Annotated in this window: 50 protein-coding genes and 1 tRNA gene (1 of these 51 running past the window's edge); 27 read left to right on the top strand and 24 right to left on the bottom strand. The window is 35.0% G+C overall.

The window, feature by feature from the left end:
* Both DFQ03_RS16465 and DFQ03_RS16460 read left to right on the top strand, forming a co-directional pair.
* On the top strand, positions 1-499 hold the 3' portion of the coding sequence (locus DFQ03_RS16465) for a sugar phosphate isomerase/epimerase family protein (RefSeq protein WP_133674342.1). 485 nt of this gene lie to the left of the window's left edge; the window shows 499 of its 984 coding nt (coding positions 486-984); the start codon falls outside the window, past its left edge; its stop codon occupies positions 497-499.
* A 7-nt stretch (positions 500-506) separates the two neighbouring features.
* Positions 507-1,223, top strand: coding sequence for a ribonuclease activity regulator RraA (locus DFQ03_RS16460; RefSeq protein WP_133674341.1), 717 nt, complete (start codon positions 507-509; stop codon positions 1,221-1,223).
* A gap of 89 nt (positions 1,224-1,312) precedes the next feature.
* On the opposite strand, the gene DFQ03_RS16455 is transcribed toward DFQ03_RS16460, so the two are convergent.
* Positions 1,313-1,822, bottom strand: coding sequence for a peroxiredoxin-like family protein (locus DFQ03_RS16455; RefSeq protein ID WP_133674340.1), 510 nt, complete (start codon positions 1,820-1,822; stop codon positions 1,313-1,315).
* A gap of 110 nt (positions 1,823-1,932) precedes the next feature.
* Entirely contained in the window at positions 1,933-2,406 is a 474-nt protein-coding gene (locus DFQ03_RS16450; protein WP_133674339.1) for a hypothetical protein, read from the bottom strand.
* A gap of 230 nt (positions 2,407-2,636) precedes the next feature.
* Between DFQ03_RS16450 and DFQ03_RS16445 the strand changes: the two genes are divergently transcribed.
* The 4 genes from DFQ03_RS16445 (at position 2,637) to DFQ03_RS16430 (ending at position 7,338) form a co-directional block, all read left to right on the top strand.
* A complete protein-coding gene (locus DFQ03_RS16445; RefSeq protein WP_133674338.1) occupies positions 2,637-3,077 on the top strand; it encodes a BLUF domain-containing protein in 441 nt (146 codons plus the stop codon).
* A 709-nt stretch (positions 3,078-3,786) separates the two neighbouring features.
* A complete protein-coding gene (locus DFQ03_RS16440; RefSeq protein WP_133674337.1) occupies positions 3,787-4,215 on the top strand; it encodes a response regulator in 429 nt (142 codons plus the stop codon).
* A 107-nt stretch (positions 4,216-4,322) separates the two neighbouring features.
* The gene (locus DFQ03_RS16435; RefSeq protein ID WP_133674336.1) at positions 4,323-4,763 is read left to right on the top strand and encodes a DsrE family protein; all 441 of its coding nucleotides are present in this window, start codon (positions 4,323-4,325) and stop codon (positions 4,761-4,763) included.
* A gap of 277 nt (positions 4,764-5,040) precedes the next feature.
* Complete coding sequence (locus DFQ03_RS16430; RefSeq protein WP_133674335.1) at positions 5,041-7,338, top strand: DNA topoisomerase 3; 2,298 nt, start codon at positions 5,041-5,043, stop codon at positions 7,336-7,338.
* Between the two features lie 41 nt (positions 7,339-7,379).
* Here DFQ03_RS16430 and DFQ03_RS16425 read toward each other — a convergent pair.
* Positions 7,380-7,452: transfer RNA gene (locus DFQ03_RS16425), tRNA-Met, on the bottom strand.
* A 194-nt stretch (positions 7,453-7,646) separates the two neighbouring features.
* Between DFQ03_RS16425 and DFQ03_RS16420 the strand changes: the two genes are divergently transcribed.
* From DFQ03_RS16420 to der, 4 genes are all read left to right on the top strand, one after another.
* Positions 7,647-9,011, top strand: a complete 1,365-nt coding sequence (locus DFQ03_RS16420) for an alanine/glycine:cation symporter family protein (RefSeq protein ID WP_133674334.1) — start codon at positions 7,647-7,649, stop codon at positions 9,009-9,011.
* Positions 8,998-9,882: a GTPase Era gene (gene era, locus DFQ03_RS16415; protein WP_133674333.1), complete on the top strand. Its 885-nt coding sequence runs from the start codon at positions 8,998-9,000 to the stop codon at positions 9,880-9,882. The genes DFQ03_RS16420 and era overlap by 14 nt, the downstream gene beginning before the upstream one ends.
* Positions 9,883-10,100: 218 nt before the next feature.
* The gene (locus tag DFQ03_RS16410) at positions 10,101-10,832 is read left to right on the top strand and encodes a NeuD/PglB/VioB family sugar acetyltransferase (RefSeq protein WP_133674332.1); all 732 of its coding nucleotides are present in this window, start codon (positions 10,101-10,103) and stop codon (positions 10,830-10,832) included.
* Positions 10,833-10,883: 51 nt separating this feature from the next.
* Positions 10,884-12,188, top strand: a complete 1,305-nt coding sequence (gene der, locus DFQ03_RS16405; protein WP_133674331.1) for a ribosome biogenesis GTPase Der — start codon at positions 10,884-10,886, stop codon at positions 12,186-12,188.
* Between the two features lie 434 nt (positions 12,189-12,622).
* Here the strand turns inward: der and DFQ03_RS16400 are convergent, their stop codons facing one another.
* Genes DFQ03_RS16400 through DFQ03_RS16380 form a run of 5 tightly spaced genes read right to left on the bottom strand, consistent with a single transcriptional unit; the run spans position 12,623 to position 15,755 of the window.
* Entirely contained in the window at positions 12,623-13,414 is a 792-nt protein-coding gene (locus DFQ03_RS16400) for a TPM domain-containing protein (RefSeq protein ID WP_133674330.1), read from the bottom strand.
* A complete protein-coding gene (locus tag DFQ03_RS16395; protein WP_133674329.1) occupies positions 13,395-13,832 on the bottom strand; it encodes a TPM domain-containing protein in 438 nt (145 codons plus the stop codon). The genes DFQ03_RS16400 and DFQ03_RS16395 overlap by 20 nt, the downstream gene beginning before the upstream one ends.
* Before the next feature lie 6 nt (positions 13,833-13,838).
* Positions 13,839-14,438, bottom strand: a complete 600-nt coding sequence (locus DFQ03_RS16390; RefSeq protein WP_133674328.1) for a LemA family protein — start codon at positions 14,436-14,438, stop codon at positions 13,839-13,841.
* A gap of 10 nt (positions 14,439-14,448) precedes the next feature.
* Positions 14,449-14,778 carry a MerR family transcriptional regulator gene (locus DFQ03_RS16385; RefSeq protein WP_027066328.1) on the bottom strand — a complete coding sequence of 110 codons (330 nt, stop codon included), beginning with the start codon at positions 14,776-14,778 and terminating at the stop codon, positions 14,449-14,451.
* Positions 14,778-15,755, bottom strand: coding sequence for a M23 family metallopeptidase (locus DFQ03_RS16380; protein WP_073240362.1), 978 nt, complete (start codon positions 15,753-15,755; stop codon positions 14,778-14,780). The genes DFQ03_RS16385 and DFQ03_RS16380 overlap by 1 nt, the downstream gene beginning before the upstream one ends.
* A 105-nt stretch (positions 15,756-15,860) precedes the next feature.
* Between DFQ03_RS16380 and alaS the strand changes: the two genes are divergently transcribed.
* The 3 genes from alaS to DFQ03_RS16365 are packed head-to-tail and all read left to right on the top strand — an operon-like array spanning position 15,861 to position 20,101.
* On the top strand, positions 15,861-18,476 hold the full coding sequence (alaS, locus tag DFQ03_RS16375) for an alanine--tRNA ligase (protein ID WP_133674327.1): 2,616 nt from the start codon (positions 15,861-15,863) through the stop codon (positions 18,474-18,476).
* A 45-nt stretch (positions 18,477-18,521) separates the two neighbouring features.
* Positions 18,522-19,478 carry a GSCFA domain-containing protein gene (locus DFQ03_RS16370; RefSeq protein WP_133674326.1) on the top strand — a complete coding sequence of 319 codons (957 nt, stop codon included), beginning with the start codon at positions 18,522-18,524 and terminating at the stop codon, positions 19,476-19,478.
* Positions 19,475-20,101, top strand: coding sequence for a DUF4230 domain-containing protein (locus tag DFQ03_RS16365; protein ID WP_133674325.1), 627 nt, complete (start codon positions 19,475-19,477; stop codon positions 20,099-20,101). Before DFQ03_RS16370 ends, DFQ03_RS16365 begins: the two co-directional genes overlap by 4 nt.
* On the opposite strand, the gene DFQ03_RS16360 is transcribed toward DFQ03_RS16365, so the two are convergent.
* A complete protein-coding gene (locus DFQ03_RS16360) occupies positions 20,079-21,836 on the bottom strand; it encodes an aromatic amino acid hydroxylase (protein ID WP_133674324.1) in 1,758 nt (585 codons plus the stop codon). The genes DFQ03_RS16365 and DFQ03_RS16360 overlap by 23 nt on opposite strands.
* A 169-nt stretch (positions 21,837-22,005) precedes the next feature.
* Between DFQ03_RS16360 and DFQ03_RS16355 the strand changes: the two genes are divergently transcribed.
* Positions 22,006-22,473: an Lrp/AsnC family transcriptional regulator gene (locus DFQ03_RS16355; RefSeq protein ID WP_208295929.1), complete on the top strand. Its 468-nt coding sequence runs from the start codon at positions 22,006-22,008 to the stop codon at positions 22,471-22,473.
* A gap of 58 nt (positions 22,474-22,531) precedes the next feature.
* Here the strand turns inward: DFQ03_RS16355 and DFQ03_RS16350 are convergent, their stop codons facing one another.
* On the bottom strand, positions 22,532-23,104 hold the full coding sequence (locus tag DFQ03_RS16350) for a DUF4136 domain-containing protein (RefSeq protein WP_133674323.1): 573 nt from the start codon (positions 23,102-23,104) through the stop codon (positions 22,532-22,534).
* A gap of 74 nt (positions 23,105-23,178) precedes the next feature.
* The gene (locus tag DFQ03_RS18890) at positions 23,179-23,337 is read right to left on the bottom strand and encodes a DUF5522 domain-containing protein (protein WP_166637489.1); all 159 of its coding nucleotides are present in this window, start codon (positions 23,335-23,337) and stop codon (positions 23,179-23,181) included.
* 196 nt (positions 23,338-23,533) lie between these two features.
* Between DFQ03_RS18890 and DFQ03_RS16345 the strand changes: the two genes are divergently transcribed.
* The 4 genes from DFQ03_RS16345 to hemL are packed head-to-tail and all read left to right on the top strand — an operon-like array spanning position 23,534 to position 26,899.
* A complete protein-coding gene (locus tag DFQ03_RS16345) occupies positions 23,534-23,863 on the top strand; it encodes a hypothetical protein (RefSeq protein WP_133674322.1) in 330 nt (109 codons plus the stop codon).
* Between the two features lie 11 nt (positions 23,864-23,874).
* Positions 23,875-24,780, top strand: coding sequence for a 1-aminocyclopropane-1-carboxylate deaminase/D-cysteine desulfhydrase (locus DFQ03_RS16340; protein WP_133674321.1), 906 nt, complete (start codon positions 23,875-23,877; stop codon positions 24,778-24,780).
* Complete coding sequence (locus DFQ03_RS16335; RefSeq protein ID WP_133674320.1) at positions 24,777-25,598, top strand: glucosaminidase domain-containing protein; 822 nt, start codon at positions 24,777-24,779, stop codon at positions 25,596-25,598. Before DFQ03_RS16340 ends, DFQ03_RS16335 begins: the two co-directional genes overlap by 4 nt.
* A 20-nt stretch (positions 25,599-25,618) precedes the next feature.
* Positions 25,619-26,899, top strand: coding sequence for a glutamate-1-semialdehyde 2,1-aminomutase (hemL, locus tag DFQ03_RS16330; protein ID WP_133674319.1), 1,281 nt, complete (start codon positions 25,619-25,621; stop codon positions 26,897-26,899).
* Between the two features lie 116 nt (positions 26,900-27,015).
* On the opposite strand, the gene DFQ03_RS16325 is transcribed toward hemL, so the two are convergent.
* The 8 genes from DFQ03_RS16325 to DFQ03_RS16290 form a co-directional block, all read right to left on the bottom strand.
* Complete coding sequence (locus tag DFQ03_RS16325) at positions 27,016-27,471, bottom strand: hypothetical protein (protein WP_133674318.1); 456 nt, start codon at positions 27,469-27,471, stop codon at positions 27,016-27,018.
* A gap of 162 nt (positions 27,472-27,633) precedes the next feature.
* Positions 27,634-27,813 carry a hypothetical protein gene (locus tag DFQ03_RS16320; RefSeq protein WP_133674317.1) on the bottom strand — a complete coding sequence of 60 codons (180 nt, stop codon included), beginning with the start codon at positions 27,811-27,813 and terminating at the stop codon, positions 27,634-27,636.
* 180 nt (positions 27,814-27,993) lie between these two features.
* Positions 27,994-30,483, bottom strand: a complete 2,490-nt coding sequence (locus DFQ03_RS16315) for a zinc-dependent metalloprotease (RefSeq protein ID WP_133674316.1) — start codon at positions 30,481-30,483, stop codon at positions 27,994-27,996.
* A gap of 193 nt (positions 30,484-30,676) precedes the next feature.
* Positions 30,677-32,107, bottom strand: a complete 1,431-nt coding sequence (locus tag DFQ03_RS16310) for an SLC13 family permease (RefSeq protein ID WP_133674315.1) — start codon at positions 32,105-32,107, stop codon at positions 30,677-30,679.
* 54 nt (positions 32,108-32,161) lie between these two features.
* A complete protein-coding gene (gene lysS, locus DFQ03_RS16305; protein WP_133674314.1) occupies positions 32,162-33,853 on the bottom strand; it encodes a lysine--tRNA ligase in 1,692 nt (563 codons plus the stop codon).
* Between the two features lie 39 nt (positions 33,854-33,892).
* Positions 33,893-34,402 carry a GDSL-type esterase/lipase family protein gene (locus DFQ03_RS16300; RefSeq protein WP_133674313.1) on the bottom strand — a complete coding sequence of 170 codons (510 nt, stop codon included), beginning with the start codon at positions 34,400-34,402 and terminating at the stop codon, positions 33,893-33,895.
* A gap of 261 nt (positions 34,403-34,663) precedes the next feature.
* Positions 34,664-35,227 (bottom strand): TlpA family protein disulfide reductase, encoded by a 564-nt coding sequence (locus tag DFQ03_RS16295; protein WP_133674312.1) that lies wholly within the window; start codon positions 35,225-35,227, stop codon positions 34,664-34,666.
* A gap of 105 nt (positions 35,228-35,332) precedes the next feature.
* Positions 35,333-36,385 carry a helix-turn-helix domain-containing protein gene (locus DFQ03_RS16290; RefSeq protein ID WP_133674311.1) on the bottom strand — a complete coding sequence of 351 codons (1,053 nt, stop codon included), beginning with the start codon at positions 36,383-36,385 and terminating at the stop codon, positions 35,333-35,335.
* Positions 36,386-36,480: 95 nt separating this feature from the next.
* Between DFQ03_RS16290 and DFQ03_RS16285 the strand changes: the two genes are divergently transcribed.
* Genes DFQ03_RS16285 through lipB form a run of 3 tightly spaced genes read left to right on the top strand, consistent with a single transcriptional unit; the run spans position 36,481 to position 38,125 of the window.
* Entirely contained in the window at positions 36,481-36,636 is a 156-nt protein-coding gene (locus tag DFQ03_RS16285; protein ID WP_073240341.1) for a YqaE/Pmp3 family membrane protein, read from the top strand.
* Positions 36,637-36,647: 11 nt separating this feature from the next.
* Complete coding sequence (locus DFQ03_RS16280; RefSeq protein ID WP_133674310.1) at positions 36,648-37,385, top strand: hypothetical protein; 738 nt, start codon at positions 36,648-36,650, stop codon at positions 37,383-37,385.
* Positions 37,386-37,411: 26 nt separating this feature from the next.
* Positions 37,412-38,125: a lipoyl(octanoyl) transferase LipB gene (lipB, locus tag DFQ03_RS16275; RefSeq protein WP_133674309.1), complete on the top strand. Its 714-nt coding sequence runs from the start codon at positions 37,412-37,414 to the stop codon at positions 38,123-38,125.
* 34 nt (positions 38,126-38,159) lie between these two features.
* Here lipB and DFQ03_RS16270 read toward each other — a convergent pair whose 3' ends face one another.
* From DFQ03_RS16270 to DFQ03_RS16260, 3 genes are all read right to left on the bottom strand, one after another.
* Positions 38,160-38,852: a TapB family protein gene (locus DFQ03_RS16270; protein ID WP_133674308.1), complete on the bottom strand. Its 693-nt coding sequence runs from the start codon at positions 38,850-38,852 to the stop codon at positions 38,160-38,162.
* Positions 38,853-38,969: 117 nt separating this feature from the next.
* The gene (locus DFQ03_RS16265; protein ID WP_133674307.1) at positions 38,970-41,423 is read right to left on the bottom strand and encodes a ribonuclease HII; all 2,454 of its coding nucleotides are present in this window, start codon (positions 41,421-41,423) and stop codon (positions 38,970-38,972) included.
* A 42-nt stretch (positions 41,424-41,465) separates the two neighbouring features.
* Positions 41,466-42,047 carry a ribonuclease HII gene (locus DFQ03_RS16260; RefSeq protein WP_133674306.1) on the bottom strand — a complete coding sequence of 194 codons (582 nt, stop codon included), beginning with the start codon at positions 42,045-42,047 and terminating at the stop codon, positions 41,466-41,468.
* A gap of 207 nt (positions 42,048-42,254) precedes the next feature.
* Here DFQ03_RS16260 and DFQ03_RS16255 point away from each other — a divergent pair, with 207 nt between their 5' ends.
* The 5 genes from DFQ03_RS16255 (at position 42,255) to DFQ03_RS16235 (ending at position 49,982) form a co-directional block, all read left to right on the top strand.
* Positions 42,255-45,320 carry a SusC/RagA family TonB-linked outer membrane protein gene (locus DFQ03_RS16255; protein ID WP_133674305.1) on the top strand — a complete coding sequence of 1,022 codons (3,066 nt, stop codon included), beginning with the start codon at positions 42,255-42,257 and terminating at the stop codon, positions 45,318-45,320.
* A gap of 20 nt (positions 45,321-45,340) precedes the next feature.
* A complete protein-coding gene (locus DFQ03_RS16250; RefSeq protein WP_243834528.1) occupies positions 45,341-46,783 on the top strand; it encodes a RagB/SusD family nutrient uptake outer membrane protein in 1,443 nt (480 codons plus the stop codon).
* 13 nt (positions 46,784-46,796) lie between these two features.
* The gene (locus tag DFQ03_RS16245; RefSeq protein WP_133674304.1) at positions 46,797-47,597 is read left to right on the top strand and encodes a hypothetical protein; all 801 of its coding nucleotides are present in this window, start codon (positions 46,797-46,799) and stop codon (positions 47,595-47,597) included.
* A 175-nt stretch (positions 47,598-47,772) separates the two neighbouring features.
* A complete protein-coding gene (locus DFQ03_RS16240) occupies positions 47,773-49,155 on the top strand; it encodes an aryl-sulfate sulfotransferase (protein WP_133674303.1) in 1,383 nt (460 codons plus the stop codon).
* 125 nt (positions 49,156-49,280) lie between these two features.
* The gene (locus DFQ03_RS16235; protein WP_133674302.1) at positions 49,281-49,982 is read left to right on the top strand and encodes a hypothetical protein; all 702 of its coding nucleotides are present in this window, start codon (positions 49,281-49,283) and stop codon (positions 49,980-49,982) included.
* A gap of 67 nt (positions 49,983-50,049) precedes the next feature.
* On the opposite strand, the gene DFQ03_RS16230 is transcribed toward DFQ03_RS16235, so the two are convergent.
* Positions 50,050-50,775: a hypothetical protein gene (locus DFQ03_RS16230; protein WP_133674301.1), complete on the bottom strand. Its 726-nt coding sequence runs from the start codon at positions 50,773-50,775 to the stop codon at positions 50,050-50,052.
* Positions 50,772-55,046: a thrombospondin type 3 repeat-containing protein gene (locus tag DFQ03_RS16225; RefSeq protein ID WP_133674300.1), complete on the bottom strand. Its 4,275-nt coding sequence runs from the start codon at positions 55,044-55,046 to the stop codon at positions 50,772-50,774. The genes DFQ03_RS16230 and DFQ03_RS16225 overlap by 4 nt, the downstream gene beginning before the upstream one ends.
* Positions 55,047-55,214: 168 nt before the next feature.
* On the opposite strand from DFQ03_RS16225, the gene DFQ03_RS16220 reads away from it, so the two are divergent.
* Positions 55,215-57,206, top strand: a complete 1,992-nt coding sequence (locus DFQ03_RS16220) for a putative porin (RefSeq protein WP_133674299.1) — start codon at positions 55,215-55,217, stop codon at positions 57,204-57,206.
* Positions 57,207-57,671 lie beyond the last annotated feature (465 nt).

Genomic DNA, 57,671 nt, shown 5'->3' with positions numbered 1-57,671 from the left:
CTTAGAAATCTTAAATAAGGAATTAGGGATAATCGGATGCTATCAAAATCATGCAGGCAATCACGTAGGGGCACCGATTTGGGATTTAACTACGATTTTTTCAAAAACTAATAATGAATTTTTAGGATGTCAGTACGATATAAGACATGCAGTAGTTGAGGGCGGCAAAAGTTGGGAATTAGATTTAAGACGTATTCAGCCGTATATTAAATCTATAGTTATTAAAGATTTTAAATGGGGAATTAAAGATGGTATTTGGGAGCCAATCAACACCCCTTTAGGTGAAGGTATGGTAGATTTTGATCGATACTTTTCATTACTTAAAAAATATAAGATAAATGTACCCATTTCACTTCATTTAGAATATGACCTCGGTGGAGCGGAAAAAGGTGCTACAGTAATTTCGTTGGATAAAAAAGAAGTGTTCGCCAAGATGAAAAAGGATTTAACCTTTATCAAAGAAGCATGGAAAAGAGCGGATAATATAAATTTTAGATAATAAAATAATGACCAAGATAGCAAGCGCAACAAAAGAGAAATTGAGAAAGGTAAGTACGGCAACCGTTGCAACCTGTTTATTTAAAAAGGGACTAAAAAACCAGTTTATACAACACGTAAAGCCATTAAAATTAGGTAGGCCAACAATGGTGGGTGAGGCTTACACCTTACGTTACATACCTGCTAGAGAAGATTTAAATCCTATTTCTGTTTTTAGGGATTCCAAGCATTTGCAAAGGGTAGCTGTAGAAGAATGCCCAGAAGGATCCGTTATGGTTATTGATAGTAGACAGAATGCAAGGGCAGCGTCTGCAGGATCTATTTTGGTAACCAGACTTATGGTTAGAAAAGCAGAAGGTATAGTTACTGATGGCGGGTTTAGGGATTCAGCTGAAATTGCCGACCTAGATTTCTCATCATACCATAATAGGCCTACGGCACCTACCAATTTAACCTTGCACCAAGCTATTGCTATTAATGATCCTATCGGTTGTGGTGATGTAGCCGTTTTTCCTGGTGATATTATTCTTGGTGATGATGACGGAGTAATGGTAATACCTGCACATCTTGCCGATGAGGTTGCAGATGAATGTATACAGATGACGATGTATGAAGATTTTGTAATGGAAATGGTACAAGGAGGTGAACCTGTGATAGGTCTTTATCCAATGGTTAGTGAAGATGCAAAAGCTAAGTTCAAAAAATGGAAGTCAAATAACATGTAGTTGACTTAAGTATGTAGATAATAAAAAAAGGTGATTAGCGCTATAACCGTACTAATCCCCTTTTTAATATAAAGTATTCTCGAATTATACTACTCACCACCTCTTGCAGGGTAGTTGTTTTTGTTGACGTAATCTATTGCGTTCAAAATATCGTCCCAATGAGGTCTTGCAAATGGCATTGTCTGAATAGCACTTGCATATAATGTATTATCAGGGCGAATTAGAAATAATCCAGGCTCTGAAAATTCATCAGGCTCTTTATCCGATGTTTTCTTAGAAACATATAATCCCCAATCTCTAGCAGTCTCAATAGATAAATTGTAACCGATAGGTAATTCAGGTATATTCCATTCTTTTCCTGCTTTCTTTGCTCGTTCTTCACTATCACTACTAACAGCGATTAAGTGAACACCTCTATCGCTAAAATCTTTCAATTTTGTCGCTAGATCTTCCAAATAATTTTTACAAACTGGGCAATGCAATCCTCTATAAAAAACAATCATAGTAAAAGATTTACTGGCTTGATCATACAAGCTCCATTGCGTATCATTGATTAAAGGTATTTTTAAATCAGGTACTTCTGTTGTGGGTTTTATCATGATAATATTACTTTATAATTAGTATGCCGTAAAGTTACATGAGGCACTTGCAAAAGCTTTGTTGCATAACTTTTAGTGTTGATGCAATGCATGAATATGATAATAGCTATTTATTGATTGTCTGCCAACCATTGCTCGTATTTAGCATACTGTGCGCTAGACAAAATACTTTCCATTTGCCGTGTACGCTCACTTTCTATACTACCTAACATTTCGCCACTTGCGGTATTCGCCTGTTTAGTTTTAAAACGTTCCATAGAAGATTTAAAAATGCTGATTTGATTTTCGCTCATGCCTAAGGCGGTAAACATTTTCGAATACTCGGCACCTAAGCTATTTGAGCTATTTTTAGCCCCAATATTGTTCATAGCACTAGTTGATTCGTTTATTTGTGTCGCCATATTCTTATGAACCATTGGTGATGTGGTAACAGTACTTTCTGTCGTTTTCGTAGTTGATTCATCTTGTTCGGTCTTCATTTGAACAGTTGTGGCTTCCGTATCGTTTGAAGTGGTTTTTTTAGTGCTCGAACATGAGGTCAAAATAGCAGTTAATGCTAACGTAACTATGATTCTATTTTTCATGATTTTCATATTTAAAATTCTTTTCGAAAATTATAGCTTAAAATAAATTTCAATAGTCCCTATCACATTTAATATTGACTCTTAGTGTGTAATGGTTGTTTTTATGGTAGTTATTATCAAAACCTAATGGTAGATTATTTTTGTAAGAAAAATAATACTTTGATGTAGCGATAATTCGTTGAAAGTTGGTATCTTATTAGAGTTTTAAGCAGTTCTATATTTCTTATTCTATGTACAATCTTGTGTATAAGTCAGTTGCCAATAGCCTAACACCTAATCAAGTGGATGAGATTCTAATGGAATCAAGAGACTTTAATGGCAAACACGATATTACAGGATGTCTTATCTATCATGATGGTTTTTTTGTACAATATTTAGAAGGCAATGCCGAGATAGTTTTAACTTTATTCGAAAAAATTAGGGAGGATATACGCCATTATGAAGTAATACTTCTATCTCAAGGTAATATTTATTCAAGGGAGTTCGATACATGGAGTATGGCGTATCTCTCAGATAAACTTCCAAACGAAGCATATCAATATATTAAATTAATGATAAGTCCCGATTTTGAGATTCCTGAAATGTCGGTTGTACCTAATCCAACTTCTAAACGATTTTGGCTAGCTGCAAAAGAGTTATTGAATAAAATAGGGCATGATAATTTTAATTAGAATTACTATTTCATGTATATCATAAGTGTAAAAGATATTTTATGACACAGTACTTTGGCTCTCCACTATTTTTTAAAAAGAAAGTAATCTAAGTATTAAACTTACTGTATTACAATATATAATTGTTGTTGTAATTACACTTTTTATGTGATGTTGATTTAGTATATGGTGCATTTTAAAATAAATGCCACGCTATTGATTATGATTAGCCAGCTGTTTCAGTCAATATTAGATAAGAACTTCGAATTAGTTAATAATAAAATAAGTTTGAGTAAATTTTCTGCAAATTTTTTAGAATAATCATTAATATCTTTTACATCTTCAATAGATTTTAAATCTTCATATCTCCTTTGAAATTCTAATAGACACCTCTCATCATTAAATTCAATTTTGGGTAACACATTTGTAAGTATTGAGTGAACTTTAAGCGCATTTCCTTTAGTGTAATAATCGAGCTGATATTGTTGTAATATCAATGAAAGTTCATTAGAGTTTTTAAGTGACATAATTTATTCGATCAATTAAACAGATATCATTAAGTATTTAACGCAAAATATTTGTAAGTATTTTACTACAAAAAGTTTATTTTTTCTATTATAATCATGATAATTATTTTTTTGAGTTATAATTCATTTTTATTGGTAGAATTTTATGCGTTATTTCTATATAATTTTGAGGGACAGACTGTTATTATATAAATTTGAAACAATTGAACATATATATTGCGGATGACGATTTTGACGACCGAGATTTTTTTATGGAAGCTTTGAAGAATATAGATATAAATACAGAAGTATCTCAATTTGATAATGGCGTCGATTTAATGGATAAACTATTCTCTGATGTAAACTTGCCACAGGTAATATTTTTAGATCTATATATGCCTATCATGGACGGTTTTGAATGCCTTATTGATATCAGAAATTTCAAGAAATTCAAGGATATATACATCATTGCCTATTCTTCAATTTATAGAGATAGAGAAGTAAACCAGCTTAAAGAAGATGGGGCCAATCAGTTTTTGAAAAAATCTTCTTCATTAAAAGAATTGAAAAAGTTATTGTCAAAATCTTTGAGAAAGGTACCGTTCAAGAACGACGAAGTAGTACTGAAAGATGAATTTGTTGTTTTGATATAATTCAAGAATACTTTACCACTACGTTCGTAATCACCTGCCTTAATTAATATTTGGGAATAATTTTCTGTATTTTTAAATATTTGATATATACATCAAAAATAGAAATTATGAATAATGTTTTACGAACACTTTTAGCAGTTATCGTGATGATTGCTAGTGGTACAGAAATATATGGTCAAAAAAAATTAGACCAACAAGCTGTTGCCGATTTACAGAAAACACCTAAATATGGCTTTATACTAACTACAGAAAGGCATTTTAAGGGAGTACTAAGTATGTATGACCTTCTTATTGAAAACGGTGTAGAAATAGAAGAATTTGAAATTGTGGTCAAAGGAAAAGTAGTTACTTTATTGACTAAAGATTCAGAGCTTGAAACGTTCTTTCAAAAATATAAGGGTAAGGTAAAAGTAAGCATATGTAGTGTTGCTATGGAAAAACTAGGTGTAGCAGAAGAATCACTTTTTGACGGTCTCGATATTACCCCGACTGCCTCGATACGTGTTTTGCAATTACAAGCAAACGGTTACAATACGTTAACCTACTAAGCATAAATAAAAACAGAAATTACCCTATTTGTTCTTGTAAGGGCATTTGTACTTACATGTTTTAAATTATTGGCATATTTTTTTTAGCTAAATAACTAAATTGAAAAAGCTTCTAAAATCGAGTTTTAGAAGCTTTTTATATAGGATTACCTATAACAAACAATTTCTATATTTGTCCAAATAATAATTTTCGACAGTTGTGAGTATTCGTTTCATGAATAACCATGACTGCTTCGACCAATACCCCTGCCTAAATCTATAATTTTCAATTCATAAAATGAAAGTCTGTATTGCCGAAAAACCATCTGTAGCGCGAGAAATCGCTTCCGTTCTTGGGGCAAATTCCAAGCATGATGGCTACTATGAAGGTAATGGCTACGCGGTAACCTATACCTTCGGGCACCTTTGCACACTAAAGGAGCCAAACGATTACAAACCACATTGGAAAAGTTGGAATTTGAATAACCTACCAATGTTACCCGAGCATTTTGAAACCAAAGTGACTAAAGATGCTGGAATACAAAAACAGTTTAAAATTATTAAGAAATTATTCGATAAAGCTGATGTTGTTATCAACTGTGGTGATGCCGGGCAAGAAGGTGAATTAATTCAACGTTGGGTATTAAATCAAGCAAACTACAAAGGTAAAGTTGAAAGACTTTGGATTTCTTCACTTACCACTGAAGCTATAAAAGAAGGATTCAATAATTTAAAATCATCTACAGATTACGATAATTTATATTACGCAGGTTTTTCTCGTGCAATTGGTGATTGGCTTTTGGGTATGAACGCTACCCGTTTGTACACTTTAAAACATGGTGGCTACAAACAAGTACTGTCCGTTGGGCGTGTGCAAACACCAACCTTGGCAATGCTAGTAGACCGGTTTAAAGAGATAGAAAATTTTAAGCCACAACCTTATTGGGAGTTACAGACATTATATCGTGAGACTTTGTTCAGTTATGAAGAAGGACGATTTCTTAAAGTAGAAGATGGCGAAAAACTTGCCAATATTGTAAAAGAACACGATTTCGAAATTGTTTCCACTTCCAAAAAAGCAGGTAATGAATATGCACCCAAGCTTTTCGATTTAACAGGGTTACAAGTTTATTGTAATACTAAATTCGGATTTAGTGCAGACGAGACGTTAAAAATTGTTCAGAAATTATATGAGCAAAAAGTAGTGACCTACCCAAGAGTAGATACGACATTTTTACCAAATGATGTGTACCCTAAAGTACCGGGAATACTAAAGAACTTGTCGAATTACGATACGTTAACGAAGCCTCTTGAAGGTAAGAAATTAAAGAAAACAAAAAAGGTTTTTGACGATAGTAAGGTTACAGATCACCACGCAATTATACCTACTGGTCAACAAATAAACTTGCAATTCAACCAGCAGCAGGTTTATGATATAATTGTCCGTCGTTTTATTGCGGTGTTCTATCCAGATTGTAAAGTCTCGAATACTACAGTCATAGGTAAAGCTGAATCAGTAAAGTTTAAAACTACCGGAAAAGAGATTTTAGAAAAAGGATGGCGAGTTGTTTTCGAAACACCCGATGCACCATCAAAAGAATCTGGAATATTACCCACTTTTAAGAAAGGTGAAAAAGGACCACATAAACCTTCATTTTTAGAAAAGCAAACGAAGCCACCAAAGCAGTATACAGAAGCTTCGCTCTTACGTGCAATGGAAACTGCAGGTAAAAAGGTAGATGACGATGAACTTCGGGAGCTTATGAAAGAAAACGGTATTGGTAGACCTTCAACACGTGCGAATATCATCGAAACATTATTTCGTAGAAAATATATAAAGCGAAATAAAAAGCAAGTCATTCCCACGGTTACAGGAATTCAGTTAATAGATACTATTCAAAATGAAATGCTGAAATCTGCCGAGCTTACAGGTAAATGGGAAAAGCAGCTGAAAGATATTGAAAAAGGCACTTTTAGTGCAGGCAGTTTTATCAAGCAGATGAAACAAATGGTAGATCAATTGGTCTACGATGTTCGAAGTGAAACAAGAAAGGCTAATATTTCGGCAGTAAATAATAAGCCAGTAGCAGCGGCTAAGAAGAGGTCAATTGAAAAGACTACAGGGTTAACATCTGAAGTTTGTCCTAAATGTAAAAAAGGCACCATCCGAAAGGGTAAATCGGCTTATGGTTGTTCTGAGTTTAAGAAGACGTGCGATTTCGTAATACCCTTTAAGTTTGAAGGTAAAACTATATCGGAAAAGCAATATATTAGGCTGTTTCAAAAAGGTTCTACAGTAAACTTAAAAGGCTTTAAAGTCAACAATGCAACAGTTGAAGGCCTAGTTAGATTTGATGAAAGCTTTAAGCTAAAATTAGAACCCAAGAAAACAAAAGTTCAGGCAAAGAATATATCCGAAGAAAATAGTTGTCCGAAATGCGGTAAGGGCATTATTCTAAAAGGAAAATCGGCTTATGGTTGTAGTGAATACAAAGCAGGTTGCGACTTTCGATTTAGTTTTGATACTATACGTGAAAAAGCAAAAGGTCGACCATTGACCAAAGAGTTGGTTTTTGAAATATTTAGAGGGAAGTAGAAATAAAAAAGCCACTGAATTTTCAGTGGCTTTTTTCTTAGTAGCGGGGACTGGACTCGAACCAGCGACCTTCGGGTTATGAGCCCGACGAGCTACCTACTGCTCTACCCCGCGATATGGGTTTTTATCTCACTTGTCTTGCAACTTCAGGTCATTAAGCTGACGAGATAAAAGTACGCTACTATTTGTAACGGGCTGCAAATATACAACACATTTTCTCTAAATTCCAAACTTATTTAAAGAATATTTTTTGAGAGCAGTATCTATTAAAATACATTAAATCCATAACTTCGGTTTTTTACATATATATGGATACAATTAATGACTTTATAGCCAGTGCACTGCCTTATACCGAGTGGCCAATGTTCCTTTTATTGATAGGGGGCGGACTCTTTCTCGTATTTTACTCTAAGTTAATGCCTTATCGTTTTTTTGGGCATGCAATTGCCATTACTGCAGGTAAATATGATAATAAAGATTCAAAAGGAGATGTGAGTTCCTTTCAAGCGTTATCGGCAGCGGTAGCTGCAACGGTTGGTTTAGGCAATATTTCAGGAGTAGCCATTGCTATTCATGACGGTGGTCCGGGGGTGGTTTTTTGGATCTGGATGACCGCATTAATAGGTATGTGTATAAAATTCTATTCTTGTAGTCTGGCAATAATGTATCGCGGTACAGATTCTGATGGCAAGTTGCAGGGTGGTCCAATGTACTATATCACCAAGGGACTGGGAGAAAAAGCTAGACCGTTAGCTATATTTTTTGCCGTTTGTGGTTTATTCGGTTTTTTAGGCGTGTTTACTGCTAATCAGTTTACGGAAACATTTATGAGTGTAGTTGATCCTGGGGCGACTATTATGGAAATGAGCGATGAGAATTGGAAATGGACCATTGGTCTTGTGTTGGCCGTGGTTACATCCTTTGTGATTTTCGGCGGTTTAACAAAAATTGCGAAAGTGGCTTCTGCAATTGTGCCGTTTATGGTGGCAGTATATTTAATTGCAGTAATAGTGGTAATGGCGCTGAATTCTGAACAAATAGTACCAGCTCTAAAAATGATAATTACCGAAGCTTGGAACTTTAAATCATTGGCAACTGGCGGATTTTGGGGTCTGGTTATTATTGGTGTTCGTAGGGCGATGTTTTCTAACGAAGCGGGTTTGGGTAGTGCACCAATGTACCATGGGCAGTCTAAAAATGACGAACCTATTCGTGAAGGATTGGTGGCGATGTTAGGTCCGTTTATAGATACTATTCTAGTATGTACGTTTACGGCAATTGTGATTATACTTAGTGGTGCATATTTGGAGGATTCTAGTGGAATTGTAATGACGTTATCTGCATTCGAAAGAACATTGTTTGGTTGGGGAGATGTGCTGTTAATGGTTATTGTAACTGCCTTTGCATTATCTACCTTATTTACCTATTCTTATTATGGAGTAAAATCATTGTCATTTTTGACCAACGCCAAAATAGGTCGGTTTTATAATTGGTATTTTGTGATTATGATTGTCTTTGCCGCAGTGGCATCATTAGAGTTGGTAAAGAATTTAATTGATTTGTCCTATGCCTTAATGGTGATACCGAATATGATTGCCGTACTTTTGTTGGCTCCAAAGGTAAATGTAGAATTGAAGAAATATATTTTAAAGTATAGAGATGGCAGATCATAAGGCAGGCTTCGTAAATATTATTGGTAATCCTAATGTTGGTAAATCAACATTGATGAATGCTTTTGTGGGTGAGAAATTATCCATAATAACATCAAAGGCGCAAACAACAAGGCACCGTATTTTAGGAATTGTCAATGGGGATGATTTTCAAATGATTCTTTCTGATACTCCTGGTATTATAAAACCAGCATACCAACTTCAAAGTAGTATGATGGATTTTGTGAAATCTGCATTCGAAGATGCCGATGTACTTCTTTATATGGTTGAGATAGGGGAGAAAGCATTAAAAGATGAAGCTTTTTTTGAGAAAATAAAGAATAGCAAGATTCCAGTTTTGTTGCTTTTAAATAAAGTAGATACTGCTTCACAAGAGTTGTTAGAAGAGCAAGTTCAGTATTGGCAAGAAATGTTACCAAGTGTAGAGCTGCATCCTATTTCTGCATTATCTAATTTTAATGTTAAAGGTGTATTTGAGCGTATTATAGAATTGTTGCCTAAATCTCCTGCATATTATCCAAAAGACCAATTAACAGATAAGCCAGAGCGTTTTTTTGTAAATGAAACCATACGTGAGAAAATTTTATTGAACTATAAAAAGGAAATTCCGTACGCCGTAGAAATTGAAACTGAAGAGTTTTTTGAAGATGATGATATCATTCGTATGCGCTCGGTAATAATGGTTGAGCGCGATTCTCAGAAGGGGATTATCATAGGTCATAAAGGTGCGGCATTGAAAAAAGTAGGTGTAGAATCAAGAAAAGATTTAGAGAAGTTTTTTGGAAAGCAAGTCCATATAGAGTTATACGTAAAGGTGAATAAAAATTGGCGAAGTAATGCTCGTCAATTGAAGCGCTTTGGATATAATAAGTAGTCAATTGATGGGCTAAGCTAATATTACCTTTATTTTTTAATTCAGTCATTAAATTTGATATTCTAGGAGTGTCTAGTTGTCAGACGATTGGATTTTGTCGCCTTTGTTTATTGACTTTTTTCAAATTATTAGTACCTCAAACTAAGATTTAATTCGTGGTTTTAAAAAGAATAGTCTATTTTTGATTTATCGATTAAGTGTGTAAAATCCCCGATGAAATGCAAAATGTGATTATTTTTGGTGCCTCCGGTCATGGTAGTGTTGTTTTAGATTGCCTAGAGAAAGAGGGTAAATATAATGTCGTCGGTTTTGTAGATTCCTTTAAGCAAAAAGGGACTAGTATTAATGGATATCAGGTTTTAGGTTCAGAAATAGATTTGCCGTATTTAATTGATAGATTTAATGTTGTAGGTGGTATTGTAGCCATTGGCGATAATTGGACAAGAAAACTTATAGTCGATAAAATTTTTAAAATTATACCCGATTTTAGTTTTATAAATACAATACATCCTAAGGCTATTCTTGGAAAAGATATTCTTTTAGGTTGCGGTAATGTATTTATGCCGGGAGCAATAGTAAATGCGAATTCTATTGTTCATGACTTTTGTATTATTAATACAAATTCCTCTTTGGGTCATGATGGTATTATGGATTCTTACTCAAGTTTAGCCCCATCTGTTTGTACGGGCGGAAGTTTGAAGTTAGGTAGGTTTTCTGCAGTTAGCCTTGGGGTGAATATTATAAATGGTATTGAAATAGGTCAACATTCGGTTATTGGAGCTGGTTCTCTTGTTGTCGATCATTTCGGAGATAATGTTATCGCCTACGGATCCCCAGCTAGAATTATTCGTATAAGAACTGTAGGTGAACCATATTTATCTACACCTAAAAAACAACAATTTTATAAATTGGATAGTTTTGATGATGTTCAATCTAATCTCTCTATTTAACTTATAGTGTAATTGCCACTATAAATACTACCTTTGCATCAAATTTAAGCTATGGGTGCTATTGTTGCCATTGTAGGGAGACCTAATGTAGGGAAATCAACATTTTTTAATAGATTAATTCAAAGACGCGAGGCTATTGTTGATGCCGTTAGCGGTGTTACTCGGGATCGCCATTATGGTAAAAGTGATTGGAACGGAAAGGAGTTTTCAGTTATTGATACCGGCGGATATGTTGTTGGTAGTGACGATGTTTTTGAAAAAGAAATTGATAGGCAGGTAGAACTAGCGATAGATGAGGCAGATGCTATAATTTTTATGGTAGATGTGGAGACTGGTGTAACCGGTATGGATGAAGATGTAGCTAAATTATTAAGGCGTGTTAAAAAGCCAGTTTTTTTAGCGGTCAATAAAGTAGATAACGCTAAAAGAGCGGAAGATGCCGTTGAGTTTTACTCATTGGGTCTTGGGGAGTATTATACCTTATCAAGTATTAATGGTGGTGGAACCGGAGAATTATTAGATGCTCTAGTACAAGAATTGCCAGATATAGTTGAAGAAAAAAGTGAATTGCCAAGATTTGCCGTGGTTGGTAGACCTAATGCCGGTAAATCATCTTTTATCAATGCCCTAATTGGCGAAGATCGATATATTGTTACCGATATAGCTGGTACAACTAGAGATAGTATCGATACAAAATATAACAGATTCGGATTTGAATTTAATCTTGTAGATACGGCAGGTATTCGTCGTAAGGCAAAGGTGAAGGAGGATTTAGAATTTTATTCTGTAATGCGTTCGGTTAGAGCTATTGAACATTGCGATGTGTGTATCTTAATGTTAGATGCAACAAGAGGATTTGATGGTCAGGTAGAAAATATATTTTGGCTAGCTCAACGTAACCATAAGGGAATAGTAATTCTTGTTAATAAATGGGATTTGGTCGAGGATAAAGAGACCAATACCATAAAACACTATACGCAAAAAATTAAAAAAGCTATTGAGCCATTTACCGATGTGCCAATTCTTTTTGTTTCTGTATTGACCAAACAACGTATTTTTAAAGCTATTGAAACTGCTGTTGAGGTGTATAATAATCGTAATAAAAAGATTATTACACGTAAGTTCAATGAAACTATGTTGCCTATCATTGAAAATTATCCGCCACCAGCGTATAAAGGTAAATTCGTTAAGATTAAATTCTGTACCCAATTACCGACTCCGTATCCGCAATTTGCATTTTTCTGTAACCTTCCTCAGTATGTACGTGAGCCGTATAAGCGCTATTTAGAGAATAAAATTCGAGAAGAATACGATTTCTCTGGTGTGCCAATCACTGTGTTTATGAGAAAGAAGTAGGTGGCTATAGAATTCAGGTGTTAGGGTTGAAGAATAAACTCTAATCATCGGATAGAGAAATAAGAAATGGTCAAATATTTTGCACAGCAGAATTATTTGATCATTTTTTTTAGTATTAAGTCGACAAACAAGAACCCACCCCTGACCCCTCTCTAGAGGGGGAATAGTTTATGACTTGAATTAAACATTTTTGATAAGACAGCCTAAGTGACTCCTACAGTAAAAAACCTCTCGGTTGGTATTAAACCCACAGATATAAACGTGATCCTCCCCTCTTGGGAGGGGATAAAGGGGTGGGTGCTACTATGATGAAGATTGTAATAAACTCACAAACTAGAACCCGCCTGTAACTCCTTCCAAAAGAGTAACAGTTTTTCTAGCTTGAATTAAAAAAAAAATGATAAAACAGACTTAGTAATTTTTTGGAAACAAAACTACCACCCACCAGAAGCGCCGCCACCGCCAAAGCCGCCGCCGCCGAAACCTCCTCCAAATCCACCACCTCCGAAGCTTCCGCCACCGCCACCAAATCCGCCACTAGAGCCACTTGAGCGACCCATGTTACTAAGGATAATCATATCCCATGGGCTTAGGCCTCTGCGTCTTCTACCGCCGTTACTGTCGTTGTTATCGTTTTTGCGACTCCAAAGAATGAAAAGAATTACTATAAAAATAATAAATGGTAGAAGAGATGAGAATGGAGTGCCATTATTATCTCCAAAGGTTCTGTCTTCTTGAAATTCGCCATTTAAAACTTGAAAGATTACATCAGAACCTTTATCTAGTCCCGCATAGTAATTACCTGTTCTAAATTCTGGCAAAATTACGTTCTCGATAATACGTTTTGAAAGTGCATCTGTCAATAAACCTTCTACACCATAGCCAGTATTTATAGCTACTTTTCTATCATTTTCCGCTAAGATTATGAGAATGCCATTGTCTTTGCCCTGCTGGCCAATTCCCCATTTTTGCCCCCAGTTGGCACCTAGGTAATTAATGTTTTCGCCATTGGTGCTGGCAATTATGGTGACAACGATTTGAGTAGATGTACTATCTGAATAGCGAACCAATTTATTGCTTAAAGCTACTTTCTGCTGGTCGCTCAGTAAATTGACGTAATCATAAACACTAGTTTGTAGTGCCGGTTTTTCAGGAATTTCGAATTGACTCCAAATCGGTGTGCACCAAAGAAAAAGAATTACAAGGCTAGCCTTTAGATATTTCATTGCTTAATTCATTGGTGTCATCCGCTTGCCAGGGAAAATGACTATTTAGTTCTTCGCCAGCTTTTAAAATACCAGCTACGAGTCCGTCTTTAAACGCTCCATTTTTAAAATGGGTTTGAATGCTATTTTTAGTTGTTTGCCAAAAGTCTTCCGGTACTACGCTGTTTATTCCTTTATCACCACAAATAACAAATTTCTTGTCATTAACGGCAACATAGATTAAAACACCGTTTTCTTGTTTGGTGTTGTCCATTTTTAATAAATGGAATACCTCTTTAGCACGCTCATAATGATCTTTACTAGTGTGTGCTTCTATATGTACCCTAATTTCACCAGAAGTATTCTTTTCTGCCTTAAGAATAGCGTTTACTATATCTTGCTCTTCTGATGCGGTTAAAAAATCTTCTACCTTAGACATATAATATCAATCAAATTCAAAATTTACATCGGGTGCATTTTCAGAACCTACATCTGCTTTGTAATATGCTAGTTCATCAAAATTTAGAAAGCCTGCCAATATAGAATTCGGGAATTTTTTAATGTGTAGGTTGTAAGGTTCTACCGTGGCATTGAATCTGTCTCTTGCTACGTTTATTCTGTTTTCGGTACCTTCTAATTGAGATTGAAGTTCTAAAAAGTTTTGGTTTGCTTTCAGGTCAGGGTATCGTTCAACCGTCACCAATAATCTACTCAATGCACTGCTTAGACCACTTTGGGCTTGATTGAATTGTGTTAATTGCTCAGGCGTAATGTTACTAGGGTCGATACTAATTGAAGTAGCTTTTGCTCTTGCTTCAATAACGTCTGTCAAAGTTCCTCTTTCAAAATCTGCAGCGCCTTGTACAGTTTTTACAAGATTACCGATTAAATCGTTTCTACGTTGGTAGGCACTTTCTACATTGGCCCATGTTTTGGTAGATGTCTCTTTTAATGCAACGGCAGTATTGTTGAAGCCAACGCCCCACTGGTATAGTCCGAATGCTATCACAGCGATAACGATTAATGCAATTAGTCCTTTTTTCATAATGGTTGTGTTATAATTGGTCTTTAATTTTATTTAATTCAGCTTTAACGCGTTCTAGTTTTTGAATAATATCAAAATTAGATAGTGTTTTCTGTTTTTCTTCTTTTAAGTGGGTTTTGGCACCATCAAGAGTAAATCCTCTTTCTTTTACCAAATGATATATTAATTGAAGGTTTTTGATGTCTTGGGGCGTAAATTTTCTATTTCCCTTTGCATTTTTTTTAGGTTGGAGCACATCGAATTCTTTCTCCCAAAAACGTATTAAAGAGGCGTTTACACCAAAGGCACGGGCAACTTCGCCTATACCATAATATCTTTTTTCAGGGAGTTCTATCTGCATTAATCCAATGATTGGTTTTCTTGATTAGCGAATTTCAACATGTTCTCGAATTCTTCAGGCGATAAACTGCCATAGTAGAAATTCATAGGGTTGATTCTATCATTGTCTTTCCATACTTCGTAATGTAAGTGTGGAGCTTCTGATCTACCTGTACTTCCTACGAAACCTATTAAATCGCCTCGTTTTACTTTTTGTCCTTTCTTAACATTGTACTGGCTCAGATGGGCATAAAGGCTTAAATATCCGTATCCGTGTTCAATACGAATATGTTTTCCATATCCAGATGAGTTATTATCTGCTCTAGTAATTTTACCATCGCCGGCCGCATATATTGGTGTGCCTTTCGGAGCGGTAAAATCCATTCCATAATGCATTTTTCTAGCCTTGGTAAAAGGATCGGACCTCCATCCATAACCAGATGCCATGCGTTTTAGGTCCTCATTGTTTATAGGTTGTATAGCAGGTATAGACATTAATAATTTTTCTTTCTCTTCTGCCAGCTTCGTGATTTCATCCAATGATTTAGATTGAATGGCCATTTGCTTTTTAATGATATCTAGCCTCTTTGTAGTAGAAACGATCATTTCAGAATTATTGAAGCCTTCTAAAGATTTGTATCGGTTAATACCACCAAATCCAGCTTTTCGCTGCTCATCTGGTATAGGATTTGCTTCAAAATATAAACGATAAATATTATTGTCTCTATCTTCAATATTACCTAGAACCTCTTCAATTTGTTCCATTTTCTTGTTCAGTAATTCATACTGAAGCTCATAGTTTTTGACTTCACGAGATAAAGAAAGCTCCCTTGGTGTATTTACTAAATTGGTGTTTAGCAGAAGAATAAGTGCTAAAAAACCAAAAAGGCATGAGCCCAAAATAAAGAATGCTATATTTCTATAACGTTTAGATTTTTCGGGTTCTATTTTACGGTACGACAGCGTGTCTGGGTCGTAATAGTATTTTACCTTAGACATGAATGTTATTTATCCTATTTTTGTTTTTTCAATTATTAGGGAACAAACAAATATAAAGATAGTTTTATATAAACCGTTAAAATTTGTAAAAGCTTAGCATTTTAGATGAATTCCAAAGATACAAGAACTCAATTTCTGAATTTTTTCAAAGGTAAAGGACATAAAATCGTTCCTTCTGCGCCAATGGTCATTAAAGATGACCCTACCTTGCTTTTTACAAATGCGGGTATGAATCAGTTTAAAGAATATTTTTTAGGTATAAGTCAGCCTAAAAGCTCTAGGGTGGTAGATACTCAAAAATGTTTACGCGTAAGCGGTAAGCACAATGACCTAGAAGAGGTAGGTAAAGATACTTATCACCATACCATGTTCGAGATGCTTGGCAACTGGAGTTTTGGAGATTACTTTAAAGAAGAAGCTATTACCTGGGCTTGGGAATTATTGACAGAGGTACTTAAAATTGACAAGGATAGTCTTTATGTATCTGTTTTTGAAGGAAGTAATGATGCCGATCAATTAAAATTAGATACAGAAGCTTTTGAACTTTGGAAGGGTATTGTACCTGAAGATAGAATCATAATGGGCAACAAGAAGGACAACTTCTGGGAAATGGGAGACCAAGGACCATGTGGACCATGTTCAGAGATTCATGTAGATATTCGTTCAAAAGAAGAGAAGGCAAAAGTTTCTGGGGCAAGTTTGGTAAATCAAGACCACCCACAAGTGGTAGAGATTTGGAACCTGGTATTCATGCAATACAACCGTAAGGCAGATGGTTCATTAGAAAGTTTACCGGCCAAGCATGTAGATACCGGTATGGGTTTTGAACGTCTTTGTATGGTTTTACAAGGAGTACAATCTAATTATGATACGGATATTTTTACACCGCTAATTCGTGAAATTGAGACCATAACCAATTCTAATTATGGTAAAAATGAAGAAATTGATATAGCTATACGTGTTATCAGTGATCATATACGTGCGGTAGCATTTTCCATAGCAGACGGGCAGTTGCCTAGTAATACGGGTGCAGGTTATGTGATTAGAAGAATTTTAAGAAGAGCTGTACGTTACGGGTTTACATTTTTAGATACCAAAGAACCTTTTATGTTTCGTTTGGTAAACGTACTCACTGATTCTTTAGGTGATGCATACCCTGAATTGAAAGAACAAAAGCAACTGATTGAAAATGTAATTAAGGAAGAAGAGCATTCTTTCTTGAAAACCCTAGATCAAGGATTATTGTTGTTGGATACGATTATAAAAAATACAAAAGGTAAAACTGTTGATGGAGGAAAAGCTTTTGAGCTGTATGACACCTTTGGATTTCCTATAGATTTGACGGCTTTAATATTAAGTGAAAAAGGATATCAGTTAGATGAAGTCGGTTTTGACGAAGCCATGCAACTGCAGAAGAATAGGTCAAAATCAGCATCTTCGATATCAAAAGAAGATTGGGAGGTTTTGCTAGAAGATAACGAGCAGGAATTTGTTGGTTATGATATGCTAGATGTTGAAGTGAAAATTACAAAATACCGTAAAGTAGTTTCAAAAAAAGAGGGAACACAGTATCAATTAGTATTTAATTTGACTCCATTTTACGCAGAAGGTGGCGGTCAAGTAGGCGATAAGGGCTATTTAGAGGATACCCATGGCGATGTTGTTTATATAACCGATACCAAGAAAGAGAATAATGAAATTATTCATTTTGCCAAAAACCTGCCTAAGCATTTAGGGGAAAGTTTTAAAGCGGTAGTCGATCAAAAACAACGTAGTAGAACAGAGGCTAATCACACGGCGACACACTTATTGCACCAAGCTTTAAGAGAAGTTTTAGGTACCCATGTAGAGCAAAAGGGATCATCTGTACATTCAAAATATCTGCGATTCGATTTTTCTCATTTTTCAAAAATGACATCAGAAGAGTTGCAGGAAGTAGAGAGTTTTGTAAATGCTCGAATAGACGGGCAATTACAACTTCAAGAAGACAGAAATGTACCTATGAAAACCGCAATTGAGAATGGGGCTATGGCTTTGTTCGGTGAAAAATATGGCGATGCGGTAAGAACAATTCGTTTTGGACAATCTATAGAGTTATGTGGTGGTACACATGTAAAGAATACTGGAGATATTTGGCAGTTTAAAATTAAATCTGAAGGTGCGGTAGCTGCAGGTATTAGAAGAATTGAAGCAATTACAGGCGATGCCGTTAAGGATCTTCATACCGATAATGATAAATTACTTTCAAAAATAAAACATGTTCTTGGTAATAGTCAAGATCCCGTAAAATCCGTTTCAAGTCTACAGGAAGAAAACAGTAGTCTTAAAAAGCAAGTAGCCGAGTTATTGAAGGATAAAGCAAAGAACCTAAAAGGTGATTTGTTATCTGAACTTAAGGAAATAAATGGTGTGCAGTTTCTTGCTAAGAAAGTAGATTTGGATGCTGCAGGAATAAAAGATCTAAGCTTTGAAATGGGCGGTAATAAAGATAATTTGTTTTTACTGTTCGGTACAGAGCAAAACGGTAAAGCATTGCTGTCTTGTTATATATCAAAAGAGCTTGTAGCTTCTAAAGGATTGAATGCCGGTACTATTGTTCGTGAACTTGGAAAGTATATTCAAGGCGGAGGTGGCGGACAACCATTTTTTGCAACTGCAGGTGGTAAAAATCCAGATGGTATAGCAGAGGCATTGGTTAAGGCAGAAGATTATTTGAAATAGTCATTCATTGTTTAAGAAATTCGTAAAAGATAAGAAATCAAATAAATGAATCTCTTAACCAAAATACCACTTTTAAAGGCGAACAATCAAATTGACTATTCAAGCCGATTGTTACTTTTGGGTTCTTGTTTTTCAGAGAATATTGGGGCTAAATTATCCTATTACAAATTTCGTGGATTGCAGAATCCGTTCGGTATTTTGTTTCATCCTTTGGCAATTGAAAAACTTATTCAAAAGTCTATTCATCAAGAGGTGTTTACTGAAAAAGATGTGTTCCATACCAATGAGCAATGGCATTGTTTTGATACGCATTCTTGCCTAAGTAATCCGTCCAAAGAAAAAATTATTTCAGATATAAATGATGCTGTAGAAAGTACTTCAGCTCAAGTAAAAAAAGTCAGCCATATTATCATCACTTTAGGTACTGCGTGGGTGTATCGAAATACGTCAAGTAATGAAGTAGTCGCAAATTGCCATAAAGTACCACAATCCAATTTTACGAAAGAATTGTTAAGTGTTGATGAGGTAACCGAAAGTTTGAAGCGAATTATTGTTTTGGTACAGTCTGTAAATCCTTCGGCCCAATTTATTTTTACGGCTTCTCCTGTTCGGCATTTGAAAGACGGTTTTGTAGAAAATCAATTAAGCAAATCGCACTTGATTTCTGCTATTAATAAAGTTTTAGAGGAGAATAAAATCTCATATTTCCCTAGTTATGAGCTAATGATGGATGAGCTTCGAGATTATCGTTTTTATGCTAAAGATATGGTTCACCCAAATGAAGTGGCAATAGATTATATCTGGGAGAGATTTGTTGAGGTGTGGATTGATGATCCCACTGCCGTGATGAGAAAGGTTGATGAAGTTCAGCGAGGTTTGCAACATAGAGCTTTTAATCCCGAAGGAGATGCTCATCAAATTTTTTTAAAATCGTTAGCACAGAAAATTGCGTATATAAAGAAAGATTATCCGTTTATGGATTTTAATATTTCAAAAAAATGAGAAAATTTGTAGCTGGCGTTTTAATCACTTTGGCAATTGTTTTCATTGTTCGTTCTTGTAATAATGACAAAGAAGATAAATCTATTCTAGAAGAAAATTCTATGCTCATTCAGCAAGAAATTACCAATGTTTCTAAATTAGTGGTAACAGAAGGGCATTTTGCTGAGGTCTATAATTACAAAGACTCGAAAGAACTTTTTGGTCCGTTATTAAGGGCGGAGAAAAAAGCATTGGTTGTGGTAAATGCTAATGTAACAGTGGCTTATGATTTAAGTAAGATTGAATTTGAAGTGGATCAAGCAACCAAAATGGTAAAAATTAATAGCATACCAGAAGCAGAAATTAATTTGAATCCAGATTTTGAATATTACGACGTCACCGCAGATTACCTTAACCAGTTTGATGCGACTGATTACAATAAAATTAAGAAAACTGTCAAAGCTTCTTTGATGAAAAAGGTAGAAGCCTCTGCACTGCGTACCAATGCCGAAAATAGGCTGATTAGCGAATTGCAAAAATTTTATATTCTTACCAATTCTATGGGTTGGAAATTAACATATCAAGAGCAAACCATAGAATCTTTAGAAGGGCTGCAAGCGATCAGGCCAGCAATTTTACCGTAGCTAAGTCTAATCCGTCATCTATTAATTGTCCTAACTTAGGCTGGTCTAATTTTATGTTTTCTAAATGGGCTTTAATATTCTCTGCTAGTATTTTTTCATTGCTTAGAATTGCCAACTCATATATTTCAATAGGTAACAACCAGTCATTCGGAAATTTTTCTTGTATTACCTCAAAAACCTTTGTCCTAGAGATAATGGTATTATTTCCCTCTCTAAAATCTCTGATTAGTTTATAATATGACTCCAGTTCAGAATATGTTTCACTTGTGGTATTTTGATTTCCGGTGCTTAAAGAATGGTCTAGCAAATCAAAACTCTTTAAATCTGCGGGACCATGATAGGCAGAAACAATTTCTTCTCCGATCGCCATATTGTATAGCTCTTTATTAGACTCAAAAAGAATGGTGCCTTTATGGGTCACTTTACAATTTTCAAAGGTAATTAGAATGATGCGTCCTTGAAGGTTGCGTGTGCCTGTAACTATTTTTCCGGTAACATTGACTCCACCGGTAAAATCAAGTGAAACAATTTCTCCTTCATATATTTTATAGGCTTTAAGGTCGCGCGGACTCATATCTTCAATAGGAATATTGATTCCTTTAAGTCTGCCAATAGGAGAGCCAAAACCGGTTTCATGTTGATTGATATCTTGCCCTACCAATTCTTTTTCTCGATATGCCAAAGCAGATTTTCCTTCCGTTTGAAAGTAAATGGGTTTTCCGTCATGAGAAAACAATGATTCAAAATTACCAGATACCTGCAAGCCAGTACTAAGTTCAATAGTGCCTAATTCTTTAGAGTCTATGAGCTTTTGTAATCCTGATAGTCCGCCTATGCGTAATGCCATGGTATTGGCAAAATCTTCTAAAACCTGACTTAAAAAAGCAAAATCGGGAGTTACGAATAGTTGCGGTTGTTTTTTGGTGATATCAAAAGATGTTTTAGCCGCTTCTATAGAGTAAGGTAGTTTTTTGACGTTGTCGGTCATACACCACTGACTTTCGCCAATAGATGATAACAATCCGGCTCCATAAATCTTTGGGTCTTCTAAAGTGCCTATAAGTCCATATTCAACGGTCCACCAATGTAAATTTCTGATTAAGGCCATTTCGCTGGGTTCACCCATATTTTCTTGAAGGTATTCAATATGCTTTTCAGCCTTTTCAATTTCTTCTAAAGGTGTTCCTTTAGCTTCTTTTATGATAGATAAATGGCGTACAGCTTCATACAGCTCAAAATCTTTTGCACTTGAAATAGCTTTACAGCCTATTTCCCCAAATCGTCTTAGATATGCAGCATATTCAGGGTTAGCAATTATTGGTGCATGACCTGCGCCTTCGTGTATAATGTCTGGTGCAGGTGTATAGGCAATGTTTTCTAACTGGCGAATATCTGAAGCGATGACCAATACATTATAAGCTTGAAATTCCATAAACGCAGCAGGAGGAATAAATCCGTCAACAGCAACAGCGGCCCACCCTAAATCCTTTAAAATACGGTTCATGCCATACATATTGGGGATATTGTCAATGGAGATTCCTGTTTTGCGCAATCCTTCAGAATAAGAATTATGTGCAACCTTACTTAAATAATCTACATTCTTTCGCATTACATAGCGCCATACTGCCTGGTTAATAGGCGTATAGTCCTCATAGTTTTGAGGTTTAATGTATTGTCTTAAATGCTTTGGAAGCTTGTCTAAAATAGGATTGCTTTCATATTCGTAAGTACTCATGCCCTAATTTTTTTTGCGCTAGATTCATATTGTTTCTTTTAAATATATGATTTAAAGACTAATTATGTGTTAGTATTGTTTAAATTAGGAAATAATACTTTAAAGTATAAATAAAAAAGGAATTGGGTCTTTTTAAGTGCGAATAGCAAACATAAAACAGGAAAAAGTTATGATGGAAAAATTAGATGACATAGATCGAGCGATATTAAAAATATTACAGAAAGATGCCAAGACGATTGCTAAGTCTATTGCAGAACAATTGGGGTTGACAAAAACTCCCGTTTATGAGCGTATTAAAAGGTTGGAGCAAGAAGGGTTTATAAAGAATTATGTCGCAATCTTGAATAAAGATAAAATTGAAGAAAGTATCACCGTTTTCAGTTTTGTTTCTTTAGAAGCTCAAAAAGGAGCTATGATGGATGATTTTTTTGAGCAAGTTATGAAATACCCAGAGGTGGTAGAGTGCTTTGTAGTGGGTGGTGAGTTTGATTTTCTTTTAAAAGTAGTGGTCAAAAACCTGGACGCCTATTATAATTTTGCGAAATTCAAAATTGCTTCTTTACCAAGTATAGGTGGTGTAAAGAGTGCTTTTGTTTTAAATGAGGTAAAGAACGATACTCATTTTCCGTTGCTATAAATAACAAGGGCTTGCAGATGATTTCATCTACAAGCCCTTTTTTTAGGTTGTACTTTTATTATTTCATTGCAACCGCATTAGGTGGGTATTGCTCTAAAATTTGAGAAACGAATTCTCTAATACGTTCTTCTTTTTTAGCGATATTTTTAGTGTTGGAAAGTGTACCTACACCTTTACCTTGCCAAACCAATTCGCTGGTTTTATTATCGATAAGGTCAATGTAAAGAGAACCTTGTGTACTTGCGCTAACACTAGTACCGCCGCCCCAGCCAAAACCAGGTCCCCATGCCCATGGGTTATAACCCCATCCCCAGGCGCCACCCCAGCCATAGTTGTTATTGTAAACATCGACTCTTTCTTGTTCTTTAGTGAAAATACTAACTAAAATATCTGGTGTTTCAGACTTTACAAAGCCTCTAGAGCTCATTTCGGTTTCAATAGCTCGTAAAATACGCTTCTTGTCCAAATCTGATATCTGAGCTTTATCTATGCCGGTTTTGTAAAAGGCGTAAGATTTATAACCGTTAAAATCAACTTTTTGATCGTAATCAGAAAGTACGCTGACCGATGAGCAAGAAGTGATAAAGACTAAAAGTAGTAGAGGTAAACCAAGTAATTTGAAGCTTTTCATAACGTTATATGTTTTAAGTACTTATTTTTTCTAATAAAAACATTTGCAAATATCATGCCGAGCTATGTTAAAATTTACTGTGTATTGGTTTTAGGATCATAGCCATAGGGGCAATGTCGGCAACCACTTTCACAGCAATACCCTCGTTTAAGATGATATTGTTTGGTAAATACCCGAAAGCCGTTTTCAGACCAGTAAAAATCGCCTTCTTCAATAGGTATTATTTCTTTCATTTGATTAATGCCTTTTTATAGTATAAAGTTACTTCTTTCTGTTGATAACCTAAAAGGAAGAGGTTATGAAGGTAGTCGTAAAAGCGCTTAAACGGTATTTTGACCATTAAACGGTTTTGTTGGCAACAAAAACTGGTAATTTTCTTACAGTATAATTTTGGCTTTATCTTTGTTATAACATTATCAAATTAAATCTATGATATTGGTTTTTAGACATTTCTTCTATAAAAATTATGTGGGGCTCTCACTATGGCCTTTTATATTTTTAAAAAATGGAAGTTTAAAAAATGATGATGTACTTATAAATCATGAGAAAATTCATTTGCGTCAGCAACAAGAATTATTGATTCTTCCTTTTTATGTTTTGTATTTGACCGAATGGGCAATTCGTGCAATTTGTTATTTAGATACCTACAAAGCTTATCAAAATTTAAGTTTTGAACGTGAAGCTTATGTTCATGAAAATGATATGGATTACCTATATAATCGCAAAACATTTAGCTTTATTAAATATCTTTGGCGGTAAATTCGCCCTACTTGCAAAGCATTAATCAATTAGTTGACCATCCATTATTAGCAGAAAAGCAAGTTAGTCTTGTTATTAAACGCGAAGATTTACTGCACCCATTTATTTCAGGAAATAAATACAGAAAACTCAAATATAATTTATTGGCTGCCAAGGCAGAAAATGAGCATACCATATTAACCTTTGGTGGCGCATATTCTAACCATATTGCCGCTACGGCTTATGCGGCAAGAGAAAAAGGTTTTAAAGCCATAGGGGTAATACGTGGCGAAGAACTTGAAGGTTCTTGGCAAATGAATGCAACATTAAAGAGGGCTAATGAAGATGGTATGCGTTTTAAGTTTGTAACTCGAAGCGATTATAGAGAAAAAGAGAATCATGTATTCATTGAAGATTTGAGAAAAGAATTTGGTGATTTTTATTTAGTACCAGAAGGTGGTACAAATGAATTGGCAATAAAAGGATGCGAAGAAATTATTACCCCTGAAGATAAAGAATATGATATTATATGTAGCAGTGTTGGTACTGGCGGTACGGTATCCGGATTGATTAAGTCTTCTTTTTCACATCAAAAAGTGTTAGGATTTTCGGCGTTGAAAGGCGATTTTTTAAAAGATGAAATTGAAAAAATGGTGGACAATAAACATTGGCAGCTACTAACCGATTACCATTTTGGGGGTTATGCAAAAATATCTGAAGAACTAATTCATTTTATAAATGCGTTTAAAGAAAAAACCAATATTCCTTTAGATGCCATTTATACCGGAAAAATGATTTTTGGGTTGTTCGATATGGTTAAGCGTGATACTTTTGCGGCAGGAACCAAAATTATGGCAATACATACAGGTGGTTTGCAGGGTATTGCTGGCATGAATAGTGTACTGAAAAAGAAAAATTTACCTTTGTTGAATATATGAAAAAGATAATTTTATTGTTTTTGTTAATTGGGATCGGGTTATCGTCTTGTAAATCCAAGAAAAGATACTCAGACCAGCTACGTACCAAAAACGTACAGACCGAACGTAGAAAGTCAACTTCAGATATTTCTAAAAAAGAAGGAAATGCAAATCTACCTGCAGAGCCATCCAAATTTATTCTCTTCCATATAGATTCTCCTTCAGAATACATAAGCACATTTGCAGAGACAGCACAATTAGAGATGATGGGCTACGGTATACCGGCAAGTATAACCTTGGCACAAGGACTTTTGGAAAGTGGAAACGGAAAAGGAGAATTGGCTATGAAAACCAATAATCATTTCGGAATTAAATGTCATAAAGGTTGGGAAGGTGATTATGACTTTCATGATGATGATGAAAAGGGAGAGTGTTTTAGAAAATATAATCATCCCATGTATTCTTTTAGAGATCATAGTATATTCTTGACAACCAGGTCTAGATATGCATTTCTATTTGATTTAAGACATAACGATTATAAAGGGTGGGCAAGAGGTTTAAGAAAGGCAGGTTATGCTACTGATCCAAAATACCCGCAAAAACTGATCTATTTAATAGAAAAGTATGATTTGCAAAAGTATGACAGGCAAACTAGAAAAGCCAATTATGAAAACACAACGATAGTAACAAATGATGCTAATAACATTCATACAGTGCAAAAGGGTGATACCTTGTACTCATTATCTAGAAAGTATTATATGAGTGTCGATGAATTGATGAAGTTGAATAATTTACGCAGTGCGGACTTGTCTATTGGGCAGCCTATTAAAGTCAAATAATAGTAAAATTGATTAAGAGAATGATTTATCAAAGAAGTAGTGCCTTGTTTACTGAGGCAAAGAAATATATACCTGGTGGCGTTAATTCTCCGGTACGCGCATTTAAAGCTGTTGGCGGCGACCCTATATTCGTTAAAAAGGCAAAAGGGGCGTATTTGTATGATGAAGATGGTAACAAGCTTATAGATTATATAGCATCTTGGGGTCCGTTAATTTTGGGTCACGCCTATGAACCTGTAATTAATGCGGTAGTAGAAAGAGCTCAGAACGGTACATCGTTCGGTATGCCAACAGAAATAGAAACAGAGCTCGCTAAATTAGCTATCTCTATGGTGCCGAACATGGATAAGATCAGGTTCGTAAATAGCGGTACAGAGGCTTGTATGAGTGCTGTGCGTTTGGCAAGGGGATTTACGGGAAAGGACAAAATCATAAAATTCGCCGGATGCTACCATGGTCATTCAGATTCGTTCTTGATCCAAGCGGGTAGTGGTGCGGTTACTTTTGGTAGTCCTAATAGTCCTGGTGTTACACAGGGTACGGCAAAAGATACCTTATTGGCAGATTATAATGATTTAGCGGGCGTGAAAGAATTGGTACAAGCTAATAAAGGTGAATTAGCAGCAATTATTATTGAGCCAATTGCCGGGAATATGGGTTGTATTGTACCTACGGATGAATTTATGAAAGGGCTACGTGACATTTGTACCCAAGAGGGAATTCTATTGATTTTCGATGAGGTAATGACCGGATTTCGTTTGGCGAAAGGTGGAGCACAGGAAGTTCTGAATATTAAAGCTGATATCGTTACTTACGGTAAAGTTATAGGTGGCGGATTGCCAGTAGGAGCATTTGCCGCTAGAACTGAAATAATGGATTTTCTTGCTCCTGATGGTCCCGTTTATCAAGCAGGTACCTTAAGTGGAAATCCGTTGGCAATGAGTGCAGGTTTGGCCATGTTGACAGAATTGAACAATAACCTTGAAGTATTTAAAAGTCTGGCAAAAAAAGCAGAATATTTACATGAAGGCATTGCGGCAGTGTTGACAGAGAGAAAGGTAGCGCATCAAATTAATCGTTACGGTAGTATGATATCGGTACATTTTACGGATGAGCCCGTAGTTGATTTTGCTTCTTCAGCGAAAGGAAATAATGAAACGTTCAAGAAATACTTTCATGGTATGTTAGAGAGAGGTGTTTATTTACCGCCAAGTGCTTTTGAAAGTTATTTCCTAAATGATGCTTTAAGTTACGAAGATTTAGACGCTACTATAAATGCGTTGAAAGAAATAGAGCTATAGTGTAAACATATTAACGCTGGTTGAATAAATAAAAAGAGCCCTCATTTGAGGGCTCTTTTTATATGCAGTATGTTCTATCCTGAAATAAGTTGATACACGATCGACTTAATTCTGAACTATTCATTAGAGGAACGCTTTCCTTTTTTGTAGCCTTTATCTTTACCATGACCACGTATTTTTTTTCTGTGGCTCATTTTCTCCCATTTTTCAAATTGATCAGCACTTAAAATAGATCTCATTTCTTCTTTACGTGCAATTTGATGATCTAATCGCTCATTTTGCATAGCGTATTTTTCATCTGCAGTCAATACTTTTTTGCCATCTTCTTTGCTAGCTTTTCTTTCTTCAATTTTTGCTTTTCTAGCAGTAGCATCTTCGGTAAGAATAGTTTTGATTTTTGCCTGTTGCGATTCATTTAAATCTAATGCTAAGGTCATTTTTTTGGTTTGTAAAGTAGCTACTTGTTCGGGAGATAAATCCTTCAGGTCGCCTCTTTTACCCTTCATGTTATGATCTTGTGCAGTTACCGATATTGTTGCCATTACTAAAATGGCCATTAGTATTTTTTTCATATTTATTGTTTTAATTATTTGGTTCTTTGACATGAATATTTCAAATAGGTTTAATGGCAAACCTCATTTTAGTAAAAGTTTAACGGCAGGGTAAAGTGTTTAAAACAAAAAAGCACGGCTGTAGGTGGCCGCGCTTATAAGTAGGTAAATATTGTAAAAATTTTAATTTGCTGGTGTTCTGCCCTCCATTGTTTTGTAAGGGTTAATAACGATATCAGCTTCTTGATCGTATGTGTTTGTTACGATCTCTTCTTGTACATTATCATTAGTGTTTTGATGGTATACAATAGAAGCACAAATGAAACAAACTAGGTAAATAAGACTTTTTAATTTATTGGTCATGATTTGGGGGTTTTAAATTCATTGCTAATCTAAAAAAGAATAACGCATGAAAAAGCCCATTGTTGTGTAATGGGCTTTTTTTGATGTCTAGAATATTTAAAATGTGGTTAATACATTTCATTCGTCGATGATATAGGTTTTTCATCGATAGAGGTTCAAAATTGGTATTTCAACGACTATTTATTTAGGGTCTAAAATGACGTTAATACGCTCAGAAACATCGTCGTAATGATATTTCGTCATCATATCAGAGTTTCTATTCCTCGCGTTTCTAATATCGCGCTTTAAAATGTTCAGTTCTGCCCTTGTAATTGTTCTAATGTCAGATTGGCTAGTGTTGACAACTGTTGATTTTCTGTAGCCACCGAAATCAGAAGCTTTGGCTTGATTATCTGCTGTCAACAAATATTCTAAGCGATCTATATGGGCTTTTTGAAGGTTTCTTCTATAGGTGTCAATGGCTTTTCCAGATTTAGCTTCAGACCAAATACCTTTTCTTAATTCGCTCATCATTTGTGCCAAAGAATAAGAATTGTCTTCATTTACAGTCTCATTTTCGATCAAACGTGCCATTTTGCCTAAACCAAGTACATTATTAAGGGTACGTACTTGCATAGAACGCATTTGCTCTAAGAAGCCGGAGTATTCTGTGCGCTCCAAAATATCTTGATCCAACATCCACATTGGGGTTTCGAAGAGTTGTTCGTGAAGAAAAGCCATAGCTCTTTGTTGTTTTTCTTTTGGTACAGCTGTGTAAACAGCACCTTCTTGGTCATAGGTCTTGTGGTTTTCATAAACTCCGCCAATATTGTTGGAAACGTGACCCATGTATCTATTGAATTGAGAGAATACTTGACCGTATAGTTTGTCAAGGTCTTCGTATGTTTTACCATCTTCTGCGGTCCACTCAATTAATTTTGGAACGATCCTTTTAAGATTGGCAATACCGTATTCGCTAGCTTTCATGGCATCATCACCTAAATCTTCGGTTTGTGAGCTAGGATCAACGATATCACCTACCTGTTGGTGACCAAATCTATATAGTGGATCACCGGCATGAGCCATAATCCATTTGTCTAAAGTAGATTTTTCTTCTTCAGCAGTGGTATTCGGTATAGGTTTGTATCCCCATTGAATAGCGTACTTGTCGTAAACACCAATATCTGGCATTAATGCCACACCTTCATCACCAGGTTGTGCTATATAATTAAAACGCGCATAGTCCATAATAGATGGAGCCGTACCATATTTCTGAGTAAAAATTTTTGAACGTAAAGAATCTACAGGGTATGCAACACTACTACCCATGTTGTGCGGTAGACCTAAGGTATGACCAACTTCGTGAGACGATACAAAACGAATTAAGCGACCCATTACATCATCGTCAAAAGATACTCCTCTAGCTGCCGGGTTAATAGCCGCTGTTTGTACAAAGTACCAATTTCTCAAAAGAGTCATTACATTATGGTACCAATTAATATCAGATTCTAAAATTTCACCGCTACGAGGGTCACTAACATGAGGTCCGTTTGCATTTGGTATTGGTGATGCTAAGTAACGTACTACAGAATAGCGTATATCTTCAGGAGACCACTCTGGGTCTTCTTCTGCAGTAGGTGGTTCTTTTGCAATAATTGCATTTTTAAAACCTGCAGCTTCAAAAGCAACTTGCCAATCTTCAATACCTTGTTTAATAAACGGTATCCATTTTTTAGGGGTAGCTCTATCTACATAATAGATAATTTGTTTCTTAGGTTCTACAAGTTCACCGTTCTTATATTTTTCGAGATCTTCATCTTTCACTTCTAAACGCCATCTGTCTAAAAATTTGATAGTCTTACTTTCTTGGGCTTCTAAACCATAATCTACTTGACCACGAGCAAACCAACCAACACGTTCGTCAAAGTATCTGCGTTTCATTTGTTCTTCAGGTAATAATACCATAGAGTTATTAATTTCTACAGAAATAGAACCTAGCGTTTGGTTACTGGGAGCAGCACTTGCCAAATACGTTTTTACGTGGCGTACTTCAACATTTAAAGGGTAACTCTTAATAGATTCAATATAGCCTCTACCTTCATCTAAGCGAGATACCTTGTATCTTTTTCTAAATCTATCTGGCATACCAAAAGCTTTGGTATCTTTTATGAAAATATCGTTGACTTCAATAACGGTAGTGGGGTTAAGAGAATCTTTTTGAACAGCCTTAATGTCGAAGGAATATAAAACGGGTTCAAAGTTTGAATTTACCACTGCTTCATGTACTGGTAAAGAATCTGCAGCAACTACATCATGAGATACTACACGAAGCAATACTTTTTTGTCTTTCTTTTCCCATCGTAAAACCTGAGTGTTTATTTTACCACCACCAAAACCAATGCCCGATGCAGTTTTAGACATTCGGCTTACCATCAGCATTTCTTTATTGAAAAGGGAATCGGGAATTTCAAAAAAGTGATTATCGTCAACTACATGCGTAGTAAAAAGTCCGGCATCACTAACGGCATCTTTGGTAATAACCTTATCGTAAGGTTGAATTTTATCTTTTGAAGGTTTTTTAGATTCTTGCTCCGTATCTTTTTTCTTCTTTTTAAAAATTTGGGCTTCGGCATTCTGGTAGCCGAAAACACATACAAATAGCAATAATTTTACTAGTAATTTTCTTTTCATTTGTGAGTTAGTTTGGTAATCTTTCAAAGATTGAAATAATATCTGGAACAAATAGTTAATAATTTCTTAAGCCTATTTGTAACAATACACAGATAATGACGTCTATTAAGTAGGAATAAACATTTTTTCATTTCTGAATTAGTCGATTATAAAGTCTTTGCAATTGCAAAGGCTTTATTTTTTTAGATGATTCTTAGAACAACCACGGAAGCACAAATTGGAATAATCCAATTAATAAAAACACGGCAATAAGGTTTAGGATAATACCCGCACGTGCCATTTCATGAACTTTAATGTATCCACTGGCAAAAACGATAGCATTTGGAGGTGTTGCCATGGGCAGCATAAAGGCACAGCTACTGGCAATGGTAATAGGTATAAGTAAATAAGTGATGGGTAAGCCTAGACCAATGGCAATACCTGCAACTACCGGGGCTAGAACAGCTACAAGTGCTACGTTGCTCATTAGCTCGGTCATGAACAACATTAGTAAAATCAATAAAGACGCTGTTAGTAATATGCTCAGATCGCTTTGCCCTATAACTTCCGCTACTAAATCAACAATACCAGAAACCGACATGCCTTTTGCTAATGAGAGTCCGCCACCAAATAATATTAGAATTCCCCAGGCTAGCTTTTGAGTGTCTTTCCATTCTAAAATGAAATCACCATTTTTAAGACTGAAGGGAAATGTAAAGAGTGCAATAGCAGCGAACATGCTGATTAGTGTGTCAGTTAATCCTAAACTTGGAAATATGGAATTGATCAATGTTCTAAAGACCCAAAGAAAAATAGTAACTCCGAATATGGTTAGTACCATTTTTTCTTTCCCTGATGTGGGGCCTAGTTTGTATAGCTCCTCATGAATAATGGTTTTTGATGCTTTAAATTTTAAGCCTTGAGTAGGAAAGAAGGCTTTTACCAGAACAAGATAGCAAATGGAAATCATGATAAGGGAGAATGGTAGTCCAATAATCATCCATTTAAGAAATGATATTTCAATATTGTATTCATTTTCTAATAAGCCAATTAGCACTGAATTTGGCGGGGTGCCGATAACAGTTGCGATACCACCTGCATTGGCAGAAAAGGCAATTCCCAGCATTACGCTCAGGGCAAAATTACGGTCTCGCTTTGTAAATCCGTCTTCATCTTCTATCAGTAAATTAATAACCGACATGGCAATGGGTAGCATGACTACGGTACTCGCCGTATTACTGATCCACATACTTAAAACAGCGGTAGCGATCATAAAACCAAGAACTACTTTATTCGCCGTTGTTCCCATAAGTCTAATGATATTCAAGGCAATACGTTTGTGAAGATTAACTTTCTCTAAAGCCAATGCCATGACAAAACCTCCAAAAAATAGAAAGACTATAGGACTGCCATAATTTGCTCCAACATCGCCAATGGGCATTACTTTTAATATAGGGAAAAGGAGTAGGGGCAGCAATGCGGTTACAGAAATAGAAACCGCCTCGGTAACCCACCAAATAACCATCCAAAGTGCAACAGCTATGACTGCGTCTGCATTTTCAGAGATGAGTACATTGGGTAAAAGAATGATAATAAAAAATATGATAGGACCCGTAAACAGACCTATTTTTCTACTTAAGTTCATGCTGGTTGGTTTAGCCAGCTTCTAAGCTACTATTTTTTAGCTATTCGTTAACCGCTATTTCAAAATTTCAACATAGAGAACGCCGTCTTCTTTGTAAATTTTTGCTAATTGCTGCTTTGTGATTCCTTTGATGCCTTTGTCCCAAGCTTTGTTACTTAAGTCAGACTTCGTTTTAAGGGTGTCAAGTTCCATCTTCTTTTCGCCCTTTAGAATATCGAAAATTACCTTTTCGTTTTCAGATAATTGTAAAGGCTTCTTCTCAGGTCTCATTTGAGGGAAAAACAATACTTCTTGTATAGATGCATTATTGGTCATCAACATCACCAAACGGTCAATACCGATACCGATACCAGAAGTTGGTGGCATACCATATTCAAGAGCTCTAAGAAAATCTTGGTCAATGAACATTGCCTCGTCATCTCCCTTTTCAGAAAGTTTCAATTGCTCTTCAAAACGTTCTCTTTGGTCTATAGGGTCATTAAGCTCAGAGTAAGCGTTAGCCAGCTCTTTACCATTTACCATAAGCTCAAAACGCTCGGTCAATGCAGGGTTGTCTCTGTGTTCTTTGGTCAACGGACTCATTTCTTTTGGGTAGTCCGTGATAAATGTTGGTTGCACGTAGTGGTGCTCACATTTTTCACCAAAAATTTCATCGATCAGTTTACCGACGCCCATAGTATCGTCGACCTCTAAACCTAATTTCTTAGCGGTTTCGCGTAATTCGTCTTCTGGCATGCCTGCAACATCATAACCAGTATGTATTTTTATAGCTTCAAGAATTGGCACACGCGCATACGGAGCCTTGAATTCAATTTCATGCTTTCCTACCGTTATTTTTGTGGTACCGTTAGAATCCATGGCAATTTTCTCCAATAATTTCTCTGTGGTATCCATCATCCAGTTGTAATCTTTGTATGCAACATACAATTCCATTACGGTAAATTCTGGGTTATGGGTACGGTCCATTCCTTCGTTTCTAAAATCCTTAGAGAATTCATAAACACCATCGAACCCACCAACTATTAATCGTTTAAGGTAAAGCTCGTTGGCAATTCTTAAGTACAAAGGAATATTCAGTGCATTATGGTGTGTTAAAAAAGGTCGTGCAGTTGCACCACCAGGTATAGGTTGCAGAATAGGAGTCTCAACCTCTAAGTAACCCTTGTCGTTATAGAACTCACGAATACTATTGGTGATTTTGGTTCTTTTAATGAACGTTTCTTTCACCTTTGGATTCACTACTAAATCTACATAACGTTGACGGTAGCGTAATTCTGGGTCGTTAAATTCATCATATACATTACCTTCCGCATCTTTTTTAGGTAATGGTAGGGGCCTAAGCGATTTGCTCAACATGGTAAATTTTTTCACCATAATGGTTTTTTCACCAACCTGAGTGGTAAAGAGATCACCTTCAATACCGATGATGTCACCAATATCCAGCAATTTCTTGTAAACATCGTTGTACAAGGTTTTGTCTTCGCCAGTGCAAATTTCATCTCTGTTAAAATAAACTTGAATACGACCGGTACTATCTTGAAGCTCGGCAAAAGAAGCCTTACCTTGAATACGACGAGACATAAGTCTACCGGCAACAATAACCTGTTTGCCTTCTTCGTAATTGGTTTTTATACTTGCCGATGTGGAATTTAAAGGGTATAAAGCAGCGGGATAAGGATTAATACCCAGTGCTCTTAATTTTTCCAATTTTTCTCTTCTGATAAGCTCTTGCTCCGATAATTGCATGCCGTCGTTTATTTAGCTGGCAAATATAATCGATATGACTTAATCTTTCAATCTTGTAGACACTAAAGGATAGAGTCTTTCAACAAATTTTTCATATGCTAGTACCGATGGATGCAAACCGTCAGTAGCGACCAATTCCATTTCGTTTAATCCTTTTCGGGTAATGTCGGTAATATCAAGAAAAGTAACTCCTTTTGCTTTCGCTGTAGATTTTGCAAAATAGTTGTATTCGTCAAGTTCAGTTGAGATTTGTTGATTACCATTACTTTGTCCGTACGGAGTAAAGTAATAATCAGGAATTGAGAGTACAATAACCTTATTTGAGTCATTGCCTGCTAGACTAATAACTTTATTTAAAAGGACCGTAAATTCGGTTTCATATTGAGAAAAAGGTCTCGATTTAAACTGGTTGTTTACGCCGATTAACAAAGTTACTAAATTATAGTCAGCAGATTCTCTACCACTAACAGAAGAGATAAGTTGGTCTGTTCTCCAACCCGTTTGTGCAATAATGGTTGTATTGACTACACGATTTTTGTTTTCTTCTATTCTAGTACTTTACTGAGCAGGAAAGCTATTTTCAAAAGCTACACTTTCACCTAATTGTTTGTGTCTTCTGCTATTTGCGCTGATCTTATTTCCTTGGTCTGGCTGCATGATGGTAAAAAGCTAAACAGAAAACTAACTAAGGTCAATTTATAAATAAGGTGTGAGTATTTCATGATAACTTAGCGTAATAACTTTTGCGAAAGTTTTAAAAGTTAGGATAAAATACTCAATTAATCACCGGTAATGGATTGTTGAATATTATTAATCGAAATGTAATGATGACGTATAATTGGGAATGTATTCCTGTTGCGAAATAATTTTTAAGATATCATTCTCTAAGGTTGTTATGGGCGTTTCAATGATTCTGTTTACTTCTCTTCCGTATTTATAAAAGATAAAGGTGGGAACTCTGCGTATGTTGAGTCCCCATTCTTCACCTTGCGGACTCTTCTTGTACGATTCTTTACGTTTATCTAGGGCAACAATTTTTAAGTTCTCTATAGGGTAGTTTGCAGATTTTAGAATTTTAAGAAATCTAGGAACTTCGCGCCTACTATCGCCACACCAGGTGCCCATAAAAATCAAAATCTTAAATGATGATAGTTTGTCTTTAAATACCTCAATATTGTTTTGGTCGGTTTCATAGTTTTCAAAGTTTTGTTCATACCATGGTTTGTAGGTGTTAGATGAAAGTGCATCTATAGTAATTTCTCCCAATAAAAATGCTTGTTGATTCTCAATATTTACCTCTTGATTGATTTTTTGAGCGTTGATATTGATGGCGTAGCTTAAAAATAAGGTGATAATTAACGATGATAATTTCATGATTTTCGGTTTAAGATTAGACCTGAAAATTCATGAAATTATTAATGAAAGCTTGATATATAAGGGTGGAAATGGGTACTAGACCCTAGGTGGAAATTTAAAATTTTATTGAAAGCGTTTCTTTATTTCTTCTCTTGATGTTACTTCTAGTTTCTTGTAAACGTTGTTAATATGGGTTTTTACAGTACTTACGCTAATAAACATGACTGCGGCAATTTCTTTGTTGGTTTTGTTTTTTAGAATTTGTCGTACAATGTTATTTTCTTGCTCGGTTAGCTTTGCTAAAGACTCTTTGTGTAAGTTGAGTGAAGTTCTTTTTTGTCTCAAAATTAAAAATATATTCAATGAAATAGAGAATAGAAGCAGTGCAGGTAGAAGCCATTTCCAGTAATTAGAGCTAGGCGAATTTCTATTGGCTAATTGTTGGTCGATGTTAATTTCGTTTAGATAAAAATCGGTAAATGATGCGTTAGGATAGTTGGATACTAATCTCTCACCAAGTTCATTGTAATAATTAGTCTTGCCAATATCCTTTAGATAATAGGTATATGTTTCATTCCGCTTGTCTGATAAAAAATTGAAAATATAAAGTTCGGCCAAGGGTTCGTTTAAATTTTCTCCGAGCTCCTGAAATGTCTTGAACCATTTTTTAGAATTCAGTTTTTTATTTGCATCACTTCTAAATTCACTAAAATCAAAAGCCATTTCTTCCTTTAATATATCAATATTTAAAAATGCGGCCGATTTGCTGTTAGTAGAAGTTATTTCGCAAAGGGCTTCGTTCGCAAATGATGTGGGGAAAATAACGGTGTCATTATTATTGGCGATGAATAGAATACTTCTGCTATGCTCACAGCTGCCAAAAAAATGTTCTGCATTGGTATTGGCTTCAGTACAGTCGTCTAAATGTATTCTATATATTCTATTTTCATTATTAAGATTATCCCCTGTGAATTTAAAATGCCCTAAAGAGTCGGTAGTAGTTTTTTTGAGAATCTGTTCCATTGAAATTCTCCCAAACTTTCGGTAATCTTCAATGATAGAGAGGTAAATGGTTTTTTCGCTTTGTTGGTCGACAATTTGACCTTCGAAATTGTATTGAGATAACCCTTTGAAGCAGGAAAGAAAAATAAAAATAAAAAATACTGTTCTGAGCATTGAAAAGTTCTAAGTAATAAAATTAATGGATTTTGTAACAAAGCGTGCGTAATTGCGACATATAAGGTACATCAATCAATCAAAATAATAATCAAATGAGTTTAATTCGAGTATTACTAGCCATATTTTTTCCTCCTTTAGCAGTTCTAGGTAAAGGTTGTGGATCTTTTGTAATTGTTCTACTTTTGACTTTTTGCGGCTGGGTACCAGGTGTAATCGCTGCATTGGTCATATTGAATAATCCTAACTAGAACCTAAATACATGAGATTTTTTAAAATTCTAACTGTTGTTTTCATAACAGTATTTGTTGCTGCCTGTAATTTTACAGAAGAAATTTATTTCAATGAAGATGGGTCTGGTAAAATGAGCATTCTTTTTGATGGAAATGAAATGATGCAAATGATACCAGAAACTGATTCTACAGAATTAGATAAAGCAATAGATTCTACTTTAGTTTTTAAAGATTTATTAAGAGAAAAAAGGGATAGCATAGCACAGTTATCGCCAGAGGAACAAGCTAAGCTCAAAAGATTAGAGCCTTTTAGTTTACGAATGGTAGTCGATCCAGAAGGCGGAGTTATGAATTTTAATATGTTTACAGACTTTAAAAAAGTATCTGAAGTAAATGATGCCTTCAATGCATTTCAAAATGCCAGTTCAGTTGGTCCTATTGCAGGTGGTAAGACAATGCCCGGTGGTGCTACAGAAGAAACAACAACTGTCAATTATAGTTTTAAAAAGAACACTTTTAAGCGTGAGACAGTAATCTTAAATCAAGAGTTGTTTGAACAAAGTATAGATAGTTTGGCAAGTGCAGAAATGTTTTTGTCAGGTTCTACTTATACGTTCAAGTATCATTTTCCAAGACGTGTAAAATCTACGAATATTGAAGAAGCTACATTTTCTATGGACGGTAAAACTATGGTGCATGAAGTTAACTTCTTGGAGATGATGAAGGATCCGGAATCTATGGTAATTGAGGTGGAGTTAGAAAAATAGGCTTTTGCTTTTCATATCTTTGTAAGATGAACAAGAAGGTGAACGTACAAGATTTAGGTCTTAAAGATTATAAAGAAACTTGGGACTATCAAGAACAACTGTTCAAGGATACTCTAGACTTAAAAATACGGAATAGGAGAGAGGAGTTGAATTTGGATACTCCCAATCATTTTCTTTTTGTAGAACATCCACATGTGTATACTTTAGGTAAGAGCGGAGATATGTCTAATCTTTTGGTAGATGAAAAAGTATTGGAAGATAAAGGTGCCACTTTTTATAAAATAAATAGGGGAGGGGATATCACCTATCATGGTCCCGGTCAAATAGTTGGTTATCCTATTCTTGATTTAGATAATTTCTTTACAGATATTCATAAATACCTTCGTTTTTTGGAGGAAATGGTTATTTTAACTTTAGCAGAATACGGAATAAAATCTGAACGATCACCTGGGGAAACTGGTGTGTGGTTAGATGTTGGTACCCCGTTTGCACGTAAAATATGTGCTATGGGTGTAAGAGCCAGTAGATGGGTGACCATGCACGGTTTTGCATTGAATGTAAATGCCGACCTAGGATATTTTGATATGATGATCCCATGTGGCATAAAAGGGAAAGCCGTTACTTCTTTAAACGTAGAATTAGGTAAGAAAGAAGTTGATATGGCTGAAGTAAAACAAAAACTCCTCAAACATTTTCAAATACTTTTTGAAGCCGAAATAAATGAAAAAACCGAGGTGTAAGCCTCGGTTCAAAAGTTGGTATTTGATTAAGTTATTATTTGCTATGTGCCGTTAGCAAGGTGCTACTCATAACATCGCCGTTTTTCTTATACGTTTCTTGCTTTACCATGCCAACCCCTTCTGCGAGCCAAACTCTAGACGGGTAAACTTGGTTGGCCATCATCATTTTAGAGCGATTTTCACTATATAAAACAAAGCAATCGTAAGTACCAGAGGTAGTAGTAACACTTTCTTTTTTCTCTACCTTTCTGTTGGTCATATCAACGGTCATATTCATATTAATGCCGCTCATGCTAATTTTCATGGCAACGTTAGCATCTTTAAGGTTTTGACCTACGCTGAGCGAATTCGGTATTTCGATATCATTACCAGATATCTCAATGTCCATGTCACCGTACTGTTCCATCATTTCAGTAGGTAGTAAAGATTCGTAATCTAAAGTAACTATGTTGTCTTTGCAAGTTAGATTGTAGCTTGTACTATAAACATCTTTCCCTTTGCTATCTTTTAAATTTATAGACATAGTAGCAGTAGTGGTATCGCCATTATGGTTTGCTTCAATTACTTTGTAGCTGCTAACGCCTTCAACTTTCCCTTTTTTGTTGTAGTTGGTGTATTCCATTGAAACACCTTCGTTCATTGGGTAAAATTTGCTACAATTATCTTGAGCATACAGCGACATGATTCCCGCTAATAACAGTAATGTGATAAGTAATTTGATTTTCATTTTTGCACAGTTAAAATTCTGATTAATAACTATTTAAAAATAAGAAATTTAAATTATTTTATAAGAATATATGTGTAATCGGTGTATAAGTATTTATGAATTCTACAGACAAGTGTATCATCGTATTTTGTAAACCTTGATACTGTTTTCTTGATCTTTAAATACAAACTCTGGTTTTTTATTTCCGTTTATATCTGCCATATCAATTACTGAGCTACCAAAAATTGGGAAATTTGGAATTGATTCAGCCTGACTATCGTAGAGATATATTTTCTGATTTTGTATATCGGTTACGGAAACGTAAATTTTATCGTTTAGGTAAAAAATGGTTGGTTTTGAGTAAACCCCCAATTCTAAAGAAACTTTTTTATCACGTATTTTTAAAACGTTATCATTCATGATTGCCAAAGTTCTAGAAGTGGCATCTATACCGTGATCTTTTGCTAGTTTTAGATTGCTAGATGAAACTTTGCCCTGAGAATCGATTTGATATAATATACCTTCGACAGAAGTAAAGGTAAATTTGTTCTGATACAGTTTAATGTCATTATCAGAAAATGAGAACTTGTCTTTAACGTTGATCCTAGTTTTACCTACCCTGTTGGTAATTTTTAATTGACCATTTTCTAATTTGAAAACGATATAGTCTTTTTTGCCAATTCTAAAATGCTGAGGGGCATCAAGAATATTAGCTTCGGCAATATCATAAGTAAAACCTTTAACCACGTCTCCTTTACCATTATACATAAACACATTCTTATCTTGAGTAACAACAAAACGATAATTTTTGCGTCCCTCATAGTCAAATACGGCTAGAGGATTTAAATTTCCGCCAGTGTATTTTTTGGTAAACGGTTGAACCTCTTTTCCGTTTCTATCTAAAATTAAGAACTCGTTATTTGTAGTAAATGCCAATTGTAACTTTCCGTTTTTAAATAGATCGACCTGCTGAACCCTACCCTGTATAGTTCCGTTAAGCTGTTTTTTCCAAAGAATCTTTCCACTATTAGAAATTAAATAGAGCGTATTTTCTTGATCTTGAACTATAATTTCTTTTCTTTTATTATTGTGATTCGTTACAAACTGAGGGATGGTAGCTAAATCTGTGTCAAACTTTACTTCAAAAGCAGAAGAAACAGAATTTGATTCCTCTTCTTTTGTAATTTTTTTAATTAGGAAATTAGTGTGAAAGAATCCCGCATCTGCTATAATTTGAGAGCTAAAGGCATAATCGTCTAATTTGCTATTTGCGAATAAATTGCCTAAAGTAATCGAGACCGATTCATTTACGTAGGAAACAAAACCTTTTAAATTGGAAATTGACAATACACTAGATGAAGAGGTAAGCTTGTTTTCGGCATTTTTAAATAAGGTAGTATTGTCAAAAGTGTTACCTGTTTTAATTTTGGTAATTATAGATTCTAGTGTACTCCTAGACGAAGAAAATATAAAAGTATTCTCAACGATACTAGCATATTTAAAAGAATGTTCTCCTATTAAAGGTGTTAATGGGTCGAAAATCTCAATATTGGGTTTTAATTCCCAAATTTCATTACTGCTATAATCTTCGGTAGATACTTTCGCTTCGTTAATAAAATCAAGTAGTGTGGCGGTACCGTATGTTCTCAAAAACAAAACATGTTCATTTTCATATTCCGTGATTCCAATTTCTTCTACAGTATTAAGTAGTGAGTCTAAGTTTGTGCTAGGGTGGTTGTTAAGCGTTTTATTATATGTGTATTTTTTAAAATCATCCAAACCAAATAAAGTAATATTATGGGCATCGCCTGGTGTTAGGTTCCATATTTTGTTTTGAATAGGCTTAGTGTTGTTTAATAAATTTAGGTATTGATTTTTATCAGCACTTGATTCCGCTACCCCGTTTATTATAATTTCGTTGTCATTTAAAGATAAGTCTAAAGACATCCAACTTGCAAAATTTGAAATTTGTTGATCATCAGAAAGTAATTTTTGAAATAACAATTCACCATTTTCTAAATCAATCCAGATATTTACAACCTTGTCGGTGTTCGAAACTTCATGAAAGCGCTTTAAGGATTCATTTTTTAACGGGTCCTCAATAGTGTTAATAAGGTTTTGTAGTACTGGCTGAGAAGAGCATAAGACCCAGTGGGTCTTGATAAAAGTACTGTAAAACGTATCGTTTTCAATTTTGTATTTGGTGATGACTATATCATTATAATTTAGTGTTTCAATACTTTTATTCGAAATGCTATCGCCATTACTAATAACTAAACTATCTGTTGATATATAAGTGTAATCTATTCGTGTGCTATCAGCTGATAATGCTATTAGACCTTGTTTCTGATTAGAAAGATAGCCAATCGGAGCTAGCATTTGCTTCACATCTATAAAGTGCTTTTGTGACTTAAGTGCATTCAAAATCTCATTATTTGAAAGCTCATCATTGAGCATTTCAAAATCATTTATTTTAAAAACTAAACTGGCATTGTCGGGAATTAAGTCTAAGATAGAATTCTCAGATTGTTTTTTAGATGTACAGGATATGCAGAAGAAAATGATTACTGCATATAATAATGTATGCCTCATACGATAAGTTTGTGTAAAGTTATACTATTTGTAAAACAAACTTTAGTTGTCGGGTAAAAGCTTAAAACTCATTCTATGATATTTAGTAGGTCCGTACTTTTTAATAGCAGCTCTATGTTCTTTTGTAGGATAGCCTTTGTTATTTTTCCAATTGTACATAGGGTATTCATCGTGTAATTTTAGCATGTAGGCATCTCGTGCTGTTTTTGCCAAAACAGATGCTGCTGCAATACTCAAATACTTTGAATCACCTTTAATAATACAAGAGTGGGGTATGTTTTTATAGTCTTTAAACCTATTACCGTCAACAATAATATAATCCGGTGTTTGAGATAACGCATCTATCGCATGATGCATACTTAAAATAGAGGCATTCAAAATATTAATATCATCAATTTCTTTAGGTTGAATATGAGCTATACTATAGCATATACTTTCTGCTTTTAGGAGTGGCTCTAGAAGTTGTCTTTTACGCTCAGACAAAAGCTTTGAGTCTGTTAAAATTATATTCTCGAAGGATTCTGGCAGTATTATTGCTGCAGCGGTCACAGGTCCTGCTAAGCAGCCTCTGCCAGCCTCATCAGTACCTGTTTCGTTAATATTTTTATAAAATTTAAGGAGCATTATGTTTTTTTTAACTTAAAATATTGAATTTTAAAGATTGATTTAACGTTAAATAATTGTTTTATTTTCAACAAAATTGATGATTTGTAGAGAAAAAAATAATAATAAGTATTTTTTTAACATATGACTTTTTTGAGTTAAGATAGCTTTTGGAATACTAAGCAAATTTTTGGACTTTTGGCGCAAGCTAATTCAAAAACAAATTTTATGAAACAGAAGTTGACGTGGATGTTGACACCTTTATTGGTGCTCTTCATGACATTTTCCTTTGCACAGGAAAAAACAGTGACCGGTGTTGTAACCGATCAAAGCGGTTTGCCGCTACCGGGAGTGTCCGTTGTGGTTGTTGGTACAACCAATGGTACACAAACAGATTTTGATGGTAATTATGCCATTAACATAAGTTCAGGTGAAAAATTGAGGTTTTCTTACCTAGGTCAAAAAACAGTGACGATGAGTGTTGGTGCATCCAATACCATAAATGTACAATTAGAAGAAGATGCTGAAGCATTGGAAGAAGTTGTTGTAGTAGGTTATGGTTCTAGATCTAAAGAACTTTCTACATCTGCAATTGCAACGGTTTCTGCTGAGAAAATTGAAGCATTCGTGCCTTCTACTAGTATTGATAACATCTTACAGGGTCAAGCAGCCGGTGTACAAGTTACGGCAGCTAACGGTAGACCTGGTAATACTGCCTTCGTTCAAATTAGAGGTGTTGGTTCTATTAATGCGCAAACTACTCCTTTGTACGTAATTGACGGTGTTCCAATTCCTATCGATACAGAAAGAGATTTTAACCCAATTAGTAACTTGAACCCAAGTGATATTGAGACATTCTCTATATTAAAAGATGCGGCTACCGTTTCTAAATATGGTTCTCGTGGTGCTAACGGTGTAATTTTAATTACAACTAAAAAAGGTAAAGCTGGTGATGCAAGAATTAAATTTTCTTCATCTTACGGTTTTGGGGAAATGATTCCGAATAACTTCGATATCATGAATACTACGCAGAAGTTAGAGTTAGAGCGTCAGTATGCTGCTTTAGGTGTAGGTGCTGCTGGTAGTTTGCCTGGTGCGAATGCTACTCCCGAAGAAATTGCAAGATTAACATCTTTAGATACAGATTGGCAAGAGGCGTTACTTAAAAATTCTGTTATCCAGTCAAACAATCTATCAGTTTCAGGTGGTGATGAAAAATTAACTTATTACATGTCATTGGGTTATGACAAGAATACGGGTATTATCAAAAACATTGATGGTTTTGAAAGAATGTCTGCTCGTTTAAATACGAATTATCAAGCTAAAGATTGGTTGAATATTGGTGCTAACGTTTCGGTATCTCGTAGTACTACAGATTTACCAAGAGATAGAAACAATGTTCAGAACCCGTTTAGAGCAATGTATGATTACAACCCCTATGATCCTTTATTCAGAACTAATGATGATGGTTCTATTGTTACTGATGATCAAGGTAATAATGTTTACAACCCAACACGAACTGGTTTTCCAATTGCTTTAGCGTTACAAACTGAGCAAGAAGATACAAGAAACTTATTGTTGATTGGTAACATAAGTGCAGGTATGACTTTCAGTGAGAAATTTTCAAATAATTTCAGTGTTGGTTTAATCAGTAACAGGTACAACAGAACTACTCGTTCTATTGCTGGTGGTGTTTTACAAGGGTTTGTTGGTGATGCTAACTTCCCAGGTACGCAGACAGACAATTTAAATATTGATTTTGAATACAACGTAAACAACGTATTTACATATGCAGATACCTTCAATGGTGTTCATAATCTTTCGGCTAGTTTCTTATTAGAATATAATGAGAATATTGCAACAGACATGTTTGCTTCTGGTAGAGGTTTTCCTTCACCAAGTATTCCTTACTTAGATGTAGCTGCAGAAGCAACTACGGTAGGTTCTACAGAATCAAGAAGAATTTTATTCTCTCAAGGCTTGTTTGTTGATTATGATTACGATGGTAGATATATTGTTTCTGGGTCTATAAGACGAGATGGTTCTTCAAGATTCGGTCCTGATAACAAGTATGGTTATTTCTATAGTGGTAGTGCAGCATGGAACATTGCTAACGAAAGCTTTATGGAAAACTCTATTTTCAATACATTGAAATTAAGAGCATCATATGGTACTTCTGGGAACCAAAATATTGGTGATTTCCAATATTTGAACTTATTAGATTTTGCTAATACATATAACGGTCAAACAACAGCATTACCTGTAGGTGTTGGTAACCCTCAGATTCAATGGGAGTCTCAAGCGATATTTGATGTTGGTGTTGAATTCGGATTGTTTAACAACCGCGTAAATGGTGTTGTAGATTACTTTAAGAAAAATTCAAATGAATTACTTTTAGATCGACCTATTTCTTACACTGTTGGTGATGAGAACAACTCTATATTCTCTAATATTGGTGAAATTCAAAACTCAGGTGTTGAAGTTTCTTTAAGTGGAGATGTTATTAGAACCCAAAACTTTAAATGGACACTTGGTGGTAACATCACGTTCATTGATAATGAAGTTATTGAATTAGTTGATGGTGAAGATATAATAACAGGTACATTTGGTGATAACATATTGCGTGTTGGTGAAGAGATTAACTCTTATTATGCAGTTGAATATGCTGGTGTTAACCCTGCAAACGGTGAGCCGTTATATTATGACTTAGATGGTAATGTTACAAACCAATTTAGTGATAGTTTTCAGCAACTTCAAGAAGGAAAATCTCCTATAGCCGATTTTGAAGGTGGTTTTTACACCGCGTTCTCTTATAAAGGTTTTGGTTTAAGAGGTGATTTTGTTTATAAAGCAGGTAATTATATTATCAATAATCAACTGCAATCAGGTGTTGCAATAGGTAACATCGATAGCAACCAGAGAACGGATGCTTTTAATTACTGGAAGCAGCCAGGTGATACAGATGTATTACCAAGTCCTTTATTTCAGAGTACTGCAGATCAAACTTCAACAAGATTCTTGGAGAAAGGTGATTATTTAAGATTACGTACAATGACTCTAGATTACAATATGCCTAGAGATATGATTGATGGTATGGGTTTAAATTCATTAAGGTTCTTTGTAGCTGGACAGAATTTGTTTACCATTACTGATTTCAGTGGTGATCCAGAAGTAGGTTTAGGTTCTGCAGAATCAGGTGAGCCTGGAGATGTAGGTTTCGTACCAGGATCATTTAACCTATTTAGCTATCCAAACACAAGGTCGTATACTTTTGGTGTTGAAGTAGGATTTTAAAAACAAAAAAAAAGTTAGAAATGAAAAATAACATAAAATTATTAGTTCTTTTATTTTCGTTCGGGTTCTTTATGTCCTGCGATGATGAGTTGAATGATCTACAGCCATTTGTTGAAGGTAATCCTGAAACATTTTTCAATAGTGTTTCTGCCTTCCAGAACGGTGTTGATGGGGCGTACAGACAATTGTGGAATTACTATTCAAGCACCGGTTCAGGTTTACAAGGTATTCCTGATATTTTGTCTGATAACGTAATTATTGCGCAAACAGGTAGACGTTCTAATCAAGATTATTTTAATTACAGATATGTAGCTGGTACTGGTGGTGCAATTGATTTGTACTGGAGTGAGGCTTACGAGGCTGTAAACGTAGCCAATTTGGTAATTGCACAAATTGATAACTTAGGTGACGGTGATGATAAGGACAATATCTTAGGTCAGGCTTTAGCGATTAGAGCTTGGGCTCATTTTGATCTTGTAAGAGTTTATGGTAAAATACCAACGCAATCTGCAGATGCCAATGCTTCATTAGGTGTAGTTTACATTAAAGTTGAAGATGGAGATACTGAAGATCCTTTTGCAGAACCTGTAAGAGAAACTGTTGCTAGCAACTACGCTGAAATTATCGGCGATTTAGAAAGAGCAAGTCAGCTAATTGGTGCAGATAACGGTCAAGGAAAATTAAATACCGATGGTGTTTATGCACTTTTGTCTAGAGTTTATTTATATAATGGTGAATACCAAAAGGTTATTGACGCTGCTGATGAAGTAAGTGTACCATTGGCAACTGCTGAAGAACTAGAAGGTTTGTATACTGATGCAAATGAAGCGGGTATTGTTGTTAAGTTGGCAATTAATACTTCTTCAGAGAGTGGTGGTAATAATGTCGGTGTATTATACAGCCAATCAAATTCTACTTCTACTATTTCAGAATATGTTTTCGATTTTGATTTTATCAATAGTATTGATGAAGATGATTTAAGAAAAGATGTTATTTCTTTTGTTGGTCTTAATCAAGATAATCAATACAATGCCATCTCTAAATTCTTAGGAGAAACAGGTCAGGTTAACGGTCGTGTTGATGTTAAGGTTATGAGAGCTGCAGAAGTACTGTTAAATAAAGCAGAAGCACAATTCGAATTAGGTCAAGATGCATTATCAACATTAAATGAGCTTAGAGATTTACGATATGTAGCTTATGATGGAGGTGAAACAGGTCAAGATTTGGAAGATGCTATTCAATTCGAAAGAAGAGTTGAGTTGTCATTTGAAGGGCATAGATTCTTTGATTTAAAACGTCGTGGAGAAGCTGTTATGCGTTCTACAATGGGAGATATTATCGATGGTTCAGGAACACCTCCAGATTTTCCAACTATAGCGGCTGACAATTTCAGATTCCAATTGCCGATTCCTATAGCGGAAATCAATGCTAATCAAAACATGGTTCAGAACCCTGGATATTAAAAACAATATAATTATGAAAAAATATATTTTAATAATTGCAGTACTATTTGCTTTTGTTTCATGTGAAGAAGAGACTATAGTATACGATAGTGAAAACGGTCAAACACTTGCCAACTTTTCAGTAAGTTCTATTTTGGTGCCAACTCCTACCGAAGGTGCGTCAACAACCGTGGATGTATTTGTTTCTACAAAAACCGATAGTGAAAGAACTATTTCTGTAGAGGTTGATCCATCATCAACGGCAACAGCAGATCAATATACTCTTAGTGGTTTAACGATTCCTGCGGGAGCTTTCGGAGCTACACTTACAATAAGTAGTAATTTTGATGCCTTGCCAGAAGAAGGAAGAGCAAATCTTGTTCTTAATTTGGTTGATGTTTCTGGATCTAATGATCTTGTCATTAAAGATTCACCTTTAAATTTAGAATTTTATAGAGAATGTCCTATAACAGCTGGTGATTGGGTTATTAATATGACTGATTCTTATGGAGATGGTTGGCAGACTGATTCAGCTACTGGAGGTTCTGGCTTAACTATTACCTTGGGTGATGGTACTGTATTTGAAGTAGGACTTTGTTCTCCTTATGGTAGTGCTGCGGGTACTTTTTTAGGAGATGGCGAATGTACACCTAATAATGGATCAGAAGGAACCGCAACGATTACAATTCCTGAGGGTACTGAGTCTGCCGAGTGGTTCTTTCCAGGAGACCAGTATGGTGAAATAGGATTTGAAATTATATCTCCTAATGGTAATGTAGCTGGAGGTTATGAAAGTGCAGATGCAGGTGCACTTACAATTGATTATTGTAAGTAAAATTTAAACATTTCTGTGTAACAATAGAATTTTGTTTAAATCTTTAATGATATTAAAAACATCATTAGAATATATCTAAAATCAGGCTGAAGTAATTTAGTCTGATTTTTTTTATTTTCATTATAAAGTTTTACATCGATAATACGACAGAAACTATAACCAATTATAACTAGTTATGAAACATAAATTATTTTTTAAGGTCTTAAGTTACATTTTGTTAAGTTTTGTTTTTGCTTGTTCGTCTGATGATGATATAGTAATGAAACAAGAGGAATTAGAAGAAGAATTTGTTGAGGAGGAAGAAGTTGAACCAGAAATCCCTACCGAAATAGTGTATCCTATCGAGGGTGAAACAGGTGATATATTACGTTATAATAGTTCCTTATCAAAAGAAGGATATGTTTTGTTCAATGATGCCACTGAGGATCGGGTGTATTTAATGAAAAAAGATTCTGCTCAGATTATTCATGAATGGCAATTGGAATTTGGGTTGGGTAATGATGTGGAATTAATGTCAGACGGTAAGTTATTAGCTTCTTTAGGTGTAGAAAGTCCAGATTTTAGCTTTGGAGGTTTTGGTGGTATTATTCAATTAATAAATCCTGATAATTCAATTGATTGGGAGTATATATTGGCAAACGAAGAGCATATAATTCATCATGATATAGAAATGTTGCCTAATGGAAATGTTTTAGCTATTGTATGGGATTTAAGAATGCCCGATGAATTAGAAGCCATAGGTTACCTTGGTAACGAGGAAAGAGTGTATACAGAATCTATAATTGAAATAAACCCTGCTACAAATGAAACTGTTTGGAAGTGGGATTCTTGGGATCATATAGTACAAGATGTTGATAATTCTAAGCCATATTTTGGCGTTGTGGCTGAAAACCCTCAAAAAATCAACATCAACTTTATAGATGTTTTAAGAGAAGATGTAGGGCCGGATGGTGATATAATGCATGCTAATGGATTGGATTATGATCCAAATACAGATTTAATTTATTTAAGTGTAAACTATTTTAGTGAGGTTTGGGTTATTGATCATAGCACAACTGCTGAGCAAGCTTTAATCGATACAGGTGGTAATTTTGGTAAAGGCGGTGATTTAATTTATCGTTTTGGAAATCCCAGTGCTTATAACAATATGAATGGTGAGCGTTTATTCTACAACAATCATTTCCCTAATATTCTAAAAGATGGACTACCTGGTGCAGGTAATATTTTAGTGTATGGGAATGGAAATGATGATAGTAAACAATCTGTAGTTTATGAGTTTATGTTACCGGCGGAATTGAATTTAATTCCAAATGAAAATAATGAGCCTGAAGTTGTGTGGCAATATACTAGAGATAATCTCTTTTCTGCTAAAGTTTCCGGAGCTCTTCGTTTAGAAAATGGTAATACCTTAATTACCTCTGGGTCAATTGGGGTGATTGAAGTAACCAATGAAAAGGAAGTAGTTTGGGAGTTTGAGGGAACAGGATTTTATTGGAGGTCTTACCACTACAATTTAGATAGTGATGCTATTTTATTTTTGAATGCAGAAACTCCGTAAACTGAGTTTTAAGTCACGTTAGAGAAAAAGCAAACTGGCATGTTATTTTTAGGTTTTTAATAACATTTTTTAGGCACATCAATTAATAATTAACAATTAAATTGAAAAAAAAATTAATTAATAAAATGATTAAAAAATTCACAGTCTTTGCAATTGTTGCTTTAGCTTATAATAGCATAAATGCACAAAACGCTTACTCACCGGTACCAGAAGAGGGTATTGTAAATTTTGTTACCAGTAGCACAGAAATAGAGCCTACAAAAGCAAAGGGTACTCCGTACTTAAATGAAGAGTTTGTTCATGGTGAAGTTATTGTTCATGGAAAAGTTAAAGAAATAGGAAAGATGCGTTATAACGCATATAGAAATGAAGTAGAAATTTTAGATAATATTTCTAAAGATTCTTTTTATTCATTGTTGAAGCGTGCTTATATTCAAGTAGAAATAGGTGGTAAAATGTATAGTATATATACCTATGTTGACACTGATGAGTCTATAAAAACAAGTTACTTTACTGATTTGAATGATGGTAATTTAAAGTTGTTATTTAAGCCAGAAGCTTTGTTGAAACAAGCTCGAAGTCCTAGCACTTCATATGAAAAATATTCTCCACCAACATATGTTTGGAATAGTTCTTATTATTTATTGGATGAAACCAATGCAGATAGGGAAAACCATGCGGTAAAGATTAGACTGACCAAGAACCAGATTTTAGATTTTACAGGTTCAAGAAAAGAAGAGATGAAGACTTATATAAAGGAAAACAATCTTAATCTAAGACATGAGGAAGATGTAGTGACCTTTTTGAATTATTACAATTCGTTGTAATAGTTTTTTTTTTATGTTTTAATAGAAAGCCAAAGGTGCAATCGCATCTTTGGCTTTTTAAATTACATTATTCTACTCGAAATTCAAATAATTCTGAGGTGGAAGTATTGTCGAAAGAATCAGTAGTAATCACTTTCCAGTAATAAGTTGTTTCTGCACTTACGCTCACATCTATACTTGATTCAGTAGTAGAGCCTAAAGATGTTACAGTTGTTTCTGTGGTATCAAACAATACTTCGTAAGAAACAATATCATCATCAACATCTGAAGTAGACCATTCTAGTGTAATTGTCGCATTAGCACTGGAAATAGTAGAACCTCTCTGGGGACTTATTGCAACTGCAGGAAATGGTGCGTAATTTTCTATACCTTGACCTTGATTATAAAATGTCCAAGTTTCGCTAGAAGCTGTAGAAGACGTTCCATTTGCTATAGAAATAACGTACCATTCGTAAGGTGTACCTCTGTTAATGCTTACCTCTTTTTGAATGGTGGTTGAAGTAGCTGTTGTAATACTTCCTGTTTCAAGGTTTTTGATTTTTATTTCGTAAGAATCTGTATTCTCAGAAGCAGACCATTGAAAAGTGACAGTACTTTTTGTTTCATCATTCGTATTTATGACACCTTCGTTACATTCCGTGTTATCTTCAGGAAAAACCAAAGAAGCTGCATCTGGGTCTATAACTGTAGGAACAACAGGATCAACTGGGTTTTCATTGTCAGAGCCTCCGCCGCAAGAAACTACTAGTAAGCTGGAAAAAAATGTGAAGGTTATATATTTTAATATTTTCATTTTCTTATGATTTTGTAATTAGATAGGGTGTTACCAGATTTTATGTTTAAAATATATACTCCGGTTGCTAATCCATCTACACTTAATTTAATTTCGCTATTAGTAGTCTTCATTTGCTTGGATAGAATACTTATACCATTTACATTAAATAATGAAATCGTTACTTCTGGTGCAGCATTAGTGCCCAAGTAAATAGTTAAATCGCCACCTTCAATGGGGTTTGGATATATAAATAGCTCATCACTTAAAACTATTTTTTCAGTATAAACACCTTGGCAGTCTAGTCCTGTTTTAACGGTTATCAAAGTAGTTACATCTTCTAGAGGCAAAGTAATCTCTTTGGCTGATGTAGAGTACATTTTTTCGTTTAAGAAAATTGTATACAATTCTCCTCCAGAAAAGTTTAGAGTTACCTCGTTGTTCAACGAATTGATTTTAGCAGATACGGATAAGGCATCTGGCTCAGAAATGGTTAAATCAAAGCAGGCTTCATAATCTGCTTGTCCGTCAACGGTTATGCATAATTGATAATTCCCAGCAGATAAATCAGTAAAAGATGAATCTTCTGTAAAGCTAACATTTATTGTATCGTCAGTACTTGACAACACTGCGTTATATGTATAAGAGGTGTTTGCTACCGTAATTAAAACACTGCCATTGTCACTTGAGTTACAGGCACCGCCAGTAGTCTGAATTTGAAAATTGGTATTTGGTAAAGAGAATACTTCACAACCTTCAACATTAACTATGGTTCCGTTAGGAGTGTCATCGCATTGGTCAATATCATTTGGTACACCGTCATTGTCACTATCGTTATCACAAAGGTTGCCAATACCATCTAAATCATCATCTTCTTGATTTGGGTTTGCTATTAAAGGGCAATTGTCATCAACATCTAAAATTCCGTCGTTATCATCATCGGTATCACAAACATCACCTTCTCCATCATTATCGGTATCTAACTGATCGGTATTTGCTGTTAATGGGCAATTATCATCAACATCTAGAATTCCATCGTTATCATCATCTTCATCATCCACAGAACCGTCAACCACTAAGTCATCAATAATGACACCTTCTTGTGTAACTGAAGGGTCAGATTGAAAGACGATTCTAAATAAAACATTCGTTTCGCCTGTAAGGTTTTGTTCACCATTAGCTGCATTTAGGTTAAAATCATAGGCATATTCTGTCATTTCAGTGTTTTCGCCTGTCCATTGTGCTCCAGGGCAATTTTGACAATCATCTGCTTCTTCAGAAAGTGCATTGGTTCTATCACTGCTATACCAATTTGGTTCACTGTCGATACTTCCTAGAATGTCCCAATTATCACCACCGTCAATAGAATATTCAGCATATACGATATCGAAATTTAATTCGAGGTCATATGCCATATTGAATTTAAGCACCGGGGCAATAATAGAGGTTAAGTCATAACAATTACTTAAAAGGATGGCTTTGGTGCTATTTGGGTGGTCTCCATTTAAATTGGTTCCATAAACATTACTACCAGAGGTAGCTGTATTTAATTTTGCTCCTGAGGGAATACCTCTTTGCCAAACACTTTCAGAGCTACCATCATTAAATGCTATTAAAGATTCTTGTTCAGTTTCAAAAGTATTGACTTCGCCACCGCTACCAGGTGTATTTAAAAAGAATCTATTTTGTAATGCATTGTTGTCATCATAACTATCATTTTCTAGTGTAGCGGTTAGCTCAATTGTAGATTCACCAAAATTAAGTGTGGTTTCAAGTGGTAATTCGATAGTAATTGATTCATTGCTTAATAAATTTCCAGTCCAGGTGAAGGTTTGTTCGGTATTGCCATTAATAGAATATTCAATATCTACAGAAGTAATAGCATTGATTCCTTGGTTTTCTATGGTAGCAGTTGGTGCAAAGTCATTACACAGCACCTCGTTTGAATTTGGGGTTATAGAAACTAATCTAATTTCATTATCTGGTATCTGAACCGGTATTGTAGATTCCCAAACCCCTCTACCGTAAGTAGAAGCTATTATTTTTTCATCATCTAAATTAATTTCAATATCGCTAACAGCGACATTTGGAAAGTTTGTATAGTATTCTTCCCATTCCGTTAAAGTGTCATCAAGTCTATATACCCCTAAACTAGTACCAACATAAATAGGGTTGTCAGTATGTCTTCCTTGGTGAGCAATGGAGAAAAACGCTTGATCTGTAGGTATGTCAAATGTTATGTTTTCAGAAGTTGTCTCTGTTTCTCCAATTGTCACTTTAAATACACCTCTTTCTGTGGGTTGGTCGCTAAGGGCTATACCTACTCTGTTAGAAGTCGTTAAATAAATAATGTTACTGTCGTTAGAATTAATGGCAATATCTGAAATTTCAGAATCCATAACTTTAATTAAGCTAAAAGTAACACCGCCATTTCTACTTCTGTATAATATGTTGCTTTCAGCGGCAAATATGGTTTCAGGATTTTTAGGGTCTATCTCTAAATCATCTATATTACCTGAGCCAATAGAAGAAGAAATTTTGCTCCATTGATTATTTTCGAGTCTATATAATGCATCAAAACCCGCATATACTGAACCATCAGAGCTTATTGCTAAAGGGGTTACCCAGTTTCCTTCAATGGTATTTCCATTTGCATCTATTGGTGCACCAACCACACCAATAGATTGCCCAGAATCGGAAGATATAAATAGGCTTCCTCCAAATTGTACAAACCCATAAACTAAGCTACTATTGTTAGGGTCAATTTCATAATCCATTCCATCGCCACCGGTAAAAACATTCCATTGATTTTGATCTCTAATAAAGCCGGCATTATCTTGTAGTCCACCTGTAATTTTGCCAGAATCATTTTTGGCTACAGATATTCTGTAGAATTGACTAATAGAGATACCAGCTGTATAGTCATTAAAGGTACTGCCACCGTTTTCCGACATATAGATACCTCCATCACTACCTACATAAAGTTTGTTGTTGAAAACTTTTATAGTATGAATATCCGCATGGGTGTAGCCTTGGTCAGTAACATTCCATCTGTTGATTCTGGTAAAAATATCGCCACCGTTAGTACTTTTCCATACATTTAAACAGCCTGTGTATATTTCATTGAAATTAGTAGGCGAAACTTCAATAGCAAGATCAAACCAAGCCTGGTTTGATTCAAAAATATCTTGCTCACTAGCGGTTTGTGTAAAAGATTCGCCACTATCTAAAGATTTGTAAAGTCCGCCAAAAGCAAAACCATTACCACCTGTTAAGGCTCTGAGAACATAAACTCCCGATGGGTTTGCTGCACTTGTACCTACTACTAATCTACCAGAACTTTCAGGGATGCCATTAGTTATCTCTACAAAATTGTTTCCTCCATCGGTAGATTTAAAAAAAGTATTTGTAGTAACCGCGTATACAGTATTTGGGTCGTTAGGTTTAAGCTTGAAATCTTGAATGTTTCCAGACCTTTTTACCTCCCATGTAGTTCCTCCATCTGTAGATTTTTGTAGACCTACACTTGTGGCTACCCAAACAGTGTTAGAATTGGTAGGATCAATGATAATTTCATTCATTAATAAATTAATGTTCGATGTGCTAGGGTTCAAGCCTGTTTCATTCCAATTGCTTCCTCCATCAATAGACTTGAAAACACCTACACTATATGAATCTGCGGCATCATCATCGCCGGTCGCTATATAGATAATTTGCGAGTTGTTAGGGTCTACAGCAATACCAGAAACGCCAATTTGAGGGAAATTGTCAAAAAGGTTAACCCACGAAGATCCCCCATCAATAGATTTCCAAATACCGCCAGCTGGTGCTCCTACATACCAAATGTTTTCATTGTTCGGGTCTACCGCAATTGCATTAACCCTGCCTTGACCAGAAAGCGCACCTGAGTAAGTGCCGTGGGAAAAAGGTCCTATGGCTTTCCAGTCTGCGGTCTGATTTGTAGCTTTACCGATGCTCTCTTGTTTACTTTTCCAAGAATCCCATAATTGAGAAGAAGTTGGTAGATTTCCATTATTGTCTATAGAATATTTCCAATAATTTTCCCATCTTTTATAAGGTTTAAAACCGCTACCTTTTTTAGAATAGTCTTTATTGCTCCAATATTCATTGAATGCATTCGATATGTCATATAAGGAATGTGTGTTGGTTGAAGATTTTGAAGAATGTTGATTTTCCTCTAAATCTTTCATCCATGGTGCATTCTCATTGAACTGAGCAGATGCCGCTGTAAACGCTAAAAATGCGAAAACATTAAAAAACAGTACTTTCATTAACATTTTTTTATAAAAATCAGAAAAATATTCCTTAATTTAATAATGTTCGCAGTTAAAATTTAATTTTAGTTTCATAACCCTTTATGTTCAGATTATTAAACTCACTCAAACTTTCACATTTACTTAGCAACAAAAAAATTAACTTTGCAAGGGTAACAATGCTTCATGAAATATATAATTCTAGTTTTATTGTGTTTAACATCTTCGATTGTTTTAGGTCAAGAAGTAATCGAAAAGTATGAGAAAAAGAGAGATTCACTTCCTCTGGGTAAAAAGACTAAGCCAATAAATCCGAAAGACAAATTGCAAAATGATTCTATTGCTTTAACAATAGAAGATTATAAAATTATTTCTTTTGCAAGAGATACCACCTATTTAGATACTACCCTTACAATTCAAAAAGAATATAAATACAATTACCTACGTGAAGACGATTTTGAATTGATGTCATTTTCTAACATAGGTCAAGCGTATAACGAATTGGGTGTTGATTTTGAAAGAACTGGTAGTTACCCAAGTTTAGGGGCAATCGCAAAAGACCGTAAGTATTTAGAGAAAGAGCAGATTAATTACTACAACGTAGCTACGCCAATGACCGAGTTATTCTTTAAAACAACTTTAGAAGAAGGTCAGTTGTTAGATGCTAACTTGGCATTTAATACATCTAGAAGATTGAATTTTTCTATTGGTTATATAGGTTTTCGTTCGTTTGGTAAGTATAATGATACGCAGATTGAATCTGGCAACTTCATTACAACAACAAATTACTTGTCAAAGAATGGAAGATATACTTTAAGGGCTCACATAGCTGCTCAGAACATTACATCTGAAGAAAATGGAGGTTTGTCTCAAAAAGAAGAGCAATTTGAGTCTGGGGACGAAGATTTTATTAATAGACCAAGAGTAGATGTGTATTTAGGTGATGCAAATAATAAGATACTAGGTAAAAGATATTATTTTGATCACACCTATAAATTAGTTAGAAAGCAGTTAGATTCAACTCGATTTGAAAAGACATCCCTTTCTATAGGGCATACTTTTGATTATGAAACTAAATATTATCAATTTGTAGAAACGGCGAGCGACACCTTGTTTGGTGATGCTATTCTTAGTGCTATTAATGATAAGGCAATTTTAAAGACATTTTATAATGAAGTAAATGCCGAATTTTATAATCGAACCCTGGGTAGGTTGACAGGGGGAGTTAATGTATATAATTATGATTACTATTTTAATAGTCGATTTATAGAAGCAGATGGTACGGTAATACCTAGTAGATTAAATGGCACAGAATTAGGATTGGTTGGTAAATACGCAAAGCGGATAGGGCAATTTGATTTTTTGGCAGATTTGAAATATAATATTTCAGGCGAATTAGCAGGTAACATTTTTAATGCTTCTACTGCCTATGCTCTTAATAAGAGTAATAAGCTAAGATTCTCTTTACACACATCTACAAGAATGCCAAACTTTAATTATTTGTTATATCAAAGCGAATACCTTAATTACAATTGGAATAATAGCGAAGTGTTCGAGAAAGAGCGTGCCAGTAGTTTAAAAGTTGAGTTGCTTTCTAAAACTTGGGGTAACCTTATGGTGAAGTATAGTAATTTAGATAACTATACATATTTTACGTCAGTTTCAGATGATGAAATAGGCGATGATATGGAGAATGCATTCATAAAACCAATACAAGAAGGTAATAGCGTATCTCATTTAAAGGTTAAATATGAAAAAGAGTTCAAAGTAGGTATGTTTGCTTTGAACAATACTATAATGTATCAGAATGTAACCCAAGATACCCAAGTATTGAATGTACCTCAATTAGTAACTAGAAATACATTGTATTTTTCTTCAGATGTTTTTGAAAAAGCAATGTACTTGCAAACAGGTATTACGTTCAAATATTTTTCCAGTTATAACATGAATGGTTATAATCCGATTCTTGGTGAGTTCTATGTACAGAATAAAGAAGAGTTGGGTGGGTACCCTTTATTAGATTTCTTTATTAATGCTCGAATTAAACAAACTAGAATTTACCTGAAGGCAGAACACTTTAATGCATCTTTTTCTGGGTATGATTACTATGCTGCTCCAAATTACCCATACCGTGATTTTGTTATACGCTTTGGTTTAGTGTGGAATTTCTTTTCTTAACGACTAGGTTGGTTTATTTAATATATTGATAATTAACAATTTGCACTTGGCGTCTAGCTTAAGTATCTGTAATACAGCTAGTTGTTTTTATTCATTTTTCCTTGATTTCTAACCTACGGTAAATCATGCAGTTAGTGGTGTGATTAAAAACTTTCATTTTTTTTATTTAAAAATGGTTGTGATATTAAGAATAGTGTGTACATTTGCACCCCGCAAACGAGGAAGATAATTTCGGAATCGGGGTTTGGGAAAAGGTTCTTAGATATGTTGTTTTGGTTTGGCGAAAAAAAGAAAAATAATTTTTTTCGATAAAAGTTGCCAGGTTAAAAAACAGTTGTATATTTGCAGCCGCTTAGGGAAACACCTAAGGGAAACGAGGCCGGGGAATCGAGGGATTTCAGGTCGAGTGGATAGAAGTTCATTGAAATATTGTGGAGATAAGAATCGAGAATAGGTGAGGACCTG

This window comes from Maribacter caenipelagi (assembly GCF_004364175.1).
Taxonomy (GTDB): Bacteria; Bacteroidota; Bacteroidia; order Flavobacteriales; family Flavobacteriaceae; genus Maribacter; species Maribacter caenipelagi.
Note: the sequence above shows the minus strand (reverse complement) of the source record. Positions and strands in the feature narration are given on the sequence as shown.

Coding starts and splice junctions, on each gene's coding strand:
- DFQ03_RS16460 (WP_133674341.1), top strand. CDS start 507: ATGACCAAGATAGCAAGCGCAACAAAAGAGAAATTGAGAAAGGTAAGT.
- DFQ03_RS16455 (WP_133674340.1), bottom strand. CDS start 1,822: ATGATAAAACCCACAACAGAAGTACCTGATTTAAAAATACCTTTAATC.
- DFQ03_RS16450 (WP_133674339.1), bottom strand. CDS start 2,406: ATGAAAAATAGAATCATAGTTACGTTAGCATTAACTGCTATTTTGACC.
- DFQ03_RS16445 (WP_133674338.1), top strand. CDS start 2,637: ATGTACAATCTTGTGTATAAGTCAGTTGCCAATAGCCTAACACCTAAT.
- DFQ03_RS16435 (WP_133674336.1), top strand. CDS start 4,323: ATGAATAATGTTTTACGAACACTTTTAGCAGTTATCGTGATGATTGCT.
- DFQ03_RS16430 (WP_133674335.1), top strand. CDS start 5,041: ATGAAAGTCTGTATTGCCGAAAAACCATCTGTAGCGCGAGAAATCGCT.
- DFQ03_RS16420 (WP_133674334.1), top strand. CDS start 7,647: ATGGATACAATTAATGACTTTATAGCCAGTGCACTGCCTTATACCGAG.
- era (WP_133674333.1), top strand. CDS start 8,998: ATGGCAGATCATAAGGCAGGCTTCGTAAATATTATTGGTAATCCTAAT.
- DFQ03_RS16410 (WP_133674332.1), top strand. CDS start 10,101: ATGCAAAATGTGATTATTTTTGGTGCCTCCGGTCATGGTAGTGTTGTT.
- der (WP_133674331.1), top strand. CDS start 10,884: ATGGGTGCTATTGTTGCCATTGTAGGGAGACCTAATGTAGGGAAATCA.
- DFQ03_RS16400 (WP_133674330.1), bottom strand. CDS start 13,414: ATGAAATATCTAAAGGCTAGCCTTGTAATTCTTTTTCTTTGGTGCACA.
- DFQ03_RS16395 (WP_133674329.1), bottom strand. CDS start 13,832: ATGTCTAAGGTAGAAGATTTTTTAACCGCATCAGAAGAGCAAGATATA.
- DFQ03_RS16390 (WP_133674328.1), bottom strand. CDS start 14,438: ATGAAAAAAGGACTAATTGCATTAATCGTTATCGCTGTGATAGCATTC.
- DFQ03_RS16385 (WP_027066328.1), bottom strand. CDS start 14,778: ATGCAGATAGAACTCCCTGAAAAAAGATATTATGGTATAGGCGAAGTT.
- DFQ03_RS16380 (WP_073240362.1), bottom strand. CDS start 15,755: ATGTCTAAGGTAAAATACTATTACGACCCAGACACGCTGTCGTACCGT.
- alaS (WP_133674327.1), top strand. CDS start 15,861: ATGAATTCCAAAGATACAAGAACTCAATTTCTGAATTTTTTCAAAGGT.
- DFQ03_RS16370 (WP_133674326.1), top strand. CDS start 18,522: ATGAATCTCTTAACCAAAATACCACTTTTAAAGGCGAACAATCAAATT.
- DFQ03_RS16365 (WP_133674325.1), top strand. CDS start 19,475: ATGAGAAAATTTGTAGCTGGCGTTTTAATCACTTTGGCAATTGTTTTC.
- DFQ03_RS16360 (WP_133674324.1), bottom strand. CDS start 21,836: ATGAGTACTTACGAATATGAAAGCAATCCTATTTTAGACAAGCTTCCA.
- DFQ03_RS16355 (WP_208295929.1), top strand. CDS start 22,006: ATGATGGAAAAATTAGATGACATAGATCGAGCGATATTAAAAATATTA.
- DFQ03_RS16350 (WP_133674323.1), bottom strand. CDS start 23,104: ATGAAAAGCTTCAAATTACTTGGTTTACCTCTACTACTTTTAGTCTTT.
- DFQ03_RS18890 (WP_166637489.1), bottom strand. CDS start 23,337: ATGAAAGAAATAATACCTATTGAAGAAGGCGATTTTTACTGGTCTGAA.
- DFQ03_RS16345 (WP_133674322.1), top strand. CDS start 23,534: ATGATATTGGTTTTTAGACATTTCTTCTATAAAAATTATGTGGGGCTC.
- DFQ03_RS16335 (WP_133674320.1), top strand. CDS start 24,777: ATGAAAAAGATAATTTTATTGTTTTTGTTAATTGGGATCGGGTTATCG.
- hemL (WP_133674319.1), top strand. CDS start 25,619: ATGATTTATCAAAGAAGTAGTGCCTTGTTTACTGAGGCAAAGAAATAT.
- DFQ03_RS16325 (WP_133674318.1), bottom strand. CDS start 27,471: ATGAAAAAAATACTAATGGCCATTTTAGTAATGGCAACAATATCGGTA.
- DFQ03_RS16320 (WP_133674317.1), bottom strand. CDS start 27,813: ATGACCAATAAATTAAAAAGTCTTATTTACCTAGTTTGTTTCATTTGT.
- DFQ03_RS16315 (WP_133674316.1), bottom strand. CDS start 30,483: ATGAAAAGAAAATTACTAGTAAAATTATTGCTATTTGTATGTGTTTTC.
- DFQ03_RS16310 (WP_133674315.1), bottom strand. CDS start 32,107: ATGAACTTAAGTAGAAAAATAGGTCTGTTTACGGGTCCTATCATATTT.
- lysS (WP_133674314.1), bottom strand. CDS start 33,853: ATGCAATTATCGGAGCAAGAGCTTATCAGAAGAGAAAAATTGGAAAAA.
- DFQ03_RS16295 (WP_133674312.1), bottom strand. CDS start 35,227: ATGAAATTATCATCGTTAATTATCACCTTATTTTTAAGCTACGCCATC.
- DFQ03_RS16290 (WP_133674311.1), bottom strand. CDS start 36,385: ATGCTCAGAACAGTATTTTTTATTTTTATTTTTCTTTCCTGCTTCAAA.
- DFQ03_RS16285 (WP_073240341.1), top strand. CDS start 36,481: ATGAGTTTAATTCGAGTATTACTAGCCATATTTTTTCCTCCTTTAGCA.
- DFQ03_RS16280 (WP_133674310.1), top strand. CDS start 36,648: ATGAGATTTTTTAAAATTCTAACTGTTGTTTTCATAACAGTATTTGTT.
- lipB (WP_133674309.1), top strand. CDS start 37,412: ATGAACAAGAAGGTGAACGTACAAGATTTAGGTCTTAAAGATTATAAA.
- DFQ03_RS16270 (WP_133674308.1), bottom strand. CDS start 38,852: ATGAAAATCAAATTACTTATCACATTACTGTTATTAGCGGGAATCATG.
- DFQ03_RS16265 (WP_133674307.1), bottom strand. CDS start 41,423: ATGAGGCATACATTATTATATGCAGTAATCATTTTCTTCTGCATATCC.
- DFQ03_RS16260 (WP_133674306.1), bottom strand. CDS start 42,047: ATGCTCCTTAAATTTTATAAAAATATTAACGAAACAGGTACTGATGAG.
- DFQ03_RS16255 (WP_133674305.1), top strand. CDS start 42,255: ATGAAACAGAAGTTGACGTGGATGTTGACACCTTTATTGGTGCTCTTC.
- DFQ03_RS16250 (WP_243834528.1), top strand. CDS start 45,341: ATGAAAAATAACATAAAATTATTAGTTCTTTTATTTTCGTTCGGGTTC.
- DFQ03_RS16245 (WP_133674304.1), top strand. CDS start 46,797: ATGAAAAAATATATTTTAATAATTGCAGTACTATTTGCTTTTGTTTCA.
- DFQ03_RS16240 (WP_133674303.1), top strand. CDS start 47,773: ATGAAACATAAATTATTTTTTAAGGTCTTAAGTTACATTTTGTTAAGT.
- DFQ03_RS16235 (WP_133674302.1), top strand. CDS start 49,281: ATGATTAAAAAATTCACAGTCTTTGCAATTGTTGCTTTAGCTTATAAT.
- DFQ03_RS16230 (WP_133674301.1), bottom strand. CDS start 50,775: ATGAAAATATTAAAATATATAACCTTCACATTTTTTTCCAGCTTACTA.
- DFQ03_RS16225 (WP_133674300.1), bottom strand. CDS start 55,046: ATGAAAGTACTGTTTTTTAATGTTTTCGCATTTTTAGCGTTTACAGCG.
- DFQ03_RS16220 (WP_133674299.1), top strand. CDS start 55,215: ATGAAATATATAATTCTAGTTTTATTGTGTTTAACATCTTCGATTGTT.